Source organism: Citrobacter sp. Cpo012 (assembly GCF_030333015.1).
Lineage (GTDB): Bacteria > Pseudomonadota > Gammaproteobacteria > Enterobacterales > Enterobacteriaceae > Citrobacter > Citrobacter portucalensis.
In genome coordinates this window covers 310765-357025 of sequence record NZ_JAOWGR010000042.1, presented here as the reverse complement: position 1 = coordinate 357025, position 46261 = coordinate 310765, and the positions used below count along the sequence as shown (strand labels likewise).

Genomic DNA, 46261 nt, shown 5'->3' with positions numbered 1-46261 from the left:
CAGGTTTCGGGGCCGAAGACGGCGCTGGTTTCATAGGTCTGCTGGTCAATATAGGAATCCCAGCAGAAGACAATGTACTGAGGGGGTTTTTTGACTTTGTTGAACTGGTCGCCAAAACCATGAGCATTTTCAGCCCATTCTTTGACGGAATCTGGGTCAGGGGAAGCCTGGTCAAGCGTATTAAACGTATACAGATAACCATCGGTATCGATAACTCTTGCATGGTTGACCATTGAGGGTAATTCTCTGGGGGTGATAAAAGCGAAGATCCACTTACCATAAGGTAGGGTCCAGTCGCCGCTGGCGGCCTGTTTTGACTGTAAAGGGGGCGACTGATGTGGGCTGCAGCCTGCAGCGGCCAGTAACAGCGCAAGCGCCAGGGCATAAGATATTTTCATCGTTTATTTCCATCCATGTTGTAAATGGTTCTGATCCAGTTAGCGTCCGGTCGGTTGACAAAGCTGACGGTTTCCGAGGCTGATGCTCCACCCTGTAACTCCCCGCTCTGTTTGAGATCCACTGCGTTCCAGTGGGCTGAGCAGTGGATATAGCGGCCGGCAATCCGATCCACCTCTTCTGGTGTAAAGCCAGCGGTGCTTCTGTGCTGACGGGCTGCTTTTCCCATTTCCCGGGCTTGTTCGCACAACGGCTTTAGCGCATCCGGTAGGGCGTGTCTCTGAATTTTATCGACGTCAGCCAATAACGCCCCAGCCTCAACCGCCGCATCGACCATCACCCGCAACGCCACCTTCGACCAGTCGGAAAAGACCGTCCGCTGGCGCAACGTCAGGGCGGTAAAGGTGCGTTTTTGTGGCTGGGTGTAACGGTCAGTAGGTGCCCGCGGGTCCTCCCAGACCTCCGGGGTGATCTCATGGGTGCGTATAATGGGCATGATAGCCGGTGAATGTTCGAGCACACGCAACTGCGCCATCGTCTGCGCGTATATGTGAGACTGCGCCCCGGGCTGGTTCTGCGGCAGGGTTTCCACCTGCGGACGGGTGAGAAAGAGGTCTTCGCGTAGTTGTGGCATATAGCCGCCGCCGATATCGGAGTGCACGCCGGGGAGTGCCAGCTCTGGCCAGGCGGGGGCCACGCTGTTAAGGGCGAAGTTGTAGCGGCACTCGTTCTGGGCGGTAAGATGAAACACTTTTTGCGCCACGCCCGGACGCAGCCGGAGGGTAACGTTGCCGGTGTCGGCGCTGTGTGGGTCGAGTCCGTTGGTTACCGTACCGACAGCCGCCACGGTGTCCATGATGCCGAGAAAACGGGTGTTGCCTGCGGGAGCACCACGATATTCATACTCCATCATTCCTGTATTAATGGCGTTGATAATGGCCTGGTCTTCTGCCTGGACACGGTTAGCGAAGTGGCGGGCTGCGGCTGCGCCGCGGCTGAAGCCGAAGATATCAAACAGCAGTGTGTCGACGACAAACGCCCCTTTCAGTAAAGCAAGCGCGGCATCAATGGCTGTCGCCAGTTGCGCCACCGCATCATCGGTTTTGGCAATAATCCCGGTTTCTGCGGTGCCCAGTCCCAGGCCTATTGGGTTATCGGGTTCACCCGCCCGGGTGCCAATTCCTTCTACATATAGTCTGTTTTGTACATAACTGCTGTCTGCAGGAAATTGCCACTGATATAACTCATTCAACCAGTGAATATTCGTGTAATACCCCAGATAGCTGGTCGCTCCTACCCCGCTGATCCCCATCTTCTCCTGTGCATTTCTGGCAAGAATGCTTTGGGCATCTGGACTCTCAATATCAAAATGCTGCGCGGTGAGCGCCTCAAGCATGTTGCGGGTATTCACGGCGTTATTGCCGGTGCCGTCGAAGAATATCCCCAGCACCAGCGTCACCTTACGCACCGGCTGCTCTGCGGGCAAAATGCTCTTTTGCACCACCGGGAAAAGCCGATCGTAATTGTCCGGTGTCAGCAGGTAATCAAACTCGGTGCAGGCAATCAGATGACGACACAGAATATGATCATAATCTATCGATATATATTCATAATCCATATCGTTCATCTTGGACTCCTGGTGAATAGCCTGCACCGTCGCACCACGAAGTTCGATTAAGTAATATTTTTCCATGCGACCGTATCGATTGATGCGGTATATATCAAACCTCATTTTAAGACGTTCATTATTATTAATAGCATTGCAGAATAACGGAGAGCTTTTATCCAGGAGTTTGCAAAAGCGCAGGCCGAGGTGCTTAACGCCGCCTTGTATGCTGCTTTGCGCCTGCGTCAGGCTGAAGACAAAGATACTATCTTCATGCGCTGACTGATAGCGATTGCCCACGGAGGCCTGCGAGTTACAGCCTGCAGAAATCGGTCCCTGAATATCACCCTCAAGCGTTAAATAAATAAGGCTGCTCATTTATTTTCCTTTAAGGAGGTTTTTACTCAGGAAGAAGCGTAATGATAAAACGGATAAAATAACCTGCCATCAATCAAATTAAGTCGCAAATTTAGTTTATTATTTAATCGTAAAAGGAAGCGCTAATAGAAAAAATAGCCTGCCTTCTCTCTGCCTGTGATGGCGATACTGCCGCATTCGCGGCCCTTTTCTTTGTGACTCAACACGCCAGATAGGGTAGTATCTGCGGCAATATTGCCCTTCAATAGAGGGGTACAAAGTTGAGGAACCACGATTAATGAGCGATATGGCAGAGCGCCTGGCGCTGCATGAATTCACGGAAAACGCCTATCTGAACTATTCCATGTACGTCATCATGGACAGGGCGTTGCCGTTTATTGGCGATGGTTTGAAACCCGTTCAGCGTCGCATCGTATACGCGATGTCCGAACTGGGGCTGAATGCCAGCGCCAAATTTAAAAAATCCGCCCGTACCGTCGGTGACGTGCTGGGTAAATACCATCCGCACGGTGACAGCGCCTGCTATGAAGCGATGGTGCTGATGGCGCAGCCGTTCTCTTACCGTTACCCGCTGGTTGACGGGCAGGGGAACTGGGGGGCTCCGGACGATCCGAAATCCTTCGCGGCGATGCGTTATACCGAATCCCGTCTGTCTAAATATGCGGAAGTCCTGCTGGGCGAACTCGGTCAGGGAACGTCGGACTGGGTGCCAAACTTCGACGGCACCATGCAGGAGCCGAAGATGCTGCCTGCGCGTCTGCCAAATATTCTGCTGAACGGCACGACCGGTATTGCCGTTGGTATGGCAACGGACATTCCGCCACATAACCTGCGTGAAGTGGCAAAAGCAGCGATTACTCTGATTGAGCAGCCAAAAACGACGCTGGATCAGTTGCTGGATATCGTGCAAGGGCCGGATTACCCGACCGAAGCGGAGATCATTACTTCGCGCGCGGAAATTCGTAAGATTTACGAAAACGGACGCGGCTCCGTACGTATGCGTGCGGTATGGACGAAAGAAGACGGCGCGGTGGTGATTTCCGCGCTGCCGCATCAGGTTTCCGGGGCAAAAGTGCTGGAGCAGATCGCTGCTCAAATGCGCAATAAAAAGCTGCCGATGGTAGACGACCTGCGCGACGAATCGGATCACGAAAACCCGACCCGTCTGGTGATTGTCCCGCGCTCTAATCGTGTGGATATGGAGCAGGTGATGAACCACCTGTTTGCCACTACCGATCTCGAAAAAAGCTACCGTATCAACCTGAACATGATCGGTCTTGATGGTCGTCCTGCGGTGAAAAACCTGCTGGAGATCCTCACCGAATGGCTGGCGTTCCGCCGCGATACCGTACGTCGCCGCCTGAATTATCGTCTGGAAAAAGTGCTCAAGCGCCTGCACATCCTTGAAGGTTTGCTGGTGGCGTTCCTCAACATTGACGAAGTCATCGAAATTATTCGTCATGAAGATGAACCTAAGCCTGAGCTGATGTCGCGGTTTGGCATTTCTGAAACCCAGGCTGAAGCCATCCTTGAGCTGAAATTGCGCCACCTTGCCAAACTCGAAGAGATGAAAATCCGCGGTGAGCAGGATGAGCTGGCGAAAGAGCGCGATCAGTTGCAGGCCATTCTGGCTTCCGAACGTAAAATGAGTAACCTGCTGAAGAAAGAGCTGCAGGCCGATGCGGACGCCTATGGCGACGATCGTCGATCTCCGTTGCAGGAACGTGAAGAAGCGAAGGCGATGAGCGAGCACGACATGCTGCCATCTGAGCCGGTGACCATTGTGTTGTCCCAGAGTGGCTGGGTGCGTAGCGCGAAAGGCCACGACATCGATGCACCGGGATTAAGCTATAAAGCTGGCGACAGCTTTAAGTCGGCAGTGAAGGGTAAGAGCAACCAGCCGGTGGTGTTCGTTGACTCGACCGGACGCAGCTATGCCATCGACCCGATTACGCTGCCGTCGGCGCGCGGTCAGGGTGAACCGCTGACCGGGAAGCTCACGCTGCCGCCAGGCGCGACGGTTGAGCACATGCTGATGGAAGGCGACGATCAAAAACTGCTGATGGCCTCCGATGCGGGCTACGGTTTTGTCTGTACCTTCAATGACCTGGTCGCACGTAACCGTGCTGGTAAGGCATTGATTACACTGCCAGAAAATGCGCGCGTGATGCAGCCGGTGGTGATTGAAGATGAAACCGATATGCTACTGGCTATTACTCAGGCTGGTCGCATGTTGATGTTCCCGGTGAGCGATTTACCGCAGCTGTCGAAAGGCAAAGGGAACAAGATCATTAATATCCCTTCAGCGGAAGCGGCGAAAGGCGAGGATGGTCTGGCGCAACTTTACGTGCTGCCGCCGCAGAGCACGCTGACCATCCACGTCGGTAAGCGCAAAATCAAACTGCGTCCTGAAGAGTTGCAGAAAGTGACCGGAGAGCGCGGCCGTCGCGGCACGCTAATGCGTGGTCTGCAGCGTATCGACAGCATTGAGATTGACTCGCCTCGACGCGCCAGTCACGGCGACAGCGAAGAATAACGCTACCGTCCGGCTCTCCCTGTTAAAGCCCAGGGAGAGCCAACGTTAAAAATTCCCGTGAAACCGTTGTTTATTCGTGCGTTGCGATTAACAATACGCTTTTCCAGAGAGCCGCCCTTAACAAAGCCCTAACCTGAAACCGCGTGATGAATCAGGTGACGTAAAATGCCAGGCTCTTAGGCCTTAGAGGTTGTTATGCTATATATTTTTCGTTTAATTATTACTGTTATTTACTGCGTTCTGGTCTGTATTTTCGGTTGCATATACTGTCTGTTCAGCCCACGAAATCCAAAACACGTTGCAACGTTCGGCCATATGTTTGGCCGCCTGGCTCCCCTTTATGGCCTGAAGGTCGAGTGCCGCATGCCGGCAGACGCGCAGAACTATGGTAATGCTATCTATATTTGTAACCATCAGAACAACTATGACATGGTTACCGCTGCGAATATCGTTCAGCCGCCGACGGTGACGGTAGGTAAAAAAAGCCTGCTGTGGATCCCTTTCTTCGGGCAGCTGTACTGGTTAACCGGTAACCTATTGATTGACAGAAACAACCGCGCTAAAGCGCACAGCACCATTGCTGCCGTGGTGAATCATTTCAAAAAACGCCGCATTTCTATCTGGATGTTCCCTGAAGGGACACGTAGCCGCGGTCGCGGTCTGCTGCCGTTTAAAACCGGCGCGTTCCATGCAGCGATTGCTGCTGGTGTCCCGGTCATTCCGGTGTGCGTTTCCACAACCTCGAACAAGATAAAACTCAATCGACTCAATAATGGTCTGGCAATTGTCGAGATGTTGCCACCGGTGGATATTAGCCACTTTGGGAAAGATCAGGTTCGTGAACTGGCAGCGCATTGCCGCACGCTGATGGAACAAAAAATCGCAGAACTCGATAAAGAAGTTGCTGAGCGGGAAGCCGCCGGAAAGGTTTAATCCGCGCAATTCGGGTTTTTTACAGGAAATGACTTCCTGCGTGTTAATAGCCAGTTTTTTATGGAGTTTATATGTCATTCAGTCGGCGTCAGTTCATTCAGGCATCGGGGATCGCACTGTGTGCAGGTGCTGTTCCGCTGAAGGCTAATGCTGCCGGTCAGCAACAACCGTTACCCGTGCCTCCGCTGCTGGAATCCCGCCGGGGGCAGCCGCTATTTATGACGCTGCAACGTGCGCACTGGTCCTTTACGCAAGGCACGCGCGCACCTGTATGGGGAATTAACGGCCGCTATCTGGGACCGACAATCCGTGTCTGGAAAGGGGATGACGTCAAGCTTATCTACAGCAACCGTCTGACTGAAAATGTCTCGATGACCGTCGCCGGGTTGCAGGTACCAGGCCCGCTGATGGGCGGCCCGGCGCGCATGATGTCCCCGAATGCTGACTGGGCGCCGGTGCTACCGATTCGCCAGAATGCCGCCACGTTGTGGTATCACGCTAATACGCCAAATCGTACTGCTCAGCAGGTCTATAACGGTCTTGCCGGGATGTGGCTGGTTGAAGATGAAGTGAGTAAATCACTGTCTATTCCCAACCACTATGGCGTGGATGATTTTCCGGTCATAATCCAGGACAAGCGGCTGGACAACTTTGGCACGCCGGAATACAGCGAGCCCGGCAGCGGTGGCTTTGTCGGTGATACGCTGCTGGTCAATGGGGCGCAAAGCCCATATGTCGAAGTCTCCCGCGGCTGGGTGCGCTTGCGTTTGCTGAACGCTTCAAACTCGCGTCGTTACCAGTTGCAAATGAGTGATGGCCGTGCGCTGCATGTGATTTCCGGCGATCAGGGTTTTTTACCTGCGCCTGTTTCGGTGAAGCAGCTCTCGTTGGCTCCGGGCGAGCGTCGTGAGATCCTGGTGGATATGACTAACGGTAATGAGGTCTCTATCACCTGTGGTGAGGCGGCCAGTATTGTCGACAGGATCCGCGGGTTCTTTGAGCCCTCCAGTATTCTCATCTCCACGCTGGTATTGACGTTGCGCCCGACAGGTCTCCTGCCGCTGGTGACTGACAGCCTGCCAATGCGCCTGCTGCCAACGGAAATCCTCAGCGGTTCGCCGATTCGCAGCCGTGATATCAGCCTGGACGACGATCCTGGCATCAACGGTCAGCTGTGGGACGTCAATCGTATGGATATTACTGCCCAGCAGGGCTCCTGGGAACGCTGGACGGTGCGGGCGGATATGCCCCAGTCCTTCCATATTGAAGGTGTTTCGTTCCTGATCCGTAATGTGAATGGCGCGATGCCGTTCCCGGAAGACAGAGGCTGGAAAGATACTGTCTGGGTTGATGGCCAGGTTGAATTACTGGTTTATTACGGACAGCCTTCCTGGGCCCATTTCCCGTTCTACTTTAATAGCCAGACGCTGGAAATGGCGGATCGTGGCTCAATCGGACAGATGTTGGTGAACCCGGCGCCGTAATGCGCCGGGGTATTCGTTACGCCCGCCAGAACATGCGCGAGAACAGGATCAGAATGGGGTAAATCTCCAGACGCCCCATGATCATGGCCGCGCACATCAGTAGCTTTGCTTCCTCGTTTAAGGTGCCAAATGTCGTGGCGGTGACGCCAAATCCCAGCCCCATATTGTTGATGCAGGCGGCGACGGTGGCGAAAGAGGAGAAGAGATCGTAGCCCATCAGATTGAGCGCCCAGATAAAAAAGCTGGTGAACAAAACGTAGAGAAAGAAAAAGCTCCATACCGAACGCACCACCCGGTCGCTTACCACGCTATTGCCCACTTTGATATTCAGCAGGGCACGGGGATGCGCGAGCTGGTGTAACTCCTGACGGCACTGCTTGAACATAATCAAAAAGCGTAGCACCTTAATCCCCCCGCAGGTCGAACCCACACAACCGCCGAAGAAACTGGCGCTGAGCAGCATGAAGATCGTGTGCGAAGGCCACTGCGCGTAATCCGCCGTCGACAGGCCATTATCTGTCAGCATCGAACTGGCCAGAAAAAAAGCATGCACCAGGCTGTCCGTTAATCCGTACATGCCTGCCCGCCAAACTTGCCAGGTGGCGATCAGAGTGACCACCAACGCAATAAGCAAAAAGAAACGCAATTCGGCATTACGACGAAAGGGTTTGAAGGTACGTTTCACGATAGCAACGTACCAGAGGGTGAAGTTAAATGCAGACAGCAGTGAAAATATCCCGGCGACAAGCTCAATGGCATGGCTGTTATAAAAGCCGATGCTCTCGCTGCGAGTGGAAAATCCGCCGAGAGAGACCGTCGACAGCCCGTGGCATAAGGCGTCGAAAAACGACATCCCGGCAGCCCAGTAGGCCAGAGTACAAATAAGACCCAGAATGACATAGGTCATCCACAGCGTGCGTGCAGTATCAGCAAGTCTTGGCGTGAGGCGTTCTTCTTTAAAAGGGCCCGGCATTTCAGACTGATACAGCTTCATGCCACCAATACCCAGCAGAGGCAATACCGCCACGGCGAGGACGATAACACCCAGACCGCCAATAAAATTGAGCTGAGCCCGATAGTACAGATACGACTTCGGCAAGGCGCTGACGTCATCAATCACCGTTGCGCCTGTAGTGGTAATCCCAGAAACTCCTTCAAACAGGGCATCCGCAAAAGAGAGGTTTAAGCCATCGTCCATCCACATCGGCATCGCGCTGATAAACGAAAACAACAGCCAGAACAGGACGATAATGACGAAACCATCCCGGGTGCGCAGTTGAATCCCCGCATGTTTGGTTGCCAACCACGCCCCGCCGCCGAGGGTGAAGAAAGTCATAAACGTGCTGAAAAAGGCGAACAAGCTCCGCTCTTTGTTTAACAAAGCGATGAGCATCGGTGGCAGCATAGAAAAGCTGTAGAGAAGAACCAGAAATCCGCACAGGTGAACAACAACCCGTAACTGGGAAATATGCAGTGAATCGTTGAGTCGCAATGAAAAATCCCCCGCCGAAAAAGAGTTATCTCAGCTGGCTGGCATGGTGTTAATTATGATTGATAAAAATGATCGTCGTAAAATTTAACAATTTATATAACTTTCTACTGGTCTGGTTCAGACTCCACTTCATTTCTTGCCGACATACAGCGTATAATCCTCGGCCTTTGATTATTTTTTTACCATTTTTGGAAGCATTATGAGCGCAATATCCCTGATCCAGCCGGACAGAGACCTTTTCTCCTGGCCGCAGTACTGGGCTGCCTGTTTTGGCCCGGCACCGTTTTTGCCGATGTCACGCGACGAAATGGACCAACTTGGCTGGGATAGCTGCGACATCATTCTGGTTACCGGCGATGCATACGTCGATCATCCCAGCTTTGGCATGGCAATTTGCGGACGTATGCTGGAAGCGCAGGGCTTTCGCGTAGGGATTATCGCCCAGCCGGAGTGGAACAACAAAGACGATTTTATGCGTTTGGGTAAACCGAACCTGTTCTTTGGTGTGACCGCAGGCAACATGGACTCGATGATCAACCGTTACACTGCCGATCGCCGACTGCGCCATGACGATGCCTACACACCGGACAACGTTGCGGGCAAACGTCCGGACCGCGCCACGCTGGTCTATACCCAGCGCTGTAAAGAAGCATGGAAAGATGTGCCGGTTATTCTCGGTGGTATTGAGGCCAGCCTGCGCCGTACCGCGAACTATGACTACTGGTCCGATACCGTTCGTCGCTCTGTTCTGGTGGATTCCAAAGCCGACATGCTGATGTTCGGCAACGGCGAACGTCCGCTGGTGGAAGTGGCGCATCGTCTGGCGATGGGCGAAACCATCGATCAGATCCGCGACGTGCGTAACACTGCGATTATGGTTAAAGAAGCGCTGCCGGGCTGGAGTGGGGTGGATTCCACGCGCCTCGACACGCCGGGTAAGATTGACCCGATCCCGCATCCGTATGGTGAAGATCTGCCGTGTGCTGACAACAAGCCGGTCGCACCGAAAAAGCAGGAAGCGAAAGCGGTAACCGTACAGCCGCCGCGCCCGAAACCGTGGGAAAAAACCTACGTGCTGCTGCCGTCCTTCGAAAAAGTGAAGGGCGATAAAGTGCTGTATGCGCATGCGTCGCGTATCCTGCACCACGAAACCAACCCAGGCTGCGCGCGTGCGCTGATGCAAAAGCATGGCGATCGCTACATCTGGATCAACCCGCCAGCCATTCCGCTCTCTACCGAAGAGATGGATAGCGTTTTTGCGCTGCCGTACAAACGCGTGCCGCATCCGGCGTATGGCGACAGCCGCATTCCGGCCTATGAGATGATCCGTTTCTCGATCAACATTATGCGTGGTTGCTTTGGCGGCTGTTCGTTCTGTTCGATCACCGAGCACGAAGGGCGCATCATCCAGAGCCGCTCTGAAGACTCGATCATCAATGAAATCGAAGCCATTCGCGACACCGTTCCAGGCTTTACCGGCGTGATTTCCGACCTCGGCGGCCCAACGGCGAACATGTATATGCTGCGCTGTAAGTCACCGCGCGCGGAGCAGACCTGCCGTCGTCTGTCATGCGTCTACCCGGATATCTGTCCGCATATGGACACCAACCACGAACCGACGATTAACCTTTATCGTCGTGCGCGTGATTTGAAAGGCATTAAAAAGATCCTCATCGCTTCGGGCGTGCGTTATGACATCGCGGTTGAAGACCCGCGCTATATCAAAGAACTGGCGACCCACCACGTTGGCGGCTATCTGAAGATTGCGCCAGAGCATACCGAAGAAGGCCCGCTGTCGAAGATGATGAAGCCGGGGATGGGCAGCTACGATCGCTTTAAGGAATTGTTCGATACCTACTCTAAACAAGCGGGTAAAGAGCAGTACCTGATCCCGTACTTTATTTCCGCGCACCCGGGTACGCGTGATGAAGATATGGTGAATCTGGCGTTGTGGTTGAAGCAACGTCGTTTCCGTCTGGATCAGGTGCAGAACTTCTATCCATCACCGTTGGCGAACTCCACAACCATGTATTACACCGGGAAAAACCCGCTGGGTAAAATTGGTTATAAGAGTGAAGATGTGGTGGTGCCGAAAGGTGATAAGCAGCGTCGTTTGCATAAAGCCCTGCTGCGTTACCACGATCCAGCAAACTGGCCGTTAATCCGCCAGGCGCTGGAAGATATGGGTAAAAAGCATCTGATCGGCGGTCGTCGCGAATGTCTGGTCCCGGCGCCTACGCTGGAAGAGATGCGAGAAGCGCGTCGCCAGAACCGTCATACTCGCCCGGCATTGACCAAGCACACACCGGTGGCGCATCAGCGCCAGACGCCAGCCGCAAACAAAAAACGCGGGAAAGTGGCAGGGCGCTAATCTGCCTTGCCCGGTGGTGAAACGCTTATCAGGTCTACGAATAGCACGATTTTGTAGGCCGGATAAGGTGCTTGAACCGCCATCCGGCAGAGAGACTCAGTATTTATGCTTCACGAATTCTGGCCGCTAATGCGGCCAGTTTTGCATCATCCGCCCGTTCATGATCGTGTGAAGAAAGATATCCTTCATACTGCTCGAAAAATTTGTTCTGCCGCGCTTCAATCGGTTTCCAGTGGGTTAGATCGCCAGTGCCATGCATGGGGCTTAATTTGCTGTGCACATGGTCTACGCCGAAACCTTCGAAGAACATCCCCGTACGACTGACATCCGGGAAAGCCTTATCCAGTTTCTTAGCCACTTTTTGGGTCGCCAGCATCAGATCAGCCAGTGCCTGCGGCGGCATATCGAAGGCATAGCTGGGATAATGCTTTTTCGGGATCACCACGGTAAAACCGTCGGTGTTCGGGAAAATCGACAGAAAAGCCAGATGATGCTCGTCTTCCCAGACCTTATGGCAGGGTGCTTTACCTTCAACTATTTGACAGAAAATACAGGTCATTCCTTTTCTCCGCAGGTAAGGTGATTCGTCAGGACGCAGTCAGTTTAGTACAGACCCAACACCTTCCACCACATCAGACCCACGGTGATAAACACCGCCTGGTTAAACAAGCTGATGATAAATCCTGTACGCCACCAGACGCCCGTTGGAACGTACCCGGCACCAAACAGGATTGGACCGCGAGCATGGGTGTACTGGGTGAGCGAGCAGTACAAACTGCTGGTGAAGGCCAGCATTAATGCCGTGGGGGCTGCTGGAATATTCAGATGCAGGCCGACACCAAGGAAAACGGCGTACAGCGCGGCAATCTGTGCATTACCGCTGGCAAAAAAGTAGTGGGTATAGAAGTAGGCAGCGTTCAGCAGCAGCAGGACGATCACCCAACTGGTACCGTGCATAGTACTGCTCAGGCTATCGCCGATCAGATTGCCAAACCAGGTGGTGAAGCCCAGTTTTTTCAGTTGGTTCGCCATCATCAACAGCGCGGCAAACCAAATCAGTGTGTCCCATGCGCCTTTCTCGCTCTTCACATCTTCCCAGCTCAGAACGCCGCTTAGCAATAAAATGGACAGTCCCACGAACGAGGCAGTGGTGGCGTCGACGCCTAACGTATCGCCAAAAATCCACAGCACCAGCAGTACGCCGACGGTAGCCAGCTTCACCGCCAACAGGTTGCCGGTATAGCCGGTCATAAAGAGCGCGGCGGTGACGTCGTTGACGTTGCCAATACAGGTGATAAGAAAGGTACCGATTTTACTGCGGGACTCATCTTCCGGGTTCGAATGGAAACTGCGTGCCAGAGAGTCAGCAATCGGATAGATGACGCCGCCGCAGCGTGCTGTATTACTCGGCATTGCCGGGGAGAGGATCAGATCGGCAAAGGCCAGACCATAGGCGAGTCCCAGCGTGCGCTTGCCGAGCAGACGGATCATCTGCAGCGCAATGCGTCGTCCGAGGCCGGTTTTGATAAACCCGCGGGCAATCATAAAAGCCACGACGATAAGCCAGATAAGTGAACTGTTCAGCTCACTCAGTGCCGTGGTGATAGCGCCGCTGGCGGTTTTATCCCCGGCGGCATAGGCGAGTGCAAAAACCGTAATCCCAATAATGCCGACCGCGCCGATGGGTAAAACTTTTGCCACGATAGAGGCAATAGTCGCGACGAAAATGATTGCCGAATGCCAGGCTGGCGCACTTAGCCCGGAAGGTGGAGTAAGCTGCCACAGTCCGGCAGAAATGAATATTATAAGAATTAATGGGAGCCATTTGACTCCGCTACTTTTTTTCTCAGTCACGTTTACGCACCTATGGATATGGTGAATGTATTCATCAAATAAATATATTTATTTAATAATTAACAGGTTATATTGCGTAATGCTGCTCCAGCGACTGCAAGAAATACATCAATATATGTGTGTGAATTGTTTCCTGATATTTCAAATCAGTAAAGGCCCGACGAGAGTGTCGGGCTGGAGGGAAGGGGTTAACCGCCGAACTGATCCGGGTCTGGCCCCAGACGTTTGCCCTGATCGAGTTTCGCGATTTCGCCTAATTCGTCTTTATCCAGGCGGAAGTCCCAGACGTTAAAGTTTTCTGCGATACGCGCAGGGGTGACCGATTTTGGAATCACCACCAGCCCGCTATCTAGGTGCCAGCGGATGACAATCTGCGCCGGTGATTTGCCATATTTCTCAGCGAGGTCACGGATGATCTTTTGATCAAAGACGTCTTTGCCGCCCTGCGCCAGCGGGCTCCAGGATTCGGTCTGGATTTTATGCGTTGCGTTCCAGGCGTGCAGTTGGCGCTGTTGCATAAGCGGATGAAGTTCGATCTGGTTAATCACCGGAGGTACGCCGGTTTCATCCATCAACCGCTGGAGATGATTGATCTGAAAGTTGCACACGCCGATGCTCTTAATCAGCCCTTCTTTTTGCAGGTCGATCATGTTTTCCCACGCTTCAACGTAGTGGTCGATCGCCGGAACCGGCCAGTGCATCAGGTATAGATCGAGGTAATCAAGTTGGAGTTTTTCCATGCTTTCGAGCAAGGCTTCCCGGGGGCGTTTTTGGTCATCATTCCACAGCTTGGTGGTGATGAATAACTCGTCCCGTGGTACGCCAGCATCGCGTATTGCTTTGCCGACACCTTCTTCGTTTTTGTACGCCGCAGCGGTATCAATTGAGCGATACCCTACTTCCAGCGCTTTATGAATGGCGGTGATGACTTCTTCGTTGCTTGCCTTCCAGACCCCCAGGCCCAGTTGTGGCATGACGTTACCATCCTGTAGCTTGATAATGGTTGGACCGGTCATAATTCCCCCCCACACTTAATCCTTCAGGCTGCCTCTTTGTTGGCTGCTTGCGTTTACCCCGGTCACGTACTTATGTACGCTCCCGGGGATTCACTTAATTGCCGCCTCGATGCATCATGAATGATTGGGTGTAAATTGAGTTCACCGGAGCAAGCCCCGGTGAGTTAGGTGTGACTTAAGCCTGGTATAAATACCCAAAAACGAAAGGCGGAGGTTAAAAAACCTTAGCGGGCAGCTTCGTAAATCCGACGGCTGACTTCAAGCGTAATATCCTGATGTTCGCCCAGTTGCGTACCCCCGTGTGCTTCCAGTTTTTCCAGCAATGCCGGGATGGAGCTACCGTCCAGGCCATAGTCAGACAGGCGAGTGGGTACGCCCATTTGTTCGAAGAAAGCACGGGTAGCGGCAATGGCAGCGTCGATGCGCTGGTCGTCGGAACCTTCGGTGATATTCCAGATACGCTCTGCGTATTGCAGCAGTTTGGCACGCTTGGTATCACGTTTTTCATTCCACAGCGCTGGCAGAACGATGGCCAGCGTTTGAGCATGATCCAGACCGTGCATTGCGGTCAGTTCATGGCCCAGCATATGCGTTGCCCAGTCCTGCGGTACGCCTGCGCCAATCAGGCCGTTCAGCGCCTGGGTTGCCGCCCACATGACGTTCGCACGCACGTTGTAGTTTTCCGGCTCCTGCAAGGCTTTCGGACCTTCTTCTACCAGCGTGAGCAGAATGCCTTCGGCAAAGCGATCCTGAATTTTCCCGTCTACCGGATAAGTCACATACTGTTCCACGGTATGAACAAAAGCATCCACAACGCCGTTTGCAACCTGACGCGGCGGCAGGGTGTAGGTGTAAACCGGATCCAGTACGGCAAACACTGGCTGCACGAACGGGGTCATAAAGGCCAGTTTATCGCCGGTGGTTTTACGCGAAATTACCGCGCCGGAGTTAGATTCAGAGCCGGTTGCAGGCAGGGTTAATACGGAGCCCATCGGGATGGCGCTTGTTACGTCGTTGCCGTGGGTTTCCAGAATGCGCCATGGATCGATGCCATCAGCGTACTGTGCCGCTGCCGCGATGAATTTGGTGCCGTCCAGCACTGAACCGCCACCTACCGCCAGCAGAAACGTCACTTTCTCATCACGCACGATTTTTACTGCGTTCATCAGCGTTTCATAAGACGGGTTTGGCTCGATACCGCCAAACTCCAGCACATCCAGGCCTTTCAGCGCGTCCTGAACCTGTGCCAGGACGCCAGTTTTTTTCACGCTGCCGCCGCCATAGGTAACCAGTACGCGAGCGTCCTGAGGAATTTGATCGCGCAGCTCAGCAATCGCGCCTTTACCAAACAAAATACGTGTTGGGGTATGGAGATTAAAGTTGTTCATTGCTCGTTCCCTTTGGTGGGTAATAAAAGAGTGCAGGTGAGTGTCTGCCGGATGATGAACATTGTGGTCGCCCGCCGCGCTGCTCTCAATGCTCATTTCTGTCGATGTCTTGCCCATTTCTACAGACTGCTGGAGAAAACGGATAAATCTGCGCATTATGTCAGGGTCGAAAACCGATGATGAAATGGTGCCCCATGAACCGTGATGAGATCTGTCTTCTGCTGACAGATAAAATTAAGCAGCTGAAAAGCAATGAAAATAGACTTAACGAACTGCTGCCAGATGTCCGCCTGCTACACGGTACGGAGCCGGCGGCGCGTACACCGGTCATGTATCAGCCAGGCATCATATTTCTCTTTTCGGGACATAAAATTGGTTACATCAATGAGCGCGTATTTCGCTATGACGCCAACGAATACCTGCTGCTAACCGTACCTTTACCCTTTGAATGTGAAACCTATGCGACGCCGGAGGTTCCTCTGGCCGGTATTTATCTGAATGTCGATATCCTGCAATTGCAGGAGCTGTTGATGGACATTGGGGAAGACGAGCTGTTCCAGCCCGCCATGGCGGCCAGCGGGATTAACTCTGCAACGCTCTCTGACGAAATTCTCTGCGCTGCTGAGCGCCTGCTGGATGTGATGGAGCGACCGCTGGATGCGCGCATCCTGGGGAAACAGATTATTCGCGAGATCCTCTACCATGTGCTGACCGGACCGCGCGGCGGCGCGTTACTTGCGCTGGTCAGTCGCCAGACGCATTTCAGTTTGATAAGCCGGGTACTGAAGCGGATTGAAACCAAGTACACCGAAAACCTCAATGTAGAACAGCTGGCGGCAGAGGCGAACATGAGCGTGTCGGCGTTTCATCATAATTTTAAAGCGGTGACCAGCACGTCGCCGCTGCAATATCTTAAGAGCTATCGCCTGCATAAAGCACGGATGATGATGGTTCACGATGGGATGAAGGCCAGTGCGGCTGCCATGCGCGTCGGCTATGAGAGCGCATCGCAATTCAGTCGGGAGTTCAAACGTTTCTTTGGTGTAACGCCGGGGGAAGATGCGGCAAGAATTCGTATGATGCAGGGGAGTTGATTTCTTGTAGGCCTTAAAGCCGCGCGCCATCAGGCATAATGCCGGGAATTACCCCGGCTACGGATAATACTCAGGCGCTACAGTATTTTTTTTTAATCACCACGAACAATGTTCCCAACAATCCTGCGGTTAACAGGGCAATCGGCAGGATCATTAGAAAGGTCATCACCTGATCTTCATGGCGTTTAACGAACGGGATCATGCTCAGCGCATAGCCGAAACTGGTGACGACGGTGACCCACAGCAGGCCACTCAGCCAGTTAAAAAACTGGAACCGACGGTTAGGAAGCCCTGAAATGCCCGCCATCGTTGGCAGCAAGGTGCGAACAAACGCCAGGAAACGCCCTGCCAGCAGCGCCATCAGACCGTGTTGGTCAAACATGCAGGTCGCGCGCTGATGGTATTTTTCCGGTAATTGCGCCAACCAGCCTTTCACCGTGCGCGTGTTGCCTAGCCAGCGTCCCTGAATATAACTCAGCCAGCAGCCCAGACTGGCTGCGGCCGTCAGAATAGCTATGGTAGGTAAAAAACTCATCACGTCCTGAGCGATCAGCGCTCCTGCCAGTAATAACAGGCTGTCTCCGGGTAAAAAGGAGGCGGGCAGCAGGCCATTTTCTAAAAACAGCGTGGCGAACATGACGAAGTACACCACGCTCACAACGTGCGGATCCGCCAGTGCGGCAAAATCGTGTTGCCAGAGCGCGGAGACAATATCTTGAATGACTACCATGGACTTTCCTGTGGAACAGCGTTTATGTGTGGATTGTACTCCTGAATTGCCCGGGATGCCTTGATCCCGGACGCAACAATTGCAGACTTTTCCACCAGAAGTGTCTGCATATATGTCCATCTGTGGCAATTTTACTCGATTCGGGCAAATCCTGCGGCCAAATCGGCAATCAGATCGTCAACATTCTCTAAACCGATATGTAAACGGATGAGCGTTCCGCTGAAATCCACCTCGCCTTGCGGACGGATTGCCGCAATGTGTTCCGGCTGGTTGGCGAGAATCAGCGACTCAAAACCGCCCCAGGAGTAGGCCATACTGAACAGGCTGAAGTGATCCAGATACGCAGCAAGCTCCTCATTATTGAGCTTCTTATTCAATACAAAGGAGAACAGGCCGCTGCTGCCGGCGAAATCACGCTTCCAGAATTCATGGCCTTTACTGCCGGGCAGTGCCGGGTGGTTCACGCGGGCGACCTGCGGATGGCTGGCCAGCCACTCGGCGACCTTTAAGCTGCTTTCATGGTGCTGACGCAGGCGAACGCTCAGCGTACGCAGTCCACGGCTGGTCATATAGGCGGTATCGGCGTCCAGCATTTGCCCCATCAGATAGGCATTTTCGCGCAGTTGATCCCAGCAGCGGGCATTAGATACCGCCGTGCCGACCATGCCGTCAGAATGACCAATCAGATATTTGGTGCCTGCCTGAATAGAGATATCAATGCCAAAATCCAACGCTTTGAACAGCACCCCGGCAGCCCAGGTGTTATCAATCATGATGATTGCATCCGGCGCGACGCTTCTGACGGCGGCAACAATAGCTGGAACATCATGCACTTCCATAGTGACAGAGCCGGGAGATTCCAGAAATACGACTTTCGTGTTCGGCTGTATGTGCTTAACGATATCGGCGCCAACCAGCGGATCGAACCAGCCGGTGGACACGCCGAGCTTGCCGAGAATTTTGGTACAGAAATCCTGACTGGGTTCATAGGCTGTGTTGGTCATCAGCACATGATCCCCTTGCTCCACAAAGGCAAGGATGGTGTTGGCAACGGCCGCCGCACCGCAGGGGAACAGCGCGCAACCCGCACCACCTTCCAGTTCGCACATTGCTTCCTGAAGAGAGAAATGCGTCAGGGTTCCGCGACGCCCATAGAAAAGCGCACCGTTCGCCCGGTTGTGCGTGGCCTGTTTTTTAGCCTCTACGGTGTCAAAAACCAGCGAAGAAGCGCGCTGGATCACGCTATTTACCGAGCCCAGCGTGTACTTTTTACTGCGCCCTGCGTGAACGAGTTTGGTTTCAAGTTGCTTATCTGCCATGTTGTCTTACCTATTTTTATACGTCTGGATGTCTAAACTACCATGAATCAAAGATGACGCATCCTGCAGAACGGTCATACAGTAGAAAATAATCTCAAAATGCTTCTGGTGACTTTTTTACTGCGTAAGCGCAAGGAAAAGAAACCAAAGGTGCGGCAATATGTAAATAGTAATGAGAACGACTATCAATTCGACGTCGTTTTGATATGATTACGCTCAGATTTTGTGATTTGCGTCCTGGAGATACAGAGTGGGTAATAATTTGATGCAGACGGATCTTTCCGTCTGGGGTATGTATCAGCACGCCGATATCGTGGTTAAGTGCGTGATGATTGGGCTGATTTTGGCGTCAGTGGTCACCTGGGCTATCTTCTTTAGTAAGAGCCTTGAGTTCTTTACTCAGAAACGCCGCCTTAAGCGTGAACAGCAACTGCTGGCGGAAGCCCGCTCTTTAGATCAGGCAAGTGAAATTGCCGCAGGATTCGATGGCAAAAGCCTGGGCGCACAGTTGATTAATGAAGCGCAGAACGAGCTGGAACTGTCAGAAGGCAGCGACGATAACGAAGGCATTAAAGAGCGTACCGGCTTCCGTCTGGAGCGTCGTGTGGCGGCGGTAGGTCGTCATATGGGCCGCGGTAACGGATACCTGGCCACCATCGGGGCTATCTCTCCATTCGTCGGTCTGTTCGGTACCGTATGGGGCATCATGAATAGCTTCATCGGGATTGCACAAACCCAAACGACCAACCTCGCCGTTGTTGCGCCGGGTATCGCAGAAGCGCTGTTAGCGACCGCAATCGGTCTGGTCGCAGCAATTCCAGCGGTTGTTATCTACAACATTTTCGCACGACAGATTGGCAGCTATAAAGCGATGCTGGGCGACGTCGCGGCACAGGTGCTGTTGCTGCAAAGTCGCGATCTGGACCTGAATGCAAGCGCATCCGCGCATCCGGTACGTGCAGCGCAGAAATTACGTGTAGGATAATGTTCCATGGCAATGAGCTTTAATGAAAACCTGGACGATAACGGTGAAAAGCATGAAATCAACGTGACGCCGTTTATCGACGTTATGTTGGTTTTATTGATCATCTTTATGGTTGCCGCGCCGTTGGCAACCGTAGATGTGAAGGTGAATCTCCCTGCCTCCACTAGCACGCCGCAGCCGCGTCCGGAAAAACCGGTTTACCTGTCAGTTAAAGCCGATAAGAGTATGTTTATTGGCAACAATCAGGTGACGGATGAAACCATGATTAACGAGCTAAATGCGTTAACTGACGGGAAGAAAGACACCACGATTTTCTTCCGGGCAGATAAAACCGTTGATTATGAGACCATGATGAAGGTGATGGATACGCTGCATCAGGCGGGCTTCCTGAAGATTGGTCTGGTTGGCGAAGAGACAGTGAAAGCGAAGTAATCTTCCTCATTGCCGGGTAATGGTTGCCGCCTTACCCGGCGTGTCTCTCCTGATTCAACTCCCTCGCACACTTGTTCTTATCTGTTCTCATCTAACGCGACCGTGGTTATCCTGGTGGGTTCGTAGTTCCCTTCAGACAGCTTTCGCGTCAGGCGTAAGGTGGCCGTTTCCCGCGCGAGTATATGCTGGTAGGTGCTTTCCAGTCGGGCCATGATTTTGTCCCGCAGTTCTGGTTGCTGCTCCATAATGGCTTCGATCGCGGCACCGTAGATCTCTTCTTTAGCCTGTAGCGAGTAAATTTCACGGCGATTTTGCCATTTCATCCGCACCAGTGCAGCGGGAATAGAGACTATCTCCTGAGCAACGCTTTCCAGTGTCGCGTTTTTATTGGCAATCAACACGGCTAAATTTTGCTTTAAGACAAACTCATCGCTTTTATGGTTATCTAAAGCCAAATAAACATTATTATCCTCAACATCTTTCATTTTATTTCTCTTCCAGAGAATAAAAAATAGGGTCGCTGGTTTCACGGGTAATTAAATTAAGCCAAATTTTGTTGCCCTGTTCATTTATGATGGCTGTTTTTTGAGTCAAAATTTTACTTAATTCTTGTGCATTAATGTCGCCTTCTGCCTGTAGTGAATTGAGCAGGCGAGAGAATGATTCAATTTTTGCTGCACGAAATAGACGCTCTTTTAAATGACGGTCGCACTCTTCAAATAGCATATTTCGTGACTGGCCGGTAGCAGCAGAGCTAATCAAAATATCGGATTCGTAATCGCTTAATGTTATCTTCCCCTGAGTCAAATTTTCACTATTATCTGTGGAGGTGGTATTGTCAGGTGAGCTGGATAAGTGAAAACGCGAGGGAACAAGATGCTCGGGAAGCATGTTGAAATATCCTTTGATGCCAATGATATGTTGTTTTAAATAAACCATGCCGCGTTGACAATAGCATGGCGTAATTTTAAAATCAAAAAAATGGAGCCAGTATATGAACAGTATATTTTATTCTGTTATTACCCTGCTATTGCTGACCTGCGGGGTACTTTTGTTGATGCGCAGTGCAAATAAAAACCGTAATGCAGAAAATGGATACGCTGAAAACCAGCCGGAAATACTGAGTAAAGAAGAGGGTGAAGATCATTTCTCGGTACTGATGAATTCGATTACTCCGGTTTGGTATTGGCGTGTCAATCACGAATATATCGATTTTATCCACTCGACGATCAAACGGATGACAATGGTGGAGCTGAATGAGACGCCAGGGCTATTTGATGCACAGCGGCGTTGCAGCGATCTCAACTCTGCGGTGTATAAATATTACGACAATATTAAAAAACGCTGTCTGAGTGGCGAGAAAGTCCCGCATGCCGATTTGGACGTGCTTAACTTACGTCAGTGCTTCAGGGAGTTCAGCCTGGAAGCCTATCCTGCACTTGTCGCGCTGGTGTGGCCGGAATATCAGCGCCCAGAAATCAAAGCAGAAGAGGTGTGAGGAGCTGGCTGGCCCGTATTACGTGCCGGGAAGAACAACGTTGCTACCCGGCACGGGATTACCTACGGCTATTTGTCAGATGAGGCCTGCCACAGGTTCAGCTTACCGTCCGCGACGTGCCTATCGATCTGCGCCAGTTCTTCGGCGCTGAACGTCAGATTCGCCAGCGCCTGAACGTTTTCTTCCAGTTGCTCCGGTCGACTGGCGCCAATCAATACCGACGTTACCCTGTTGTCTTTTAGCAGCCAGCTTAAGGCCATTTGTGCCATCGACTGTCCACGCTGTTGCGCCATCTCATTAAGCAAGCGCAGGCTGGTAAGGTTTTCTTCCGTCAGCATGTTTTCCGTTAATCCACGAACCTTTTTCCCTTCACGCTGCATGCGTGAACCTTCCGGAATACCGTTAAGGTATTTCCCCGTCAGCAGTCCCTGAGCCAGCGGCGTAAATGCGATGCAGCCTATGCCGTTGGATTCCAGCGTATCCAGCAGGCCGCTGCTGTCTACCCAGCGGTTAAGCAGGTTGTAAGACGGCTGATGGATCAGCAATGGAATTTTCCATTCCCGCATCAACTCGGCCATTTTCTGCGTACGTTCCGGAGAATAGGATGAAATGCCGACATACAGCGCTTTACCGCTTTGCACGGCGTGGGCCAGCGCCGAGGCGGTCTCTTCCATTGGCGTATTTTCGTCAACGCGGTGAGAGTAGAAGATATCGACATAGTCGAGACCCATGCGTTTCAGACTCTGGTCGAGGCTGGCGAGCAGGTATTTGCGCGAACCGCCAGAACCGTATGGCCCAGGCCACATGTCATAGCCTGCCTTGGTGGAGATAATCAGTTCATCGCGATAGTGTGCAAAATCCTCGCGCAGTAATCGGCCAAAATTCTCTTCTGCGCTGCCTGGTGGCGGCCCATAGTTATTGGCTAAATCAAAATGCGTGATGCCTAAATCAAATGCTTTACGCAACAGGGCGCGCTGTGAATCCAGCGCCTGAACGTGCCCAAAACTGTGCCATAAACCCAGCGATAGCGCGGGTAAACGCAAACCGCTGCGCCCACAGTAGCGATAGAGCATCTGCTCGTAACGTTCAGGATTGGCAAACCAGGCCATGAGATCTCCTTAGTGCAGGTGAATTTCGAAACAACGTTTCTATTCTAGCGGGTTCACGGTGAATATCCCGTTCACCAGGTCACACTGAGATGAAAAACTGGGCAAAAACAGGTCACTGTGCTTTGCTTAAAAAAACACCAATCAGGAGTGCGACGATGCCGCGTTTGACTGCCAAAGATTTTCCGCAAGAACTGCTCGACTACTATGACTATTACGCGCATGGCAAAATAACGAAACGCGAGTTTCTCAATCTGGCAGCGAAATATGCAGTGGGTGGCATGACGGCGTTGGCTTTATTCAATTTATTGAAACCCAACTATGCCCTCGCAACGCAGGTAGAATTTACCGATCCCGATATTTTGGCGGAATATATTACCTATCCTTCGCCTGAAGGGCATGGTGATGTGCGGGGGTATTTAGTTAAACCTGCGAAGGTGACAGGGAAAGTTCCGGCGGTGGTGGTAGTGCATGAGAATCGTGGGCTGAATCCGTATATTGAAGATGTGGCGAGACGGGTGGCGAAGGCGGGCTTTATGGCACTTGCACCGGATGGATTAAGTTCGGTAGGAGGATATCCTGGCAATGATGATAAAGGTCGGGAATTGCAGCAGCAGGTTGATCCCGTAAAGTTGATGAATGATTTTTTTGCCGCCATTGAATTTATGCAACATTATTCAGGGACGACGGGAAAGGTAGGTATTACCGGATTTTGCTACGGTGGTGGTGTGTCGAATGCCGCTGCTGTGGCTTTCCCTGAACTGGCCTGCGCGGTGCCTTTTTATGGGCGGCAGGTTCCTGCATCAGATGTCCCTAAAATAAACGCGCCTTTATTACTGCACTATGCGCAATTAGACACACGTATTAATGAGGGATGGCCTGCCTATGAAGCGGCGCTTAAGGCCAATAAGAAAGTCTATGAAGCCTATATCTATCCCGGTGTTAATCATGGCTTTCACAACGATTCGACCCCCCGTTATGATAAAGCTGCCGCTGATTTAGCCTGGGAACGTACTCTTGCGTGGTTTAACAAATATTTGCGATAGAAAACAATAGATTATTTAATGCTTATAACTAATTACCTGAATAATAATGCTACCTAATTTCATTAGCATTCATATTGATATAGTGTGGAGAGATAGTGGATGTACTTAAGAAAGTAAAAAAATAAAGAACGCATTATATCTTCTCTACTGCCTGCCGATAACAAGGATAAGTATCGCCTGATGGCGAATTCCTCATCAACGGCAAGGAAATTATTATGCGTTTGCTGAAAAACTTCACTATTCGTATTGTCATGTTGGCAATACTGGGACTTTTTTGCCTGCTCTGGTCGGGCGTGGGTTTATTCAGTCTTCATTCGTTATCAAAAATATCTGAAGGCAATGATATTGACCGTCATCTTGTCCATCAGATGACGGTTCTCAGTCAGGGTAACGATCAGTACTTTCGCTTCGTAACGCGCTTAAGTCGCGCCATGGATGTCAAAATGAGTGGCGGAACGCCTGATTTTGCGCCAGCGCAACAGTCCCTGGAGAATATGAGCAAAAAACTCCAGGAGATGAAAACGTTGTCTCCGGGACCAATGGATCCTGACGTCGCTAACGCAGTACTGACGAAGTGGCAGGCGCTGCTGGACAACGGCGTGATCCCGCAAATGCAACTGGCGCAGCAGGGCACGCTTACGGCCTTTGCGGAGCATGCCAGCACTATTACACCCGCGTTGAGCCGTGAATTTGGCGCCAGTGCCGAGCGTTTTAACGCCACGGCAGGTGAGCGACTCGATACCACCCGCGTGATGGTCGATGGCAAAACCTCTATCATCCGGACGCTAATTATCACCGCCGTTATTCTTGGGATTGCCCTCCTTTTCTTTACCGACCGCTACCTTGTTTCCATGATGGTGAAACCGCTGGGACGTATTCGCCAACAGTTCCAGCAGATTGCGCAGGGCGATCTCAGCCATCCCATCGAAGATTTTGGTCGTAACTGTGTGGGTCAACTGGTGCCGTTATTGTGCGCGATGCAGGATAGCCTGCGTGAAGCCGTCAGTACCATCCGTTCAGGTAGTGACAACATCTGGCGAGGGGCGACGGAAATTTCGACCGGCAATAACGATCTCTCCTCACGTACTGAAGAGCAGGCTGCGGCACTGGAAGAGACCGCTGCCAGCATGGAGCAACTGACCGCAACGGTAAAACTGAACGCAGAAAATGCACGTGAAGCCAGCCAACTTGCCGATACGGCCACAGAAACGGCAGGCAAAGGGAGCACGCTGGTTTCAGAAGTGGTTGAGACGATGGACGGCATTGCCGCCAGCTCTAAACAGATCGCGGAAATCACGTCAGTTATTAATAGCATTGCTTTCCAGACCAACATTCTGGCGCTGAACGCGGCGGTTGAAGCAGCCAGGGCAGGCGAGCAGGGGCGCGGTTTTGCCGTCGTCGCCGGTGAAGTACGTAACCTTGCCAGTCGCAGCGCCGGGGCGGCGAAAGAGATTGAGACACTGATTGGCGAGTCATCGCGTCGTGTTGATCAGGGCGCTCGTCTGGTTAAAGAAACAGGATTAACCATGGAGGCGATTCTGCGCGGCGCCACCGAAGTGACTGTCATCATGAAGCAAATTGCCTCTGCCTCGGAAGAACAGAATAAGGGTATCTCGCAGGTGAGCGTGGCGATCACGCAGATGGACAGCGTAACGCAACAGAACGCTGCATTGGTAGAACAAGTTTCCGCCGCGGCAGTGGCGCTGGAACGACAAACAGAGGAGCTGCAACGCTCGGTGCAACAGTTCCGCCTTTCCGCTAATGATGTGCAATACGCAGCCAGCCAAACCACTTCCTCTTCAGCAGACAGCAAAACGTCTGCGGCCGCTAAAACGGATGAGTGGGTGTCCTTTTAAGCCGTTATAAAAAGTTCGTGATACCTCTGGTCTTTGCTTAAAAAATCGCTATATAATTTATTATATAGCGATTGGAGGTTATGCATGGACAACCATTTTGGTAAAGGCCTGATGGCCGGATTAAACGCCTCAAGTGCGGACAGTGCACGCTCGGTGGCGAATTTTTGTGCGGATTATAAGCGTGGTTTTGTGCTGGGATTTTCACATCGAATGTTTGAAAAAACGGGCGATCGACAGCTCAGCGCGTGGGAAGCGGGGATCCTGACGCGCCGTTATGGGCTGGATAAAGAGATGGTGATGGATTTCTTTAAAGAGAACCAGTCCAGTACAACAATTCGGTTTTTCATGGCTGGCTATCGACTCGAAGCTTGATCCGAAAGGGGTATTATCTTGCTTTAATTAATTACACTATTGACCTACGCCTTCGTTTTGTTGCTCCGCCGAAGTATTATAATGCACATAACCATATAAAAAGTGTGGTAATGGCGCGCCGATCGCAATATGCAACATGCGAATGGTGCAAAATAAAAGCCAGGTCTTCGCAACGGAATAACTATAAAATGACTGGAGATAACTCTCTCATCAATTCGAGCGGCATTAATCGCCGTGATTTCATGAAGCTTTGTGCAGCACTGGCCGCTACCATGGGGCTCAGTAGCAAAGCCGCCGCAGAAATGGCCGAATCAGTTTCTCGTCCTCAGCGCCCACCGGTTATCTGGATTGGTGCTCAGGAGTGTACGGGTTGTACTGAATCGCTGCTTCGCGCGACACACCCTACAGTGGAAAACCTCGTTCTGGAGACAATCTCTCTGGAATACCATGAGGTGCTCTCTGCCGCCTTCGGCCATCAGGTCGAAGAGAACAAACATAACGCTCTGGAGAAGTACAAAGGGCAATATGTTCTGGTAGTAGATGGTTCTATCCCACTGAAAGATAATGGCATTTACTGCATGGTTGCCGGCGAGCCGATCGTGGATCACATCCGCCGGGCCGCAGAAGGCGCAGCCGCTATCATTGCCATCGGCTCTTGCGCCGCATGGGGTGGTGTTGCTGCCGCTGGCGTTAACCCAACGGGTGCCGTCGGCCTGCAAGAAGTTCTGCCAGGCAAAACCATCATCAACATTCCCGGCTGTCCGCCGAACCCGCATAACTTCCTCGCAACGGTCGCGCATATCATCACTTATGGTAAGCCGCCGAAGCTGGATACCAAAAACCGTCCGACATTCGCCTATGGCCGTTTGATTCACGAACACTGCGAACGTCGCCCGCACTTCGATGCTGGTCGTTTTGCTAAAGAGTTTGGTGATGAAGGCCACCGCGAAGGTTGGTGCCTCTACCATCTGGGCTGTAAAGGACCAGAAACCTACGGCAACTGCTCAACGCTGCAATTCTGCGATGTGGGCGGCGTGTGGCCGGTGGCTATCGGTCACCCTTGCTACGGCTGTAACGAAGAAGGCGTCGGCTTCCATAAAGGTATTCACCAGCTTGCTCACGTGGAAAACCAAACGCCGCGTTCCGAGAAACCTGACGTCAACATGAAAGAAGGCGGCAATGTTTCTGCCGGAGCGATTGGACTGCTGGGTGGCGTAGTAGGACTGGTTGCCGGTGTCAGCGTGATGGCGGTTCGTGAACTGGGGCGTCAGCAGAAGAAAGATAACGCTGACTCACGGGGAGAATAACCGTGAACAGACGTAACTTTATTAAAGCAGCCTCCAGCGGGGCATTGCTGTTGGGCGCAGCGCCGTCCATCAGCCATGCGGCTGCAGAAAACCGTCCGCCGATCCCAGGTTCTCTTGGGATGCTCTATGACTCGACGCTGTGCGTAGGCTGCCAGGCCTGTGTCACCAAGTGTCAGGATATCAACTTCCCGGCGCGTAACCCGGAAGGCGAGCAAACCTGGTCGAACAACGACAAACTGTCGCCGTATACCAATAACATCATTCAGGTGTGGCGTAGCGGAACAGGCGTTAACAAAGACCAGGAAGAAAATGGCTACGCATACATCAAGAAACAGTGCATGCACTGTGTTGATCCGAACTGCGTTTCCGTTTGCCCGGTCTCCGCGCTGAAAAAAGATCCGAAAACCGGCATCGTCCATTATGACAAAGATGTCTGCACGGGCTGTCGTTACTGCATGGTCGCCTGCCCGTACAACGTGCCTAAGTACGACTACAACAACCCGTTTGGTGCACTTCACAAATGTGAACTGTGTAACCAGAAAGGCGTTGAGCGTCTGGACAAAGGTGGTTTACCGGGTTGTGTTGAAGTGTGCCCAGCCGGTGCGGTGATTTTTGGTACGCGTGAAGAGCTGATGGCTGAGGCGAAAAAACGTCTCGCGCTGAAGCCTGGTAGCGAATACCACTATCCGCGTCAGACGGTGAAAGCAGGCGATACCTATCTGCATACGGTACCGAAGTACTACCCGCACCTGTACGGTGAGAAAGAAGGTGGTGGTACGCAGGTTATGGTACTGACGGGTGTTCCTTACGAGGATTTGGATCTGCCGAAGCTGGATGATCTTTCAACTGGTGCGCGTTCCGAACATGTTCAACATTCCCTGTACAAGGGCATGATATTACCCCTGGCTGCGCTGGCGGGCTTAACCGTGCTGGTTCGTCGTAACACGAAAAACGACCATCACGATGGAGGAGACGATCATGAGTCATGATCCTAAACCGCTGGGCGGAAAAATAATCAGCAAACCGGTCATTATTTTTGGGCCGCTTATCGTCCTGTGTATGCTCCTGATCGTGAAACGTCTGGTCTTCGGACTGGGCTCAGTCTCCGATCTGAACGGCGGTTTCCCATGGGGGGTATGGATCGCGTTTGACCTGTTGATTGGTACTGGCTTCGCGTGCGGCGGTTGGGCGCTGGCGTGGGCGGTGTACGTTTTCAACAGAGGACAATACCATCCGTTGGTTCGTCCGGCGCTGCTGGCGAGCCTGTTTGGCTACTCGTTGGGTGGTCTGTCGATCACCATTGACGTCGGTCGTTACTGGAACCTGCCGTATTTCTACATTCCGGGCCACTTCAACGTGAACTCGGTACTGTTCGAAACGGCGGTCTGTATGACCATCTATATCGGCATCATGGCGCTGGAATTTGCTCCGGCTCTGTTTGAACGCTTGGGGTGGAAAGTTTCCCTCAAACGTTTGAATAAAGTGATGTTCTTTATTATTGCCCTCGGCGCGCTGCTGCCAACCATGCACCAGTCTTCAATGGGTTCATTGATGATTTCTGCGGGTTATAAGGTGCATCCGCTATGGCAAGCTTATGAAATGCTGCCGCTTTTCTCGGTATTAACCGCCTTTATTATGGGCTTCTCGATCGTCATCTTTGAAGGCTCGTTGGTACAAGCCGGTCTGAAAGGTAACGGTCCGGACGAGAAAAGTTTGTTCATCAAGCTGACGAATACCATCAGCGTGCTGCTGGCTATTTTCGTCGTCCTGCGCTTTGGCGAACTGATCTATCGCGACAAGCTGTCCTATGCGTTCTCAGGCGATCTTTACTCCCTGATGTTCTGGCTTGAAGTCGTGCTGATGGTCTTCCCGCTGGTGGTGCTGCGCGTCACTAAGCTGCGTAATGACTCGCGCATGCTGTATCTGTCTGCGCTGAGCGCATTGCTGGGTTGTGCAACATGGCGTCTGTCCTATTCGCTGGTGGCGTTCAATCCTGGTGGTGGCTACCACTACTTCCCAACCTGGGAAGAGCTGTTGATTTCTATTGGTTTTGTGGCTATTGAGATTTGTGCATACATCGTACTCATTCGTCTACTGCCGATACTTCCTCCTTTAAAACAAAACGATCAAAATCGTCATGAGGCGAGCAAAGCATGAGCCAGAGAATTACTATTGATCCGGTAACCCGTATTGAGGGTCATTTACGCATCGACTGCGAAATCGAAAATGGCGTGGTATCTAAAGCATGGGCTTCCGGTACCATGTGGCGCGGCATGGAAGAGATCGTGAAAAACCGCGATCCGCGCGATGCCTGGATGATTGTGCAGCGTATCTGTGGCGTTTGTACGACCACTCACGCTATCTCTTCCGTTCGTGCAGCAGAAAGTGCGCTGAATATTGATGTTCCGGTGAACGCACAGTATATCCGTAACATCATTCTGGCCGCGCACACCACGCATGACCACATTGTTCACTTCTATCAGCTGTCTGCGCTGGACTGGGTGGATATCACCTCTGCTCTGAAAGCTGACCCAGCGAAAGCGTCTGCCATGCTGAACGGCGTGTCCTCCTGGCACCTGAACAGCGCAGAAGAGTTCACCAAGGTTCAGAACAAGATCAAAGATCTTGTTGCCAGCGGTCAGTTAGGCATTTTTGCTAACGGTTGCTGGGGTCACCCGGCAATGCAGCTGCCGCCGGAAGTGAACCTGATTGCGGTCGCACACTACCTGCAAGCGCTGGAATGCCAGCGTGATGCCAACCGCGTTGTGGCACTGTTGGGCGGTAAAACGCCGCACATCCAGAACCTGGCGGTAGGTGGGGTTGCTAACCCAATTAACCTTGACGGCCTCGGTGTGCTGAACCTTGAACGCCTGATGTACATCAAGTCCTTCATCGATAAGCTGAGCGACTTCGTTGAGCAGGTGTACAAGGTTGATACCGCGGTTATTGCTGCGTTCTATCCTGAGTGGCTGGAACGTGGTCAGGGTGCGGTTAACTATCTGAGTGCGCCGGAATTCCCGACAGACGGTAAAAACGGCAGCTTCCTGTTCCCGGGCGGTTATATCACCGATGCTGATCTGTCGACCTATCGTCCGATCACCTCTCACTCCGATGAGTACCTGATCAAAGGGATTCAGGAGAGTGCGAAACACGCGTGGTACAAAGATGAAGCGCCGCAGGCTCCGTGGGAAGGCACAACGGTTCCTGATTACACCGGTTGGTCAGATGACGGCAAATACTCCTGGGTTAAAGCACCGACCTTCTACGGTAAAACGGTTGAAGTGGGTCCGCTGGCCAACATGCTGTGTAAACTGGCGGCCAAACGCGAGTCTACCCATGCCAAGCTGAATGAAATCATCGCGATTTACACCAAGCTGACCGGTAAAACTATCGAAGTGTCGCAGTTGCACTCTACGCTGGGCCGTATTATTGGCCGTACCGTTCACTGCTGTGAACTGCAGAACGTTCTGCAGGATCAGTACAATGCGCTGATTGTGAACATCGGTAAAGGCGACCACACCACCTTCGTGAAACCGGATATTCCGGCAACAGGCGAATTCAAAGGTGTTGGTTTCCTCGAAGCGCCACGCGGTATGCTGTCTCACTGGATGGTGATTAAAGACGGCATTATCAGCAACTACCAGGCGGTTGTACCGTCAACCTGGAACTCTGGCCCACGTAACTTTAATGATGAAGTGGGACCGTATGAGCGCTCGCTGGTAGGTACGCCGATTGCCGATCCAAACAAACCGCTGGAAGTGGTTCGTACCATTCACTCCTTCGACCCTTGTATGTCATGTGCGGTGCATGTGGTGGACGTTGACGGGAACGAAGTGGTCTCAGTTAAGGTTCTGTAATGCGGATATTAGTCTTAGGGGTCGGCAATATTTTGCTGACCGACGAAGCCATCGGGGTACGTATCGTTGAGGCATTAGAGCAACGGTACATCCTGCCAGACTTTGTTGATGTTCTGGACGGTGGTACGGCTGGGATGGAGCTTCTCGGCGATATGGCGAACAGAGATCATCTGATCATTGCTGACGCCATTGTGTCGAAGAAAAACACGCCAGGAACGATGATGGTCCTGCGGGATGAAGAGATCCCGGCGCTGTTTACTAACAAAATCTCACCGCACCAGCTTGGCCTGGCCGACGTATTGTCGGCCCTGCGTTTTACCGGCGAGTTTCCGAAAAAGCTGACCTTAGTCGGCGTTATTCCGGAATCGCTGGAACCGCATATCGGGCTAACGCCAACGGTTGAAGCGATGATTGAACCTGCGCTGGAGCAGGTTCTTGCCGCGCTTCGCGAATCAGGCGTTGAAGCGATCCCTCGGGAGGCGGCTCATGTCTGAGGAGTTTGTCGGTTTTCAGACGGCCCCGAAGACGCAGATTCAGGCAGCGTTTGAAGAGGTTGCCCGGCGTTCGATGCACGATCTCTCTTTCTTGCATCCGAACATGCCGGTATATGTCTCTGATTTTACGCTGTTTGAAGGACAGTGGACGGGGTGTGTTATCACACCCTGGATGCTCAGCGCACTGATTTTCCCCGGACCGGACCAGATCTGGCCGGTGCGTAAAGTCAGCGAAAAAATCGGGCTGCGTCTGCCGTATGGCGAGATGACCTTTACCGTTGGTGAACTGGATGGCGTATCGCAATACCTTTCCTGTTCACTGATGTCGCCGCTTTCGCACAGTATGTCGGTGCAAGAAGGTGTGCGTCTGACTGACGATTGCGCGCGCATGCTGTTATCGCTGCCGGTGAGCGATCCGAATGCGCCGCAGCTAAATCGCCGCGCGCTGCTGCTGGGTCGTCGGAACTGCGAAAATGCATGAGCTGTCCCTTTGTCAGAGCGCGGTTGAGATTGTTCAACAGCAGGCAGAGCAGCACGGTGTCAAACGTGTAACCGGCGTTTGGCTGGAAATCGGAGCGCTCTCGTGCGTTGAAGAGAGCGCCGTCCGTTTCAGTTTCGACATCGTCTGTCAGGGCACGCTGGCGCAAGGGTGTGAGTTGCATATTGATTACAAACCAGCCCAGGCATGGTGCTGGGATTGCAGTCAGGTTGTGGAAATCACCCAGCATGATGCGCAGTGTCCACTATGTCAGGGCGATCGTCTGCGGGTTGATGCAGGCGATTCACTGAAAGTGAAAAGTATTGAAGTCGAATAACCCATAGGTTGCTATGGGGCGGAGTCAGATATGTGTATTGGAGTCCCTGGTCAGGTTCTGGCCGTTGGTGAAGATATTCACCAGCTTGCGCAGGTTGAAGTGTGCGGCATCAAACGTGATGTCAATATTGCCCTGATTTGTGAAGGTGATACCGCTGAGCTGGTCGGGCAATGGGTGCTGGTGCACGTAGGGTTCGCCATGAGCATCATTGATGAAGATGAAGCTAAAGCCACGTTAGACGCACTTCGCCGCATGGAGTACGACGTCACCAGCGCGTGACAATCGGTTAGTGCCTGATGGCGTTACGCTTATCAGGCCTACGCCTTCTATGTAGGCCGGATAAGGCATTTATGCCGCCATCCGGCATCTTGCGTTAACCCTGGCGCTTATCTTCGGTATTGGTGTCGAAGTCGCTGGTGTCATGACGTTCATGAAGCTGCTCGTTGAGCGGCCCGTTAGTGCGGTTTACAATACGACCTCGCTTAACCGCCGGACGCGCGGCAACCTCTTTTGCCCAGCGCTGCACGTGCTTGTAACTTCCTGCGTCAAGGAATTCTGCCGCGTCGTACACGTTGCCCAGCACCACATTGCCAAACCACGGCCAAACCGCCATATCGGCAATGGTGTATTCATCTCCTGCCACAAACTGATTCTGTGCTAACTGCTTGTCCAGTACGTCGAGTAAGCGTTTGGCTTCCATCGTGAAGCGGTTGATCGCGTACTCGATTTTTACCGGCGCATAGTTATAGAAGTGACCAAAACCACCGCCGAGGAACGGCGCCGCACCCTGTAACCAGAACAACCAGTTCAGCGTTTCAGTACGTTTTGCCAAATCCTGCGGCAGGAAATAACCGTATTTTTCCGCCAGATAGAGCAGGATTGCGCCAGATTCGAACACGCGAACCGGCGGGTTTTGCGAGTGGTCGCGCAGTGCCGGGATCTTCGAGTTCGGATTCACCTCAACAAAGCCGCTGGAAAACTGATCGCCATCGCCAATGCGGATAATCCAGGCATCATATTCCGCGCCCTTCACACCCTGCGCCAGTAACTCCTCCAGCATAATCGTCACTTTCTGCCCGTTTGGCGTCCCCAACGAATAGAGCTGTAGCGGATGCTTGCCAACCGGCAGCGTCTTCTCGTGGGTGGCGCCGGAAATCGGGCGGTTGATATTGGCGAATGCGCCGCCGTTCGATTTTTCCCACGTCCAGACTTTCGCGGGCTGATAGGTATTGTCTGACATATTGACCTGCCTTCTGAGTGGTTGTGTTGATGCAGTGTAGCAGTTAGGTAGAACTCAATTTAACAGATTGGGACTTTATGTCGCTTTGTGCTGAAAGGGGAAGATAAATCTAACCCATTCATTGTACCTGGCCCGTACTCCATGAAGAGGAAATCAATGTTGGACGGAAATTGCTACCGTATTCACCATCAAAAATTGGCGGTGAATAAGCAGTAATAATGAAAAATGGTGTTCCAGGAGTAAGCGGTTATCAGGGCCCTGCGGGTGGGTGGGGTGCGGTAAAAGCCGTCACTGCTTCGGTGTTTTCGCAAAAGGCTGTCGCGCGCGACATTATCGCGATGTTCAAAATGAACCAGGTGAAAGGGTTCGACTGTCCGGGCTGTGCGTGGCCGGACCCCGGGCATCGTGCGCCAATGGAGCTGTGCGAAAATGGCGTTAAGGCGGTCTCCTGGGAGACAACCAGTAAGAAAGCGTCACCGGAATTTTTCAGCCGTCACCCGGTTTCCACACTCTGGCACTACAGCGATTATGAACTGGAAAACATTGGTCGTTTGACGCATCCAATGAAATACGATGCAGTGTCTGACACCTGGCAGGCGGTGGATTGGGATATCGCCTTTCGGGAGATCGGCGAGTGTCTGCGCAGCTATGACTCAGCACAACAGGTTGAGTTTTATACCTCCGGCAGAACGTCAAATGAGGCGGCGTTCCTGTATCAGCTGTTTGCCCGCGAATATGGTAGCAGCAACTTTCCTGATTGCTCAAACATGTGCCACGGACCGACCAGCGCAGGGCTAACGCCGGCCATTGGCCTTGGGAAAGGGACCGTTGAACTTGATGATTTTGACCACTGCGATCTGGTGATTTGTATCGGGCATAACCCTGGTACTAACCATCCACGCATGCTGACCACCTTACGCGACGTTGCCAAACGTGGTGCCAAAATTATCTCCATCAACCCGCTGAACGAAAGGGGGCTTGAGCGCTTTAGCTTCCCGCAAAGCGCGAAAGAGATGTTCACCGGACAGGCGACGGAGCTGAGCAACGACTACTACCAGGTAAAAATGGGCGGTGACGCCTCGTTGCTCAAAGGCATAATGAAGGCGCTGATCGAAATGGACGAAGCGCGGATCCTACTGGATCAGCAGCCGACGCTCGATCATGCGTTTATCGACCAACATACCGCGGGATATGCAGCGCTGTATGACGACTTACGTCAGCATAACTGGGCTGAGCTGGAACAGGACTCGGGTCTGACGCGTAGTCAGATGGAAGATCTGGCGCACAGCTACAGTAAATCCAGCGCCACGATTGTTTGTTATGGTCTGGGCATCACCCAGCATAAAAACGGCACCGAGAACGTCCAGCAGCTGGTAAATCTGTTGCTGCTGAAAGGCAATATGGGTAAGCCGGGGGCGGGGATCTGCCCGTTACGCGGCCATTCTAATGTGCAGGGCGATCGTTCTGTAGGGATCAACGAAGCGGCGTCCGAAGACTTCCTGCAACGACTTGAGAAGCATTTTTCTATCCGTGTTCCGCGCAAACATGGACGCTCCAGCGTGGAGAGCATTCGGGCCATCGAGCGGGGAGACGCAAAAGCGCTCATCTGCATGGGCGGCAATCTGGCGGTAGCGATGCCCCAGCCGCAGCGTACATTTGCGGCGATGAAAAATCTGGATCTGCAGGTCCATGTGGCGACCAAACTGAACAGATCGCATCTGCTGCTGGCAAAGCATAACTACCTGCTACCTGCATTAGGCCGAACGGAGCGCGACATGCAGGCGACGGGGATCCAGTCAGTGACCGTCGAAGATTCTATGTCGATGGTTCACGCTTCCTGTGGCGCGCTGAAGCCGGCTTCCCGCTGGCTAAAATCGGAACCCGCGATTGTGGCGGGCATGGCGCGTGCCACGCTGCCGCATTCTCCTATCAACTGGGAAGCATTTACCGGGGACTACGCGCTGATCCGTGACGCCATTGAAGCCGTGATCCCGGCGTTCCACGATTACAACGCACGTATTGCCGAGCCGGGCGGATTTCGTATGGATACACCTGCTTCGCGCCGTGAATGGCGAACGGAGAATGGCAAAGCCAACTTTATCGTCAGCCATCAGCGGGCGGTAGAGCGGGAACATCAGCCTGCTGATGCACTGGTTCTGGCAACGCTGCGTAGCCACGATCAGTACAACACCACGATTTATGGTATGAACGATCGCTATCGTGGCATTACTGGCCGTCGGGATGTGGTGTTTTTAAGCGCCGAAGAAGCGACGAGCCGCGGTCTGAGCCAGGGTGATGTGGTCAACGTTCAGGCGCTGGACGACAACGGTCAGCCCTGCGCGGATCGCATCATGTACGGCTTAACGGTGGTGATTTACAACATGGCGGCTGGCTCAATTGGCGCTTATCTGCCTGAAGCGAATGTCCTGCTTTCGCTGGATGCAGTAGATACACAAAGTTTGACTCCGGCGTATAAAAGCATACCGGTCACCCTGACTAAAGCGTAGTTCCTGCTGTGAATTTTTCGCCTCTGAGCGCCAGCCGCTGCGTTGAGGTGTATGATGATGTCGACCTCTGTCCGGTTAGTGTCGCAGAGCAGGCAATCAGAGCGAAAAATTCACGCCAACCTGCTCAGGCTGTATTGTTTTGAGGTAAGGTGCATGAGCAAAGGAACGACCAGTCAGGATGCCCCATTCGGGACATTATTGGGCTATGCCCCAGGTGGCGTAGCAATCTACTCTTCAGATTACAGCTCCCTCGACCCACGGGACTACGACGATGATGCAGCATTTCGCAGCTATATCGACGATGAATACATGGGCCACAAATGGCAGTGCGTAGAGTTCGCACGCCGCTTTCTCTTCCTTAACTATGGCATGGTCTTCACCGATGTGGGTATGGCCTGGGAGATCTTCTCCTTACGCTTCCTGCGCGAAGTAGTGAATGACAACATCCTACCGTTACAGGCATTTCCGAATGGTTCGCCCCGCGCGCCGGTAGCAGGCGCACTGCTTATCTGGCAAAAAGGCGGCGAATTTAAAGATACCGGGCATGTGGCGGTCGTCACCCAGTTGCTGGAAAACAAAATCCGTATTGCCGAACAGAACGTGCTCCATACGCCGCTGCCTCCCGGACAGCAGTGGACCCGCGAACTGGAGATGGTGGTTGAGAACGGTTGTTACACCCTGCGTGATACCTTTGACGACACGACCATTCTTGGTTGGATGATCCAGACCGATGATACCCGTTTCAGCCTACCGCAGCCGGAGATCGCCAATGACTCGCTGAAAATTGGCGGCGCGCGACTGGAAGATAACGGGCAATTTGATGATAAATGGCTGAATGAGCAGGACCCGCTGCAAAAAGCCTACGTGCTGGCGAACGGCCATGTGATTAATCAGGACCCGCATCAATATTTCACCATTACCGAGAGCGCCGAGCAGGAGCTGATTAAAGCCACCAACGAGCTGCACCTGATGTATCTGCATGCGACCGATAAGGTGCTGAAAGACGACAACCTGCTGGCGCTGTTTGATATCCCGAAAATCCTCTGGCCGCGCCTGCGCCTTTCCTGGCAGCGTCGTCGGCATCATATGATTACGGGGCGTATGGATTTCTGTATGGATGAACGTGGACTGAAGGTGTATGAGTACAACGCCGATTCCGCATCGTGCCATACCGAAGCCGGTTTGATCCTCGAAAGATGGGCCGAACGGGGCTACACAGGGCAGGGACACAACCCGGCTGAAGGGTTGATCAACGAACTGGCGGGGGCCTGGAAGCACAGCCGCGCACGTCCGTTTGTCCACATCATGCAGGATAAGGATATCGAGGAGAACTATCACGCGCAGTTTATGCAGCAGGCGCTGCGTCAGGCCGGGTTTGACAGCAAAATTCTGCGAGGTCTGGATGAACTGTGCTGGGATGATGCCGGTCAGCTGATTGACGGTGATGGCCGTCTGGTGAACTGCGTCTGGAAGACCTGGGCGTGGGAAACCGCAATTGAGCAGGTGCGCGAGGTCAGCGAAACGGAGTACGCCGCGGTGCCAATTCGTACCGGGCATACGAATCAGGAAGTGCGTTTAATCGACGTGCTGCTGCGCCCGGAAGTGTTGGTCTTCGAACCTCTGTGGACGGTTATCCCTGGCAACAAAGCGATTCAGCCGATCCTCTGGCAACTGTTCCCGCACCACCGTTATCTGCTTGATACGGATTTCACTGTTAATGAAGAGCTGGCGCAAACCGGTTATGCGGTGAAACCTATTGCAGGACGTTGTGGCAGCAACATCGATCTGGTGAGTCATCAGGAAGAGCTACTGGATAAAACCAGCGGTAAGTTTGCCGAGCAGAAGAACATTTTTCAGCAGCTTTGGTGTCTGCCAAAAGTTGCCGGTAAATATATCCAGGTTTGTACCTTTACCGTAGGTGGTAACTACGGCGGTACCTGCCTGCGTGGTGACGAGTCGCTGGTGATTAAAAAAGAGAGCGATATTGAACCGCTGATTGTGGTGAAGGAATAACCGCTCACCCCCTGTGATGGTGATGTTGCCATCACGGGGGCTTTTGACCTGCGCTGATTTTTGCTCATGCCAAATCGATAGCATTGGAAATACGCCAACTTAGTATCATCAAATAAGTCAGCGCTTTCGCTGATTCAGGCTGATTGTAAGCCTTATTATAAGGGTCGCAAAATCCAGGGCAAGATTACGAAACCCCGCAAGGATTGACGCGAGGTACTCTCTGTCCATTGCCGCTCTTTCGTGATCTTGCCCTAAGCTGCCACCAGGTCCGGAAGCCCGCTGGCGATGTCCACTTTGAGGGCAAAAGGAGTGGAATGTGGCTGGTAAAGGCCGAAGCCCACCACTGCGGTGGCTGTCTCCGGCAGTCCGTCCACGTTCAGCGTAAAACGCAATTCTTTTAATGACATGTTGTTCTCCCTGGTGTTTACAGGAATAAAGACATTCCGCTGTTCAGCGGCAGTACAGTGTTACGCTTGTGTTCAGGCACGCTACCTACTCTGCTAAATTATTGGGTCTATTGAGTGTTATATCAATGCTCAATATAAAACTGATCTTCATACTCTAAGTCGTAGTTATTAAGTGAATTTAAGATAATATCTATTGCTCGTTTTCCCGCGGCCCAGGAACCGAAATGTTGTTTTTGTAGAGCAAATGACCCAATTATATAGAACCAACTTTCCTGAATCTTTCCGGAAAAAACAACTAACATGCCTTCTCCATTTCTTGCATTCTTTACTTTTAACTCACCAGTCCATAATTCCGTAATGTTCTTATTGAAGATATCTTTGCGTTCTCTTAGTGAAATTTCATCAATTTCAAGGTGATTATTTTCTTTTAGTTGACTGACAATTAGTTTACAAACCTGTTCTTTATTGATTGCCGCATTATGGTATAAAAAATAGCCATCAATAATGCCATGAACGTTACTTTCTTCTTTTAAAGATAACGAATAGTAGCTCATCTTTTCGTTATTATATCGTTCTGAATATAGCCATGAGGCAGGGTAATAAAAGGAATGGTTTGCAGGTACATCCAGATTTATACTCTTTAGTTCTTCTGCCAAATGCCATTTTGAGTCATTAATTAAAGTGAAAAAATTCACACAATGAAAGAGATCCTCAGCCAGCGATTCATAATCCTTCCAGTTGCAACAGGCTTTTACCATTATCACATTGGCCCTGTTGTTTTCAAAATCATAATTTTTAAATACTCTGATTCTTGATGTGATGGTTTCGTTATCGATATCTTTTTTTGTCAAAAAATCAGCATATCGACCACTAACGCTATAATAATATTTACAGTAAAGGATTTCTTCACCTAAAAGGTCTAATATATATTCTCCCCAGTCACTGGCATCGATGTCGTTATTTATATGTTCATAGACTACATCAACTTCTGTAAAGGGGGATTTTGCTCCAGAAATGGTCTGATAGCAGCCAATAGCATAGAGGTTATTGGTTCCTGCGATTAGCTCAGGTTTAATGCTGACCGGTTTTACATCTAGTGGGAGTAATATCTTGTAATATAAGCTTGTTACTTCTGAGGATGTATAGCGGCATCGCCAAAAATGCTCTTTTTGGTATTCAAAACTATATGTCACTGCCCTTGGGATGGATGGTTTGTTATTGCTTTCTCTCATTATAATAACTCTCTCTGGATTATCTACATTTCGTTTTTTAACATAAAATACATCACAACTAGAAAACCCAAATTAAAAGCCAATTTATATCCTTTAGATACCAGATTCTCTCCTTCAATGAAATTTTTAAGAAATGATTTTTTGATATTTTCTTGGTTATATTTTTGATGGAACGATACTATATTATTGACGCCAGCATCAATAAGAGAAAATACAAAAAAATACAAAAACAGATAACAGCCGATAAGAAAGCATATAGTTGACAATCGAGTGTATTGTAAATCATCATTTAACATAACACTAATGCAGGAAAGTAGTAAAAAAGCTACAACCCCAAATAACATTCTAAACATTCTATTGTATTGGTTCATTTAACCTCCAATGATAACAGTTGCTACACCTGAATGGAATAATTCCACATTACCGATAGTTGAATCGATAAGAGAAAAAAGTAACAACCAATAAAAACAAGCGTTCGCCAAGCCAGTGTCCATTGGCATAGTGCCAACTTGGGTTAATAATAAAAACCATCTTTCTAGGTGATGTTTTAAAAATTTTGTCACATTGGCTAATTTAAATCTGAAATATTCATTGTTTATTATAAAATGTTTTTAATATTTAAGTATTATGAAATTAAAAACCATGTAAATATAAAATAAAAACACACAGCTTCAGAGAGATATTTATTGTGTATTTATGCCTCGCGAATGAAGAAATTAGCTTTTTATTAATATTATCATTGTTAAATTTGATATGGAAGGAGTATATTTTTCAATCCCAATGTCGACTAATGAAAATGCGCTATAGTAAAAAACATAAATCCTGATAACGCCACAAGAAATTTAACAAGTATAATGCTATGTACATGATGTATGTTTTTAATCAATAAAAAGCAAATCAGAGATGACAATGCAATACCAAAATAAAATCTAAAAATTTGTTATGATACACCTTGATAATATTGCTTAAAGTTTCATAGAAGAACAATACTAACCTCCAATGATGACGTTTGTTTTTCCAGTCAATATAACACCTGATGTTGAAATTGCCAACCCCAGTAATACAGGCCAAGGGGTTTCAGTGAAGGGGCCTATTTGTATATCTTCCTCCCAATCAATTCCAATAACCAGTGCAAGCTTTCATGCCAGCTTTACTCTGAACATGAGATTATCTGTATCCCACCAAACCCCACTTTTCAGGCCTCCCCCTACTGAGCCAGCACTTACAGCAAGGGAACTTTTTTGTTTTAAATATTTAGATTCCAGAGCACTTGATAATTCGCCTTTTGCGGCAGCTGCTTCAGCCCGCAATTCAAAGGCAGCGCCTCCTTGATGCTCATCCTCACCATTAATTAATGTTTCAGAGGCTTTTGCTTCAGCAGTTCCAAATGTTCCTTCTATTTTTATATCTTTAAAATCACCCGAATTTTCCTTTCCAAAACTAACCCCCGTATTTATAGAAAAACCGGTAGCCTTTACACCATATGTTCCTGATAACTGTTTATCGTTTGAGATAGTACCTGCATTCATTTCTACTTTACCAACAACAGTTCCTAAATTTTCTATCTTATCATTTTTTTCATAATAATATTTCTGAGTTGTCTTGGTTGTATTTATAAAGTTTGATGTGCAGAATGAATAAGGATTTAAAATTAGCCATTGCTTAAATGTTGCTATGAGTGGTGGTTGTCAATTATGGTATGTACATAAGATACATGAAACACGCATATATATATATAAAGACAAATATGAGCTTAAGGAATCTTGATATGTTAAATTGATTGGATAAATACCATTTTATTGGTTGTCTGTCGATGTTGGTACTATTATTTTTTATATGAAATGCAGCTAATCGTTTAGCACCACCATCTATCATTGAAAAAATAGTATAGTAAAAAAAAGCATAAATACCAAGTAGGTGTACTATTTTTAATGATGTTATATTTCGAACGTGATGAAATATAATGTATACTGAAAGGAGGTATAGGGCAATACCTAAAAAAAATCTAAATACAAGATTATTGTATAATGGAAAGACAGATTCTGATATGCGAATAATTTTACTCATATTATCCCCCAATAGTAACAGTAGATGCACCTGATAGCACTATACCAGATTTGGAAGAGGTAAATCCAAGTCGCTCTTGAATAGGGACGCTAGTAAATGGTCCAAGCTGGATATCAATATCGCCCCCTAATCCTAATATAAATGCTATTTTCCCTGACAATTGAACTTTTACCATTATATTATCAAAATCCACCCATGCCCCTCCTCCCAATCCTAAACCTGCCGACCCAGCAGTTCCATCAACGGAACCTTTCAATTTAAAATATTTTGAGTCTATAGCACCTGAAAGCTGCCCTTTTGCAACAGCTGCCTCTGCTCCAAGTTCAAAGGCGGCACCAACTCTTGCTTCGTCAAGATCGTGTGTTAAATTATAGTTGCCTTTTCCTTCAGCTAACCCGATTGTACCTTCAGCTTTTGCCTCCACATAGTCACCAGATCCTGCTTTTCCTGAACTGAGGTCTACATTCCCAGAAATACCCTCTAACTTTGCATCAACCGAGCTGGAATGTACATCCTCATTTGCAACTGTCCCTGCCTTCATTTCAGCCTTGCCAACAGTACCTCCGAGACTAATGTTCGTCCCACTTTCTCCAATCGGATGATTTAGTTGAAAATCTATAATGCCTGCTTTTAAGTCACTCGTATCATATTGACCATCACCATCACCATCACCATCACCATCACCATCACCATCCGTTAGAGCTGACACTGCGTATCCAGTATATATTTTAAACTCATCTGAGCCATTTGGATTTTTTACCGAGCCATCTTCATTTCTATTTTTAACTATTGTTATAGAATGATATTCAGGAAGTTTAGGTCCTGTTGTCGGTGGTAATGATTTTTTACCACAAACTACCTTATCCCCTTTTCTGGCGGCAGGTATTCCATTTATTGTAACTGTTTTAGAACCTTCACTGATTACACCGGGCCCATGCTCTTTACAAACAAAAGTATCCCCCATTCGAGCAGCCGGAAAACCTCCTGTTGAGACATTACTACTGCCTGATGTTATTGGCCCATCATGTCCGGCTGTATCTGCCGTTTGTCTTGCTGCATCCTTACCCATATCGCATTCTCTTATGTGGCAATTAACTAATTTAATTATGGATTTAATTTTAACATGCCACCGGTCAGCACCTGTTCCTCGCTACCATCTGCTGATAATTTTTTGGTATTGACATGATATTCATCTTTCGCAGTATTCTTAATTATTTTTCCACTAATCGTAATTTCTCCATTCTCCAACAAGGTAATGCTCGACTCTCCACAAATAAACTCGATCTTCTCTTCTGAAGAAACGCTGATGGTTTTTTTTACCTTTATTGTTTGCTTCCCTTCATGAAGGGTAATTTCCTGATCTCCTTTATCTATATCGGTTATTTTATTTCCTTCAGTAACTTCGGTGATCTGATTATTAACTACCGTTGTTTTTTGATCATTAGCTACCGTCACCGTCTGGTCATGACCACCTGCCTTTTTACTGCCCACCTTCACTGTTTGCCCCACAACCACCGTCTCCGTATGGTTGTTGTTTACCGTCGTGGTCCGGTCGTGCAGCACCTCCGTATCCATGTTCTTCTGCGCATGGATATACACCCGCTCCTTTCCGGTGGCGTCATCAAACGTCAGCTCGTTAAATCCGCCGCCTTTATAGGTTTTCGAGCGGATGGTCATCTGCGTTTTCGTGCCCGGCAGACTGCCCGGTGGGCGGTTGTCCTGGTGGTAGGTGCGTCCCATGATGATGGGCTGGTCCGGGTCGCCGTTGAGGAAGTCCACAATAACCTCCTGGCCCACACGCGGAATGGCGAGATTGCCAAATCCCGTTCCCGCCCACGCCTGCGATACCCGTACCCAGCACGAACTGTCCTCATTCCCCGGACAGTAACGGTCCCAGTGAAAACGTATCCGCACCCGGCCATGTTCGTCACAGAAGATTTCTTCCCCGGCCGGGCCGGTGACGATGGCGCTCTGTGGGCCGTCTACGGAGGGCTTCGGCAGGGGAGGGACACGCCATGTTCTGTCGGCCGGGATAACCTCGAAACGATTGCTGAGAGTGGTTCCTGTTCCCTGACTGCCATGCAGTGCCTGCGGCTGGTCTCCTGCCAGTACGCTACCCACAATCTGCCATTCCCTGTTCAGCGATACTGATGGATGTCCTGTCAGGGTAAAGCGCTTCCCCGGCCACATTTTTGGTGAGTTACTGTAACCTGTTGCTGTCTCTGCATTATGTCTCCGGCCCTCAATCTGGTAGCGGGCAAACGCCTGTCCGTGGGATTCGTCTTTGAAACGTCCGGGATAATCGAAGATTTCATACTGCGTGAGTTGGCCGTTCAGGTTCTCAGCAGCGCGGTTGTAATAGCCGGGCCAGGCGGGCGTTTTGAAGGTGTAGTCCTGAGTTTCGACGGATGAAGGCCGTATCTGCGCATGATATCTGAACTGGCTGATGTGTTCGGTGGATGCCTCGGCCGTCGTATTCGGATTAAATGGCATGGATCCCAGTGACGATACTCCTGCCACATCATCGCAAAGTACCAGCTTTTGCTCTGTCCCTTCCGGAGTGCACCAGTCAAAATAAAAGATGCCTTCTTCTGACCACAGGCGGTTCAGGAAGGCAAGGTCAGTCTCACCGTACTGCACGCAGAACTCGCGTGCCGGGTGCGGCTCATAAAATACCGGGGTCCACCCGGTGATACCATTTTCACTGAGCAGGGTGGAGGAGATGGCTTTGATATCCTGCTGCTGGAAGATGCGGAAGTTCTGGCGTAAACCGCTTCTCCAGAGTGGTGGTGAGATAATTATATGGTATCCCATCTGCCAGTGATTGTTTTCACTGAGGGTTACGGCAGAGACAATACCACTGATATAGCGTAATGGCTCCATTCCCTGCCAGATGGTCAGTACGGCATTTTTTTCCAGGAAATCAGTTGCGGTCAGGTCAGAAAGACCGCTGGCAATATCCACTATTAGCTGGAAAGGTTTTGAGTAATGCTGAGTAAGTCGAAAACTGACCACCGCGGTGGTCATTTCCGACAGACCGTCCACTGCCAGTGTGAAGCGCAGTCCTTTTAACGACATATTACCTCCTGATGGTGATTGTCAACGGATTTACCTCAAATTCTCTTACAATGCTTTTATTAATTTGGTTGTTTAGTAGAGGAGTGAAACATCAGATAACTATATCCTGTAAGTTTAATTTTTCATCAATGTTTATTCTGTAACTCATGTTAATTCTTATCTTGCATTTTGTTAGCAGAAAATACATGTCTCCTGGATTTATCTGGGCCGTTATATTAGACGGTCGTATCATTCAGTCGGGTATATAGAATCCATTAGTAAGAAGTTTTTTCTTTATTGTTTTTCTACATTCCGATAGTTGTTTTCCATACCTTACTTGGCAGTAATTATACAATTTATCATTCTCATTTTTGGTTGTTGGTGAATCTCTTAGAATGTCAGAAGGCGAGACAGGTAATTCAAAAAATAAAGTTGATGATATGGTGTGTTTAATGAAAGGAATTGGTATCCAGGGCATGTCGCCTTCTTCATAGTATAGCTGTTTATCTATTCCAAGTAGAAAAAATAAAAAAATAGATAAGATGATAAATTTATGGAATGAATGGGATCGCATATATAATATTGTACTCGAGAAAAATTTTCATTCGAAAACAAGTGTTAATTTCAGGGGGCACTTAACTTGAACTTTGTTCTGAGATTGGCAGCAATCTGAAGACCATAAGTTCCTGGACAAGCACGACCTAAGCCATTTAAAGAGGCAAACTCCCTATGTCCTCCTAACTGTGTGATTGGGAAAAATTTTATAAGAGTCCTAACTAAGACGTTAATAGCATTTTTCTGTTTATCGGTAGGTATATCAACGGATATATCCCAGTCATCCTTAACTTGTCCGGCAAACTCACTTAATGATCCCCATCGGGATGGTCCAAATTGTGAGGCTTCACCTGGTAAACTAAAATCTGATAAAAAAACTATACCAATTTTTCCTGTGTTTGCCCCTTTTAGGTGAGCGCCTTTTTCTCTTATATCCAGAGCTTCATAAACTACACCTGTGCAATCTATAGCATAATGATAACTTAAGTGATTAAAACTTTTGATGTCGGTTTCTTCAGCCTGGCGCATTTTAGCTTCCCCATCTTTAGTACATGAGTAACTATTTCCAGCATGATGTATAACAATTGCAGGATAGTCCCAGTCTTCACCATCACTTCCTGGGGTGGTTTTTGCTTTCCAATCACTTCGTTTTCTGACAGTTATTCCTGCTTCATGCAAGTCAGAAAATATAGATTCCCTTACCTCGTTCTTTTTTTTACGTTCTTTTATGGACTTTGATATTGCATCAAGCCCTGTATGAATCAACTCTTCAGTTACTTTATAATAATCGTTTTCCATATTAAGACCGTTTGAATGTA

40 protein-coding genes are annotated in these 46261 nt (G+C 50.4%); 21 read left to right on the top strand and 19 right to left on the bottom strand.

From position 1 onward, the window contains the following. Together OGX90_RS19870 and tssD are read right to left on the bottom strand one after the other, a co-directional pair. Window positions 1–398 (bottom strand): DUF2931 family protein (locus tag OGX90_RS19870; RefSeq protein WP_213786721.1); only part of this gene is annotated, 398 nt, incomplete at its 3' end. Beyond that, window positions 395–2380 (bottom strand): type VI secretion system tube protein TssD, encoded by a 1986-nt coding sequence (tssD, locus tag OGX90_RS19865; RefSeq protein WP_234103476.1) that lies wholly within the window; start codon window positions 2378–2380, stop codon window positions 395–397. The genes OGX90_RS19870 and tssD, both read right to left, overlap by 4 nt. Before the next feature lie 277 nt (window positions 2381–2657). On the opposite strand from tssD, the gene parC reads away from it, so the two are divergent. The 3 genes from parC to ftsP all read left to right on the top strand — a co-directional run bounded on the left by parC (window position 2658) and on the right by ftsP (window position 7333). Further along, window positions 2658–4916: a DNA topoisomerase IV subunit A gene (parC, locus tag OGX90_RS19860; RefSeq protein WP_003828391.1), complete on the top strand. Its 2259-nt coding sequence runs from the start codon at window positions 2658–2660 to the stop codon at window positions 4914–4916. 195 nt (window positions 4917–5111) lie between these two features. After that, window positions 5112–5849, top strand: coding sequence for a 1-acylglycerol-3-phosphate O-acyltransferase (plsC, locus tag OGX90_RS19855; RefSeq protein ID WP_003024540.1), 738 nt, complete (start codon window positions 5112–5114; stop codon window positions 5847–5849). 71 nt (window positions 5850–5920) lie between these two features. After that, complete coding sequence (gene ftsP / locus OGX90_RS19850; RefSeq protein WP_008785819.1) at window positions 5921–7333, top strand: cell division protein FtsP; 1413 nt, start codon at window positions 5921–5923, stop codon at window positions 7331–7333. A 16-nt stretch (window positions 7334–7349) separates the two neighbouring features. Here the strand turns inward: ftsP and OGX90_RS19845 are convergent, their stop codons facing one another. Continuing rightward, window positions 7350–8825 carry a TrkH family potassium uptake protein gene (locus OGX90_RS19845; protein WP_020996330.1) on the bottom strand — a complete coding sequence of 492 codons (1476 nt, stop codon included), beginning with the start codon at window positions 8823–8825 and terminating at the stop codon, window positions 7350–7352. Between the two features lie 199 nt (window positions 8826–9024). Here OGX90_RS19845 and OGX90_RS19840 point away from each other — a divergent pair, with 199 nt between their 5' ends. Then, on the top strand, window positions 9025–11196 hold the full coding sequence (locus OGX90_RS19840) for a YgiQ family radical SAM protein (protein WP_286624559.1): 2172 nt from the start codon (window positions 9025–9027) through the stop codon (window positions 11194–11196). Window positions 11197–11299: 103 nt separating this feature from the next. Here OGX90_RS19840 and OGX90_RS19835 read toward each other — a convergent pair whose 3' ends face one another. The 4 genes from OGX90_RS19835 to yqhD all read right to left on the bottom strand — a co-directional run bounded on the left by OGX90_RS19835 (window position 11300) and on the right by yqhD (window position 15454). Continuing rightward, window positions 11300–11755, bottom strand: a complete 456-nt coding sequence (locus tag OGX90_RS19835) for an HIT family protein (protein WP_008785817.1) — start codon at window positions 11753–11755, stop codon at window positions 11300–11302. Between the two features lie 44 nt (window positions 11756–11799). Continuing rightward, window positions 11800–13050 (bottom strand): SLC13 family permease, encoded by a 1251-nt coding sequence (locus tag OGX90_RS19830; RefSeq protein ID WP_286624557.1) that lies wholly within the window; start codon window positions 13048–13050, stop codon window positions 11800–11802. Window positions 13051–13238: 188 nt separating this feature from the next. Beyond that, window positions 13239–14066 (bottom strand): 2,5-didehydrogluconate reductase DkgA, encoded by an 828-nt coding sequence (dkgA, locus tag OGX90_RS19825; RefSeq protein ID WP_008785816.1) that lies wholly within the window; start codon window positions 14064–14066, stop codon window positions 13239–13241. A gap of 224 nt (window positions 14067–14290) precedes the next feature. Then, window positions 14291–15454, bottom strand: coding sequence for an alcohol dehydrogenase (gene yqhD, locus OGX90_RS19820; protein ID WP_048215537.1), 1164 nt, complete (start codon window positions 15452–15454; stop codon window positions 14291–14293). Between the two features lie 194 nt (window positions 15455–15648). Here yqhD and OGX90_RS19815 point away from each other — a divergent pair, with 194 nt between their 5' ends. Further along, on the top strand, window positions 15649–16548 hold the full coding sequence (locus tag OGX90_RS19815) for an AraC family transcriptional regulator (RefSeq protein ID WP_125362895.1): 900 nt from the start codon (window positions 15649–15651) through the stop codon (window positions 16546–16548). A 70-nt stretch (window positions 16549–16618) separates the two neighbouring features. Here OGX90_RS19815 and yghB read toward each other — a convergent pair whose 3' ends face one another. Beyond that, window positions 16619–17278, bottom strand: a complete 660-nt coding sequence (gene yghB, locus OGX90_RS19810; RefSeq protein WP_003024510.1) for a DedA family general envelope maintenance protein YghB — start codon at window positions 17276–17278, stop codon at window positions 16619–16621. A gap of 131 nt (window positions 17279–17409) precedes the next feature. Further along, a complete protein-coding gene (gene metC / locus OGX90_RS19805; RefSeq protein ID WP_060683231.1) occupies window positions 17410–18597 on the bottom strand; it encodes a cystathionine beta-lyase in 1188 nt (395 codons plus the stop codon). A gap of 250 nt (window positions 18598–18847) precedes the next feature. Between metC and exbB the strand changes: the two genes are divergently transcribed. Beyond that, window positions 18848–19582 carry a tol-pal system-associated acyl-CoA thioesterase gene (gene exbB, locus OGX90_RS19800; protein WP_003024507.1) on the top strand — a complete coding sequence of 245 codons (735 nt, stop codon included), beginning with the start codon at window positions 18848–18850 and terminating at the stop codon, window positions 19580–19582. A 6-nt stretch (window positions 19583–19588) separates the two neighbouring features. Continuing rightward, window positions 19589–20014, top strand: a complete 426-nt coding sequence (gene exbD, locus OGX90_RS19795) for a TonB system transport protein ExbD (protein WP_286624555.1) — start codon at window positions 19589–19591, stop codon at window positions 20012–20014. A 77-nt stretch (window positions 20015–20091) separates the two neighbouring features. On the opposite strand, the gene OGX90_RS19790 is transcribed toward exbD, so the two are convergent. Together OGX90_RS19790 and OGX90_RS19785 are read right to left on the bottom strand one after the other, a co-directional pair. Continuing rightward, window positions 20092–20499 (bottom strand): hypothetical protein, encoded by a 408-nt coding sequence (locus OGX90_RS19790; protein WP_008785811.1) that lies wholly within the window; start codon window positions 20497–20499, stop codon window positions 20092–20094. A gap of 1 nt (window position 20500) precedes the next feature. Next, on the bottom strand, window positions 20501–20905 hold the full coding sequence (locus tag OGX90_RS19785) for a hypothetical protein (RefSeq protein ID WP_008785810.1): 405 nt from the start codon (window positions 20903–20905) through the stop codon (window positions 20501–20503). Between the two features lie 103 nt (window positions 20906–21008). Between OGX90_RS19785 and OGX90_RS19780 the strand changes: the two genes are divergently transcribed. Continuing rightward, a complete protein-coding gene (locus OGX90_RS19780; RefSeq protein ID WP_008785809.1) occupies window positions 21009–21512 on the top strand; it encodes an ESA_00282 family adhesion-associated protein in 504 nt (167 codons plus the stop codon). A 68-nt stretch (window positions 21513–21580) separates the two neighbouring features. Here the strand turns inward: OGX90_RS19780 and OGX90_RS19775 are convergent, their stop codons facing one another. Next, window positions 21581–22621, bottom strand: coding sequence for an aldo/keto reductase (locus tag OGX90_RS19775; RefSeq protein WP_234692380.1), 1041 nt, complete (start codon window positions 22619–22621; stop codon window positions 21581–21583). 155 nt (window positions 22622–22776) lie between these two features. Here OGX90_RS19775 and yghX point away from each other — a divergent pair, with 155 nt between their 5' ends. The 11 genes from yghX (at window position 22777) to hybG (ending at window position 32644) form a co-directional block, all read left to right on the top strand. Further along, window positions 22777–23664 carry a YghX family hydrolase gene (gene yghX / locus OGX90_RS19770; protein ID WP_020996329.1) on the top strand — a complete coding sequence of 296 codons (888 nt, stop codon included), beginning with the start codon at window positions 22777–22779 and terminating at the stop codon, window positions 23662–23664. A 215-nt stretch (window positions 23665–23879) separates the two neighbouring features. Then, window positions 23880–25520: a methyl-accepting chemotaxis protein gene (locus tag OGX90_RS19765; RefSeq protein ID WP_008785806.1), complete on the top strand. Its 1641-nt coding sequence runs from the start codon at window positions 23880–23882 to the stop codon at window positions 25518–25520. Window positions 25521–25604: 84 nt separating this feature from the next. Next, window positions 25605–25892: a DUF2623 family protein gene (locus tag OGX90_RS19760; protein ID WP_003024490.1), complete on the top strand. Its 288-nt coding sequence runs from the start codon at window positions 25605–25607 to the stop codon at window positions 25890–25892. Between the two features lie 188 nt (window positions 25893–26080). After that, complete coding sequence (gene hybO, locus OGX90_RS19755; protein ID WP_003024486.1) at window positions 26081–27199, top strand: hydrogenase 2 small subunit; 1119 nt, start codon at window positions 26081–26083, stop codon at window positions 27197–27199. A 2-nt stretch (window positions 27200–27201) separates the two neighbouring features. Next, complete coding sequence (gene hybA / locus OGX90_RS19750) at window positions 27202–28188, top strand: hydrogenase 2 operon protein HybA (protein WP_003828357.1); 987 nt, start codon at window positions 27202–27204, stop codon at window positions 28186–28188. Then, complete coding sequence (gene hybB / locus OGX90_RS19745; RefSeq protein WP_003828354.1) at window positions 28178–29356, top strand: Ni/Fe-hydrogenase cytochrome b subunit; 1179 nt, start codon at window positions 28178–28180, stop codon at window positions 29354–29356. Before hybA ends, hybB begins: the two co-directional genes overlap by 11 nt. Next, window positions 29353–31056 carry a hydrogenase 2 large subunit gene (gene hybC / locus OGX90_RS19740; RefSeq protein ID WP_003828353.1) on the top strand — a complete coding sequence of 568 codons (1704 nt, stop codon included), beginning with the start codon at window positions 29353–29355 and terminating at the stop codon, window positions 31054–31056. The genes hybB and hybC overlap by 4 nt, the downstream gene beginning before the upstream one ends. Continuing rightward, window positions 31056–31550, top strand: coding sequence for a HyaD/HybD family hydrogenase maturation endopeptidase (locus OGX90_RS19735; protein WP_032944999.1), 495 nt, complete (start codon window positions 31056–31058; stop codon window positions 31548–31550). The genes hybC and OGX90_RS19735 overlap by 1 nt, the downstream gene beginning before the upstream one ends. Beyond that, complete coding sequence (gene hybE, locus OGX90_RS19730; protein ID WP_234692379.1) at window positions 31543–32031, top strand: hydrogenase-2 assembly chaperone; 489 nt, start codon at window positions 31543–31545, stop codon at window positions 32029–32031. The genes OGX90_RS19735 and hybE overlap by 8 nt, the downstream gene beginning before the upstream one ends. Then, a complete protein-coding gene (gene hypA, locus OGX90_RS19725) occupies window positions 32024–32365 on the top strand; it encodes a hydrogenase maturation nickel metallochaperone HypA (RefSeq protein ID WP_003828349.1) in 342 nt (113 codons plus the stop codon). Before hybE ends, hypA begins: the two co-directional genes overlap by 8 nt. Before the next feature lie 30 nt (window positions 32366–32395). Next, window positions 32396–32644, top strand: a complete 249-nt coding sequence (gene hybG, locus OGX90_RS19720) for a hydrogenase maturation factor HybG (protein WP_003024459.1) — start codon at window positions 32396–32398, stop codon at window positions 32642–32644. A gap of 94 nt (window positions 32645–32738) precedes the next feature. On the opposite strand, the gene yghU is transcribed toward hybG, so the two are convergent. Beyond that, the gene (gene yghU / locus OGX90_RS19715; protein WP_186412984.1) at window positions 32739–33605 is read right to left on the bottom strand and encodes a glutathione-dependent disulfide-bond oxidoreductase; all 867 of its coding nucleotides are present in this window, start codon (window positions 33603–33605) and stop codon (window positions 32739–32741) included. Between the two features lie 218 nt (window positions 33606–33823). Between yghU and OGX90_RS19710 the strand changes: the two genes are divergently transcribed. Both OGX90_RS19710 and gss read left to right on the top strand, forming a co-directional pair. Then, the gene (locus OGX90_RS19710) at window positions 33824–36112 is read left to right on the top strand and encodes an FdhF/YdeP family oxidoreductase (RefSeq protein WP_234692378.1); all 2289 of its coding nucleotides are present in this window, start codon (window positions 33824–33826) and stop codon (window positions 36110–36112) included. A gap of 153 nt (window positions 36113–36265) precedes the next feature. Beyond that, window positions 36266–38125, top strand: a complete 1860-nt coding sequence (gene gss / locus OGX90_RS19705) for a bifunctional glutathionylspermidine amidase/synthase (protein WP_286624552.1) — start codon at window positions 36266–36268, stop codon at window positions 38123–38125. A 251-nt stretch (window positions 38126–38376) separates the two neighbouring features. On the opposite strand, the gene OGX90_RS19700 is transcribed toward gss, so the two are convergent. The 6 genes from OGX90_RS19700 to OGX90_RS19675 form a co-directional block, all read right to left on the bottom strand. Next, a complete protein-coding gene (locus OGX90_RS19700) occupies window positions 38377–38532 on the bottom strand; it encodes a hypothetical protein (RefSeq protein ID WP_186805001.1) in 156 nt (51 codons plus the stop codon). A gap of 122 nt (window positions 38533–38654) precedes the next feature. After that, entirely contained in the window at window positions 38655–39764 is a 1110-nt protein-coding gene (locus OGX90_RS19695) for a hypothetical protein (protein ID WP_286624550.1), read from the bottom strand. A 1139-nt stretch (window positions 39765–40903) separates the two neighbouring features. Then, window positions 40904–41293, bottom strand: a complete 390-nt coding sequence (locus OGX90_RS19690) for a hypothetical protein (RefSeq protein ID WP_286573872.1) — start codon at window positions 41291–41293, stop codon at window positions 40904–40906. 539 nt (window positions 41294–41832) lie between these two features. Further along, window positions 41833–42900, bottom strand: coding sequence for a PAAR domain-containing protein (locus OGX90_RS19685; protein ID WP_286624548.1), 1068 nt, complete (start codon window positions 42898–42900; stop codon window positions 41833–41835). Window positions 42901–42935: 35 nt separating this feature from the next. Further along, a complete protein-coding gene (locus OGX90_RS19680; protein WP_286573870.1) occupies window positions 42936–44909 on the bottom strand; it encodes a type VI secretion system Vgr family protein in 1974 nt (657 codons plus the stop codon). A 603-nt stretch (window positions 44910–45512) separates the two neighbouring features. Beyond that, on the bottom strand, window positions 45513–46241 hold the full coding sequence (locus tag OGX90_RS19675) for a peptidoglycan recognition protein family protein (protein ID WP_071445514.1): 729 nt from the start codon (window positions 46239–46241) through the stop codon (window positions 45513–45515). Window positions 46242–46261 lie beyond the last annotated feature (20 nt).

Excerpts from the sequence above, each read along its gene's own strand:
- OGX90_RS19685 (WP_286624548.1), bottom strand. The coding sequence starts at position 42,900 with ATGGGTAAGGATGCAGCAAGACAAACGGCAGATACAGCCGGACATGAT.
- OGX90_RS19675 (WP_071445514.1), bottom strand. The coding sequence starts at position 46,241 with ATGGAAAACGATTATTATAAAGTAACTGAAGAGTTGATTCATACAGGG.
- OGX90_RS19780 (WP_008785809.1), top strand. The coding sequence starts at position 21,009 with ATGAACAGTATATTTTATTCTGTTATTACCCTGCTATTGCTGACCTGC.
- gss (WP_286624552.1), top strand. The coding sequence starts at position 36,266 with ATGAGCAAAGGAACGACCAGTCAGGATGCCCCATTCGGGACATTATTG.
- hybG (WP_003024459.1), top strand. The coding sequence starts at position 32,396 with ATGTGTATTGGAGTCCCTGGTCAGGTTCTGGCCGTTGGTGAAGATATT.
- hybE (WP_234692379.1), top strand. The coding sequence starts at position 31,543 with ATGTCTGAGGAGTTTGTCGGTTTTCAGACGGCCCCGAAGACGCAGATT.
- ftsP (WP_008785819.1), top strand. The coding sequence starts at position 5,921 with ATGTCATTCAGTCGGCGTCAGTTCATTCAGGCATCGGGGATCGCACTG.
- OGX90_RS19790 (WP_008785811.1), bottom strand. The coding sequence starts at position 20,499 with ATGAAAGATGTTGAGGATAATAATGTTTATTTGGCTTTAGATAACCAT.
- hybC (WP_003828353.1), top strand. The coding sequence starts at position 29,353 with ATGAGCCAGAGAATTACTATTGATCCGGTAACCCGTATTGAGGGTCAT.
- yghB (WP_003024510.1), bottom strand. The coding sequence starts at position 17,278 with ATGGTAGTCATTCAAGATATTGTCTCCGCGCTCTGGCAACACGATTTT.
- OGX90_RS19710 (WP_234692378.1), top strand. The coding sequence starts at position 33,824 with ATGAAAAATGGTGTTCCAGGAGTAAGCGGTTATCAGGGCCCTGCGGGT.
- yghX (WP_020996329.1), top strand. The coding sequence starts at position 22,777 with ATGCCGCGTTTGACTGCCAAAGATTTTCCGCAAGAACTGCTCGACTAC.
- hybO (WP_003024486.1), top strand. The coding sequence starts at position 26,081 with ATGACTGGAGATAACTCTCTCATCAATTCGAGCGGCATTAATCGCCGT.
- dkgA (WP_008785816.1), bottom strand. The coding sequence starts at position 14,066 with ATGACCGGTCCAACCATTATCAAGCTACAGGATGGTAACGTCATGCCA.
- OGX90_RS19690 (WP_286573872.1), bottom strand. The coding sequence starts at position 41,293 with ATGAATGCAGGTACTATCTCAAACGATAAACAGTTATCAGGAACATAT.
- OGX90_RS19680 (WP_286573870.1), bottom strand. The coding sequence starts at position 44,909 with ATGTCGTTAAAAGGACTGCGCTTCACACTGGCAGTGGACGGTCTGTCG.
- yghU (WP_186412984.1), bottom strand. The coding sequence starts at position 33,605 with ATGTCAGACAATACCTATCAGCCCGCGAAAGTCTGGACGTGGGAAAAA.
- metC (WP_060683231.1), bottom strand. The coding sequence starts at position 18,597 with ATGGCAGATAAGCAACTTGAAACCAAACTCGTTCACGCAGGGCGCAGT.
- OGX90_RS19765 (WP_008785806.1), top strand. The coding sequence starts at position 23,880 with ATGCGTTTGCTGAAAAACTTCACTATTCGTATTGTCATGTTGGCAATA.
- OGX90_RS19760 (WP_003024490.1), top strand. The coding sequence starts at position 25,605 with ATGGACAACCATTTTGGTAAAGGCCTGATGGCCGGATTAAACGCCTCA.
- OGX90_RS19815 (WP_125362895.1), top strand. The coding sequence starts at position 15,649 with ATGAACCGTGATGAGATCTGTCTTCTGCTGACAGATAAAATTAAGCAG.
- hybB (WP_003828354.1), top strand. The coding sequence starts at position 28,178 with ATGAGTCATGATCCTAAACCGCTGGGCGGAAAAATAATCAGCAAACCG.
- OGX90_RS19785 (WP_008785810.1), bottom strand. The coding sequence starts at position 20,905 with ATGCTTCCCGAGCATCTTGTTCCCTCGCGTTTTCACTTATCCAGCTCA.
- parC (WP_003828391.1), top strand. The coding sequence starts at position 2,658 with ATGAGCGATATGGCAGAGCGCCTGGCGCTGCATGAATTCACGGAAAAC.
- plsC (WP_003024540.1), top strand. The coding sequence starts at position 5,112 with ATGCTATATATTTTTCGTTTAATTATTACTGTTATTTACTGCGTTCTG.
- exbD (WP_286624555.1), top strand. The coding sequence starts at position 19,589 with ATGGCAATGAGCTTTAATGAAAACCTGGACGATAACGGTGAAAAGCAT.
- yqhD (WP_048215537.1), bottom strand. The coding sequence starts at position 15,454 with ATGAACAACTTTAATCTCCATACCCCAACACGTATTTTGTTTGGTAAA.
- OGX90_RS19835 (WP_008785817.1), bottom strand. The coding sequence starts at position 11,755 with ATGACCTGTATTTTCTGTCAAATAGTTGAAGGTAAAGCACCCTGCCAT.
- tssD (WP_234103476.1), bottom strand. The coding sequence starts at position 2,380 with ATGAGCAGCCTTATTTATTTAACGCTTGAGGGTGATATTCAGGGACCG.
- hypA (WP_003828349.1), top strand. The coding sequence starts at position 32,024 with ATGCATGAGCTGTCCCTTTGTCAGAGCGCGGTTGAGATTGTTCAACAG.
- OGX90_RS19840 (WP_286624559.1), top strand. The coding sequence starts at position 9,025 with ATGAGCGCAATATCCCTGATCCAGCCGGACAGAGACCTTTTCTCCTGG.
- OGX90_RS19735 (WP_032944999.1), top strand. The coding sequence starts at position 31,056 with ATGCGGATATTAGTCTTAGGGGTCGGCAATATTTTGCTGACCGACGAA.
- OGX90_RS19775 (WP_234692380.1), bottom strand. The coding sequence starts at position 22,621 with ATGGCCTGGTTTGCCAATCCTGAACGTTACGAGCAGATGCTCTATCGC.
- OGX90_RS19695 (WP_286624550.1), bottom strand. The coding sequence starts at position 39,764 with ATGAGAGAAAGCAATAACAAACCATCCATCCCAAGGGCAGTGACATAT.
- OGX90_RS19700 (WP_186805001.1), bottom strand. The coding sequence starts at position 38,532 with ATGTCATTAAAAGAATTGCGTTTTACGCTGAACGTGGACGGACTGCCG.